Below are 44,474 nucleotides of genomic sequence, written 5' to 3'. Positions count from 1 at the left end.
ATCTGGCGTTGACTTTTGGCACGCTGTTGAGTTCTCAAGGAACGGTCGCTTCCTTTGTACTCACCCTCTCGGGCTTTCCTCCGGGCTTCCCTTCGGTGTTTCCGACTCTATCAGATCTTTCCGATCCGATTTCCTCGGTGCCTTCCAGGTTCTCGCTCTCGCGTTTCCCTTTCCGGCGGTTCCGACTCTATCAGATCCTTTCGGTGTCTGACCCCCAGTCAGCGGGGTTTGTCTTCCCGGCCGTTGGGCCGTTCCGACGTCTCAAACCTTAGCGGATCCCTTCGGCAATTCCCAATCGGGCCGCCGAATCCCTATTCGAATTGAATTCGGGCACGCCGAAATCAACCCGGAGGGAGATCGTGCTGATGGTGTGAGGGGTGCCGCTCGAAGCGGCCAAGGTGCCACCGCGGAGACAGTACGGCTCTGCGGCAACCCGAAGAACTATACGGACGGGGTCGAGGCGTGTCAATCGCGCCCTGTCAAGATCTTTTCTGCCGCTCAGTCGAGGTCGCTGAGCCGGCCACCGGCGTCCGGCTGGGCGTGCTCCACCCGGCGCAGCAGCGTGGTGAGGACCTCGCCGAGGACCGAGCGCTCCGCCGGGGTGAGGTCCTGGAGCAGGTCCTCCTCGAAGACGGTGGCGAGGCGCATCGCCTCCAGCCACTTCTCCCGGCCCTCGGGGGTCAGCTCGATGATGACCCGCACCCGGTTGGCCTCGTCGCGCTCCCTGGTGACCAGCCCCTCGGTGACCATGCGGTCGATCCGGTGGGTCATGGCGGCCGGGGTGAGGCCGAGGCGCTTGGCGAGATCGCTGGGGCCGAGGCGGTACGGGGCGCCGGAGAGGACCAGTGCCTTAAGGACCTCCCACTCGGCGTTGCTGATGCCGAGGGCGGCGGTCTGGCGGCCGTACGCGACGTTCATCCGGCGGTTGAGCCGGGACAGGGCCGACACGATCTTCTCGACCTGCGGGTCGAGGTCCTGGAACTCGCGCTGGTAGGCGGCGATCTGTTCTTCGAGGGTCGGCTCAGTGACGCCGGCGGTGTCGGCCATGCGCCGAGTATGGCACGCGGCCGCTTTGCCTTGAAGTCCTTCACTGTGTACTCTTTAGCTTCGAACTTTAGCTTTGAAGTCTTCACTCCTAACTAGTGAGAGAGGTGAACGTGACCAGGGCGATGGGCGCAGCGATGCGCCGGATCCACGTGGGCAACGCGCTCAGCGCATTCGGACTCGGCTTCACGGTCCCGTACCTGTACGTCTATGTGGCGCAGGTGCGGGGTCTGGGAGCCATGACGGCGGGACTGGTGCTCGCCGTCTTCGCCGTGGCCGCGTTGATCGTGCTGCCGTTCGCCGGCCGGGCGATCGTGCGGCGCGGCCCGCTGCCGGTTCTGCTCGCCGCCCTGGTCACCGCCGCGCTCGGGGCGCTGAGCCTGGGGCTCGCGGGCAGCGCGTGGTCCGTCCTGCTCGCCGCCTCCGCGCTCGGTGCCGGCCAGGCCGTGATGCAGCCGGCGCTGGCCACGATGATCGTGGACTGCTCCAGCGCCGACACCCGCTCCCGGGCGTTCGCGATGCAGTTCTTCCTGCAGAACCTGGGCCTGGGCATCGGCGGCCTCATCGGCGGTCACCTGGTCGACACCACGCGCGTCTCCTCGTTCACTCTGCTGTTCGCGATCGAGGCGGCGATGTTCCTGCTGCTGGTCGTGGTGATGGCGACCGTGCGGATGCCGCACTCCCCCCGTCTGGAGGACGCGCCCGCGTCCGCGAAGGGCAGCTGGAAGCGGCTGCTCGGCAACCGGGCGATGGTGCAGCTGTGCGTGCTGGGCTTCGTGCTGTTCTTCGCCTGCTACGGGCAGTTCGAGTCGGGTCTGAGCGCCTACGGCGTGGAGGCCGCCGGGATATCCACCTCCACGCTGGGCACGGCCCTGGCCGCGAACACGCTGATGATCGTGGTCGCCCAGTTCGCCGTGCTCAGGTTCGTGGAGCGCGCCCGGCGTACCCGGGTGATCGCCCTGGTGGGCGTCATCTGGGCGGTGGCCTGGGTGGCCGCGGGTTACGCGGGGCTCGGGCACGGCGGCCAGGAGATGGCGACGGCCGCGTTCGTGTCGACGTACGCGCTGTTCGGTCTCGGCGAGGCGATGCTGTCGCCGACGGTGGCCCCGCTGGTCGCCGATCTGGCGCCGGAGGGTCTCGCCGGTCAGTACAACTCGGCGTTCGCGCTGGTCAAGCAGCTGGCGCTGGCCGTCGGACCGGCGGTGGGCGGTCCCCTCGGGGCGTCGCTGCACGCGCCGTACATCGTGACCTTCGTGCTGTTCTCGCTGGGCATCACCTATCTGGCGCTGCGGCTCGGGCGGCAGCTCACGGCGGTGCAGGACCAGCCGTGGTCGGTGCGGGCGAGCCGGGTGGTCAGCCGGGGCGGGGCGGCCGCGGAGACGGTCGGCGCGGAGGCCTGAGCCTCCGGTGTCCGGCGACGGCCGTCACCTTCGGGTGGCGGCCGTCGCCGTATGACCCCGGCTCAGCGGATTCCCGTCACCAGGTGCACGGTGAAGGGGAGGGTCGCCGTGCCGTCGGGCGCGGTGCGGTCCGCCAGCTCGTCCCGGACCAGTCGGGCGGCGCCCTGGACGGCCTTCTCCCCGCCCGCCTCCCGGAGCAGACCGCCCCACAGCGCGGTCAGATGACCGGGGGCGTACTCGCCCAGCGGCGGGAGGACGACGTCGGACGTGACCTCGCGATGGGTGAGGGCGCCGTAGCCCGCCGTCCGCAGGGCGCTCGTGAGCTGGTCGGCCGTACGGACGTAGGCGCGGCGGAAGTAGCGCAGCGCGTCGGGGGCGTACGCCCGCAGGGCGCGCTCGTGGGCGAGGAAGTAGGGCTGGCGGTCGAGCGGGGCCCAGACGGTGGCGGCGAACCGGCCGCCGGGCCGGGTGATGCGGGCCGTCTCGGTGAGGGTGGCCGTCAGATCGGGGAAGAACTGGGCGCCCTGCTGGCAGACGACCGCGTCGAAGGCGGAGTCGTCGTAGGGGAGACGGTCGGCGGGGGCCGCGCTGAAGTCGATGCGGGGGGCTCGTCGCCGCGCGACGCGGATCATGCCCTCGTCGAGGTCGGTGCCACGGACATGACCGGTGGGTCCGACCAGGGCGGCGGCCGCGCGGGCCGCGAATCCGGTGCCGCAGGCGAGGTCGAGCACGCTCTCACCGGGGCCGGGGCGCACCGCGTCCAGCAGGGCGGCCACGAAGGGGGCCATGATCGGGGCGCTGTGGATGTCGTACGCCTCGGGACCCTCGGTGCTGCATACGTCTGCCATAGGTGTGCTTGTAACACCGGGGATGGTGTGGGGGCCAACCCGTGATCGCCGCTCAGGGTCTGGGTTTCGGCAGCAGGAACTCGCACCAGACCGCCTTTCCGCCGCCCGGGGTGCGGCGGCAGCCCCAGGTGGAGGCGATGGTGGCGACGATGGCGATGCCCCGGCCCGACTCGTCGGCCGGTTCGGCGCGGCGGCGCCGGGGGAGGTGGTCGTCGCCGTCGGTGACCTCCACGATGAGGCGGCGGTCGGTGCGGCGCAGCCGCAGGCGCATGGGCGGGGTGCCGTGCTGGAGGCTGTTGGCGACGAGTTCGCTGGTGGCGAGCACACCGAGGTCGTGCAGTTCGGTGGGGAAGCGCCAGCTGGTGAGGACGCCGGAGGCGAAGGCGCGGGCGCGCGGGGCGGCCTCGACGCCGCCGAGGAGTTCCAGGGCCGCGCCCCGGAACAGCTCGCCGTCGGGGCCGGTGCGGGCCGGGTGCTGGAGGACGAGGACGGCCACGTCGTCGTCGTGGTCGGCGGTGACGCCGGCCGAGCGGACCAGGCGGTCGCAGACGACCTGGGGGGAGCCGGTGGCGCCGGCCAGGGCGCGTTCCAGGGCGGCGATGCCTTCGTCCAGGTCTTCGTTCCTGCGCTCCACCAGGCCGTCGGTGTAGAGGACCGCGGTGGAGCCGGGGAGCAGCGCGATCGAGCCCGAGGAGTGCAGCCAGCCGCCGGTGCCGAGCGGCGGCCCGGTGGGTTCGTCGGCGCGGGAGACCGTGCCGTGTTCGTCGCGGACCAGGATGGGCAGATGCCCGGCGGAGGCGTACACCAGCCGGCCCTCGTTGGGGTCGTGGACGGCGTAGGCGCAGGTGGCGATCTGGTGGGGGTCGATCTCGGTGGCGAGGCCGTCGAGGAGCTGGAGCACCTCGTGCGGGGGCAGGTCGAGGCGGGCGTAGGCGCGGACGGCGGTGCGCAGCTGGCCCATGACCGCGGCGGCGCGCACACCCCGGCCCATGACGTCGCCGATGACGAGCGCGGTGCGGCCGCCGCCCAGGGTGATCACGTCGTACCAGTCGCCGCCGACCGCGGCCTCGGTGCCGCCGGGCTGGTAGGTGGCGGCGACGCGCAGGTCGTCGGGTTCCTCCAGGTCCTGCGGGAGCAGGGAGCGCTGGAGGGTGACGGCGGTCTCGCGCTGGCGGCGTTCGCTGGCGCGCAGCCGTTCGGCGGCTTCCGCGTGGTCGGTGACGTCGGTGGCGAAGACGAGGACCGCGCCGTCGCCGTCGCCGCCGTCCGCGGCGACGGGGGTGCAGGTGAACGTGTACGAGCGGCCGTCCACCGCGCGGCGGGACTTCAGGGTGCGCGGGCGGCCGCTGCGCAGCACCTGGTCGAGCAACGGGAGCAGGCCGAGGCCGGCGAGTTCGGGCAGGGCCTCGTGGGCGGGGGCGCCGGTGGGGCGGGGTCCGAAGGCCGTCGTATAGGCCTCGTTGACGTAGGCGAGGCGGTGCTCGGGGCCGTGCACGAGGGCGACGAGGGCCGGGACGCGGTCGAGGACGGCGCGGGCGGGCAGTTCGTCGACGGCGGGGACCGGGCCGGTCCCGTCGGCGGGGCCCCCGGCGCGGGCCGCGGGCACGGAGCCTTCTCCTCGCCGGTCCGTGGGTACCGCGGGCTCGGTCCGCGCGGCGGCGCGGCGCTGCGTTCCGGGGAGCCGGGCGCTCCAGCGCGTGAAGTTCACTGTGGGCAAGGCCTCGTGGGTGCTAGGGCGGGCGGGGCCCGTCCGATGTCGTGGGGCAGTCTGGCGGGGAGCCGGCCACGGCGGGCGACATCCGTCAGACGGTGGGGCGGGCCGTGGAGTTCCTGGATCCGGTCAGGACGACCCCTTCGGGTCGTGAGGATGCTTTCCCCTGGCCGCCAGTTCGAACTCCGCGCGCGGGTGTTCGAGTGAACCGAGCGAGACGATCTCCCGTTTGAAGAGCCCGGCGAGGATCCATTCGGCGAGCACGCGGGCCTTGCGGTTGACGGTGGGCACCCTGCTGAGGTGGTAAACGCGGTGCATGAACCAGGCAGGGTAGCCCTTCAGCCGCCGTCCGTAGACCTGGGCGACACCCTTGTGCAGGCCGAGGGAGGCGACGGAGCCCGCGTAGGCGTGCTCATAGGTGTCCAGCGGTTCGCCGCGCAGGGTGTGGACAAGGTTGTCACCGAGGACCCTGGCCTGGCGTACGGCGTGCTGGGCGTTGGGCGCGGTGAGGGCTCCGGGGGCGGCGGCGGTGACGTCCGGTACGGCCGCGGCGTCGCCCGCGCCCCAGGCGTGCCGGGTGCCCTCGACGGTCAGCTGGGCGGTGCACCTGAGCCTGCCGCGGTCGGTGAGCGGCAGATCGGTGGCGGCGAGCAGCGGATGCGGCCGGACACCGGCGGTCCAGACGACCGTACGGGTCGGGAAGCGCTGGCCGTCGCTGAGCACGGCGACCCGGTCGGCGCAGGATTCCAGTCGGGTGCCCAGCAGCACCTGGATGTTGCGGCGGCGCAGCTGGGTGACGGTGTAGCGGCCCATGTCGGCGCCGACCTCGGGCAGGATGCGGTCGCTGGCCTCGACGAGGATCCATCTCATGTCCTCGGCGCGGACGTTGTGGTAGTAGCGGGCGGCGTAGCGGGCCATGTCCTCCAGTTCGCCGAGGGCTTCGACGCCCGCGTAGCCGCCGCCGACGAAGACGAAGGTGAGGGCGGCGTCGCGGATCGCCGGGTCGCGGGTGGAGGAGGCGATGTCCATCTGTTCGATGACATGGTTGCGCAGCCCGATGGCCTCCTCGACGGTCTTGAAGCCGATGCCGTACTCGGCGAGTCCGGGGACGGGCAGGGTGCGGGCGACGGAGCCGGGGGCGAGCACCAGTTCGTCGTAGCCGAGGAGTTCGGTGCGGCCGGCGTCGGCGGTGGCGAGGGTGGTGACGGTGGCGGTGCGCGCCGCGTGGTCGACGGCGGTCGCCTCGCCGACGACGACATGGCACTGGTCGAGGACGCGGCGCAGCGGCACGACGACATGGCGGGGTGAGATCGAGCCCGCGGCGGCCTCGGGCAGGAAGGGCTGGTACGTCATATAGGGGTCGGGTGTGACGACGGTGATCTCGATCTCACCGCGCCTGAGCTCGGCCTTCAGCTTCCGCTGGAGGCGCAGCGCCGTGTACATCCCGACGTAGCCGCCGCCGACAACCAGAATGCGCGCACGTTCCTTCACCATCCCATGACGCACCCGGCGCTGTGGTTTGTCCACAGGCCCGGCAATTTGTGTGACCGGAGGTCCTGTGACGGGTGGTGCGCGCCCGGTGGCCGGGGTGGTGGAAAGGGGGCAGGTCAGCGGGGGCGGATACGCGGGCGGACGCGCCGGGAATCGGGACGTATATGACTCGTACTCCGATCGGGGGGCGCAGTGTGCGGAACCTGCCCCTTCTGAATTGACTGCCTCTCAACTATGTTCGTGTCGACGGGGTGTAGGGGATGTGGTCGTACGGGCTCAGCGACGGGCCGGCCCGCGGCGATCGGTGCCCCTTCGCACACTCCGGCATCAATGACGGGGAGTGTCTCCGGGGGGAGACGTCATGCACCGGGGGAAACACATGCATATTCAGGACACGCACTGGTCCGCCGCCACCGCGGTGGCGGCCGGAGGATCGGCGATGCCGGCGGTGCCGGCGGTCGCGACGGCGAACGGGCGCGCGGACGGGGCGCGTACGACGCCGCTGCGGGTGGACGCACAGCGCAATCTGGAGCACGTGCTGCGTGCGGCGCGTGAGGTGTTCGGCGAGCTGGGCTACGGCGCGCCGATGGAGGACGTGGCGCGGCGTGCGCGGGTCGGGGTCGGGACCGTCTACCGGCGCTTTCCCAGCAAGGACGTGCTGGTCCGGCGGATAGCCGAGGAGGAGACGGCGCGGCTCACCGAGCAGGCGCGCACGGCGCTCGGGCAGGAGGACGAGCCGTGGTCGGCGCTGTCCCGGTTCCTGCGCACGTCGGTGGCGTCGGGGGCGGGCAGGCTGCTGCCGCCGCAGGTGCTGCGGGTCGGCTCCCCGGAGGGTTCCGCGGATCCGGCCGACGGCGTGCGCTCGGTCGTCGAGGAGGTCCGGGTGCCGCAGCAGCGGCTGCAGCCCGGCCCCGGTGAACTGCGGCTCGTGGGACAGGACTCCGGCTACTCGGAGGATTCCGGGGCCGGTGAACTGCTCGCGGTCGTGGGGCAGTTGGTGGAGCGGGCGCGGGCGGCCGGGGAGCTGCGGGCCGATGTGTCCGTCTCCGACGTGCTGCTGGTGATCGCCACGGCGGCTCCGTCGCTGCCGGACGCCGCGCAGCAGGCGGCGGCCTCGGCGCGGCTGCTGGACATCCTGCTGGAGGGGCTGCGGTCGCGGCCCGCGATCGGCTGACCCCGTCCTCGGCGGGAGTTTCGTCCGGCCACCCGCGTCACCCGAGCGATCTTCACGTCCGGGTGACGCGGGTGGCCGTTTTCGCGCCTTTTTTCGTGGTCCTTTTTCGGCAAGTCCCCTCGGACGGGTGACAGGAGGCGGAGGGGGTCGTTGAAGAAATGACGATGTGGGACGCTGGGGTCGTGATGTCGGGCTGGGGCGGGGGCGTTCCGCGATGAGTGTTGACGGGGCGCGTGAGGACGAGGGCGCCGGGACCCAGGTGCCCAGCCAGGGGCGCCGGGTGGGCAGCAGGAACGTCCCGGCACAGCGGGGCACGCCGACCGGTGACGCCGAGCTGATCGAGCGGATGCGGGGCGGCGACGACTCCGCGTACGAGGAGCTGTACCGGCGGCACGCGGCCGCGGTGCGCCGGTACGCGCGCACCTGCTGCCGGGACGCGCACACCGCCGACGACCTGACCGCCGAGGTGTTCGCCCGGATGCTCCAGGCCGTGCGCGGCGGCTCCGGTCCCGAGCACGCCGTACGGGCCTATCTGCTGACCTCGGTACGCCGGGTCGCCGCGCACTGGATCAACTCGGCCCGGCGCGAGCAGCTCGTCGACGACTTCGCCGCCTTCGCCCAGCAGGCCGCCCGCTCCTCGGCGGTTTCCGACGACGGCACCACCGAACTCGGCGCGGACGTACGGGCGTTGCACGACGCCGAGCAGTCCATGGCCATGCGGGCGTTCCGTTCGCTGCCGGAGCGCTGGCAGGCCGTGCTGTGGCACACCGAGGTGGAGGACGAGTCCCCGAGCGAGGTCGCCGTCCTGTTCGGCCTGGATGCCAACGGCACCCGGGTACTCGCCAGCCGCGCCCGGGAGGGCCTGAAGCAGGCGTACCTCCAGGCCCATGTCAGCACCACCCTCACCGACGACGCGGAATGCGCGCGCTACGCCGATCAGCTGGGCGGCTATGCCCGCCGCAAGCTGCGCGTCCGCGCCGAACGGGGGCTGCGCAAGCATCTGGAGGAGTGCGCCAGGTGCCGGCTCGCGGCGGCGCAGATCGAGGAGGTCGCGGGGGGCATCCCCGCGGTCGTGCCGGTCGCGGTCATCGGCTGGTTCGGGGCCGCCGGGTACGCCAAGGCGCTCGGCCTGGTCGCGGGCGGCGCGGGGGCCGGGGCCGCGGGTGCCGCGGGGGCGGCGAGCGGGTCCTCGGGCGGTGCCGGTTCCGCGGGCGGGGCCGCCTCGGAGGCGATCGGGGCGCCGGTCAAGGCGGGCATCGCCGCCGGTGTCGTCGCGGTCGCCGCCGCGGCGGTGGCCTTCGGCCTCGTCTACGACAGCCATCCGGCGAAGGAGGTCGCCAAGCCCTCCGCCCCGGCCCCGCCGGTCGCCGTGCAGACGCCCTCCCCGACGCCCACCCCGCCGAAGCCCAAGCCCACCCCGAAGCCGAAGCCCGCGCCGGTGGTGCCCGCCGCGCCCGCGCCGAAGCCGGCCCCGACACCCCCGCCGAAGCCGGCGCCGAAGCCCGCGCCGCCGAAGCCGAGCCCGAAGCCCACACCGACCCCGACCCCTACGCCCACACCCACACCCACCCCGACACCCCCTCCCCCGGCGCCCCCCGTCGTCTACCAGCTCAGCGAGCTGAACTACGACGTGAGCGGCGACGGCACCCAGCCCGAGATCGCGCTCGGCGCGAGCAGCTGGGTGTGGCAGCGGTACGGCCTCGACATCGGCGGCACGCAGTTCGCGCACGGCGCCACCGTCCGCGGTGAGTCCTCCGTGACCATCGACCTCAACCGGCAGTGCACCGCGTACGACGCGATGGCCGGGGTGGACGACATGACCCTCGGCCTCGGCAAGGTGGACTTCGCCGTCTACGGGGACGGGGTCCCGCTGTGGCACTCGGGGATGGTCAAGGGCCGCGAGCGTGCCGTCCCCGTCCATGTGGACCTCACGGGGCGCAGGACCGTCCAGCTCGTCGTGCGCCCGCACAGCAACGCCTTCGACCGGACGGCGCTGGCGGACTGGGCGGAGTCCCGGTTCACCTGCCGGTAGCCCGGTTCATCGGGCGCGGGCCGGTTCATCCGGTGGGGGTCCGGCGCAGCTCGCGCAGGACGTCCGACTCGTCGTAGCCCGCGCCCCGGGCCTGCTCGGCCGCGTACCGGTCGGCGGACAGGGCCGCGCGGGCGTCGGCGCGGATCCGGGCGGCCTCGGTGCGCTCGGGTTCGCTGCGCGGGCAGCCGTCGCGCCAGTGGTCGGCGGCCGCGTACAGCCGTATCGCGGCCGGCAGGTCGCCGAGCCGGGCAAACAGACCGGCCGCGGCGTCCACCATGCCGCCGGTGACCGACTCGGCGCAGCGCACGGCGACGGCCTCCGCCAGCGCCCCGGCCAGGATCGGCAGGCCCTGCTCGGGGCCCGACTCCGCGGCGACCAGCAGCGCCTCGATGGTGCGCATCCCGGCCACGAACTGCGGTGGGGACGTCTCGGGTCCCGCCACCTCGCGGATCGCCTCGAAGTGCGCCCGCGCCTCGGCGGACCGGCCGTCGTACAGGGCGATCCAGGCCCGCATCAGCAGCACGAAGGCGCGGGACTCCGGGACCGCGTACCGCTCCGCGGCGGTGCCCGCCTCGTCCAGGGCGGCGAGCGCGGTGTCCCGGTCCCCGAAGCGGAAGGCGATGTCGGCGAGCCGGGCCAGCAGGAACGGCGACTCCGCGTACGCGCCCACCTCGTAGGCGAGCCGCAGCGCCTCCGCGTACTCGCCGCGCGCCTCGGCGAACCGGCCGCGCGCCATGTGCGCCTCACCGGCCGCGCTGCACACCTGCGCCCGCATCCAGCGGTCCCCGACCCGGCGGCCGATCACCCGCAGTTCGGCCAGGTCCTCGTCCACCCCGAGCAGATTGCCGGGGGAGTCGACCCGTACATGGGCGCGGAACATCAGCGCGGCGCCCAGCTCCCAGTCCCCGCCGTACGCACGGCAGTTGTCGACCACCGGGGAGGTGTCCCGGGCGGCGTCCTCCGGGCTGCCCAGGTAGTAGGCGGTCATCGGCCAGATGACGCCGGGGAGGCGGGCGGCGATCGGGCCACCGGGCTCGTAGGCGGCCCGGACGAGGGTGAGGTAGCGCGGGGCCCGGTCGTCGGCGGCCATGTGGTCCATGCTGCCGCCCGCCGTCAGGAACAGCTCGAACAGCCTCAGATCCATGCGGAGTTCGCGCAGCGGGTGGGCGTCCTCGTCGTCGGGGGCGGCGAGCAGCGCGGCCACATGGTCGGCCGACTCCGTGCGGGCCGCGAGGGTCGCCGGGTCGTCCGCCGCGCCGGCGTCGAGGGCGGCACCGAGCCGGAGGACCTGGCGTACCCGGGTCACCGCCTCCTGGCGGTAGTTGCGCAGCCACCAGAACCAGCACATGGACCGCACGAGCGCGCCCGCCGCCGCCTCCTCACCGGCGCGCACCGCGCGGTCCAGGGCGGCGCGGATGTTGTCCAGGTCGCTCTCCAGGCGGGAGATCCAGCGGAGTTGGTCCGCCGAGCGCAGCAGCGGATCGGCCTCCTCGACCAGGGCGCGGGCCCAGGCGCGGTGGCGGCGCTCGGCGGCGGCGCGCTGCCCGGGGGTCTCGGCGGCGCGCTCGGCGGCGTACTCGTGGATGGTCTCCAGCATCCGGTAGCGCATGCCGCCGGGGCCGCCGGGGGTGGCGACGACGAGGGACTTGTCGACCAGTGCCCCGATCAGGTCCGCCACCGGCCCGGTGCACACGGCCTCGGCCGCGGCGAGGTCCCAGCCGCCGGCGAAGACGGAGACCTCGCGCAGCACGGTGCGCTCCCGCTCGTCCAGCAGGTCCCAGGACCAGTCGACCACCGCGCGCAGGGTCTGCTGGCGGGGCAGCACCGTGCGGCTGCCGGAGGTGAGCAGGCGGAAGCGGTCGTCGAGGCGGTCGGCGATCTGCCGCGGGGTCAGCAACCGCAGCCGGGCCGCGGCCAGTTCGATGGCGAGCGGCAGTCCGTCCAGGCGGCGGCAGATCTCCGCCACGGCGGCGGTGTCGCCGAGCACCGCGTCGGCGTCGGGGCGTACGGCCCTGGCGCGTTCGGCGAAGAGGCGGTGCGCCTGTTCCGGGACGAGGGGTTCGACCGGGCGCACGGACTCGCCGGGCACGCCCAGGGGTTCGCGGCTGGTGGCGAGGACGGTGAGGTGCGGGCAGTGGGTGAGGAGGGTCTCGGCGAGGGCGGCGGCCGCGTCGATGACGTGCTCGCAGTTGTCGAGGACGACGAGTTCGGCGCGCGGGGCGCAGTACTCGATCAACAGGGCGGTGGGGTCGGTCTGCTGGGGAGCCAGCTCGGGATTGAGAAGCACGGTCTCGCGCAGCCCGAGGGCGCTGACCACCGCGCCCGGCACCGCGTCCGGCTGGTCCAGCGGGGCCAGTTCGACCAGCCAGGCCGGGGCGAGGGCGGCCGCGGCCTCTTCGGCGAGCCGGGTCTTCCCGGAGCCGCCGGGTCCGGTGAGGGTGACGAGGCGGGAGCGGCTCAGGTCCGCGCGTACGGCTTCGAGTTCGCCCTCTCTGCCGACGAAGGAGGTGAGACGGGGGCGGAGGTTGCCCCGGCGGGCCGGGGGCGGCGGGGCGGGCCGGTGCTCCTGTGCCAGCAACTCGGCGTGCAGGGCGCGCAGTTCGGGGCCCGGGTCGGTGCCGAGGGTGTCGGCGAGGGTGCGGCGGGCGGACTCGTAGGCCGCTAGGGCGTCGGCCGGGCGGCCGGTGTCGGCGAGGGCGCGGATGAGGAGGGCGTGCAGCGGTTCGTCGTACGGATGGGCCGCGGTCAGCTCCCGCAGCTCCGGTACGACGTCCCGGGCGCGGCCCAGGGCGAGCGCGGCGGCGGCGCGGGCGCGGGTCGCCTCCAGGCGCAGGGCCTCGGGGCGGGTGGCGGCGGTGCGGTCGGGAAGGTCGGCGAGGGCGGGGCCGTACCAGAGGGCGAGGGCGGCGGTCAGGGTGCGGTGCGCGGTGGCGGGGTCGCCGTCGGCGAGGGCCTTGGTGCCGGTGCGGGTGAGCCGTTCGAAGACGTACAGGTCGATGTCGTCCTCGGTCGCTTCGAGGCGGTACCCGCCGGGGGTGGAGGTGACGGCGTCCTTGCCGAGGGTGCGGCGCAGCCGGCCGACGAGCGCCTGGAGGGCGGCGGGGGCGTCCCCCGGCGGGGCGTCGGTCCAGATCTCCTGGACGAGGGTGTCGGGGCTGGCGGTGCGGCCGGGGCGCAGGGCGAGGGCGGCGAGAAGGGTGCGGAGGCGGGGGGCGGTGAGCGAGTGGGGGGTGCCGTGGCTGTCCGCCGCCTGGGTGATGCCGAGAATTTTGTACCGCACCGGGTCATTGTCGCCGGTGTCCGCGATTCCGCACGAAGGGTTTGCGGCCTGCGCCTGAAGCGCCCCGAAAGGGCGCGGGGAACTTCGCGATCAGCCACCCACCGGGCCGCACCCGAAACACAACCGCCGTCGCCCCGCTCACAGGCCGGAGGCCAACGCGTCCCGCCGCCGCTGGATCCCCGCCGGCACCGCCCTGGACCGGGCCGGCGTCCCCGTCCAGCACGTCCCCCGGCGGGACAGCAGCCGGTGCAGCCACAGCTCCAGCGAGACCAGGTCGGCCAGGCCCTCCACCGTGGACCCGGTGGCCGCCGAGCGCAGCGCCCCGCGGATCACGCCCCCGTCCACCAGCCCCGCGTCGGCGAGCAGCGGGCGGGAGAAGAGGTCGAGCAGGGGGTCGGCGGACAGCCGCAGGCCCGCCCGCGCGGCGGCGGCCGAGGACGCGTGCGAGGGGGTGCCCCAGCCGGGCGGCAGGTCGGTGATGCCGGTGCCCTTCAGGACGGTGCGCAGGATCTCGGCCCGCGCACCGGGCCGCACCCGCAGCGCCTCCGGCAGCTCACGGCACGCGCGGACCACCTGGTTGTCGAGGAAGGGCGCGTGCAGCCGCTGCGAACGGACCTCCGCGGACTGCTCCAGCACCCGCAGGTCCGCGGCGTACCGGGCGAGCGCCGCCCGTGCCCGGTGCTCGCCGGGCCGCTGGACTCCGGTACCCGACCGGTCCCCCTCCACTCCGAGCAGAACCGATACTTCAGCCAGTGCCTCCCCCGTGAGCCACCGGGCGGCCGGACCCGGCGCGGCCCAGGTCAGCGCGGCGAGCGAGGCCCCGACCGCCCCCTTCGGCTCCTCGAACCGCCGCCGCATCAGCCGCTCGGCCAGCTCCTCCAGGCCCGCCCGGTACGGCGTACGGGCGAGCCGCCGGGCCGCGCCGTACACCCTCGCCGGGACGAGGACCGAGCCGTCCGCCCGCGCGAGAGCGGCGACCGGCCCGACCAGATGCCGGCGTCTGCGGTCCATCAGCAGGTCGGCGAGCCGGGCGGGGTGCGCGTCCAGGACCTGGCGCGCACCGTGCCCGGTGAAGTGGTCCGCGCTGCCCGCGGCCAGTCGCGCCCGGTGGCGTCCCGCCGTGACCAGCGAGGGTCCGGGTTCGTCGGTGAGGGGGCCGTCGAGATCGGCGTAGGGCAGGGCCTCCTCGCCGCCGGTCACCACCACGTGGTGCAGCCGCGGGTCGGCCGCGAGCGCCCCGGCCCGCTGCACCTCGGCCTCGCGCCCGCCGACGGCGAGGTCGTTGAAGGTGACGGCCAGGAGGCGTTCGCCGGTGCCGTGGCCGAGGAGGGTGCCGGGCCGGCCGGGCAGCCCGGCGGCGAGCAGCGCGAGGGTGGCGGAGGCCGGGCCGCCGGACAGGTCGGCGCCGATCCCGGGCACCGGCATCCCGCGCCGGGCGCGCCGCTCGGCGGGCCCCATCCCGGGTACCGGGCCGGGATCGAGGTCGGGTACGTGCCGCGGCGCCGAGAGCCGGGTGCGCACCGCCTCCACCAGGGCGTCGCGTACGGCGTCCACCGCGCGATCGGGGTCGGCGGGGGGCGCGGACACGGCGAGCGAGGAGACCTGTTCGTACCCGGCGATCTCCCGCGCCCCCGCGCGCAGCACCAGCGCGTGCCCCGGCGGAATGCGCCGTACCCCTTCATAGGGGGTGGTGTCGCGCAGCGCGGCCGGGACCTCCGGGGCGGCGAGCAGGGCGGCCAGATGGCCGAAGTCGAGGTTGGCCTCGATGAGGTCGGCGAGCGGCAGCGCGGCGGTGGCGTACGCCGTGCCGCCCGCCCACGGGGTGTGGAAGACCGGGCGGGCGCCCGCGAGATCGCCGCAGACGGTGACGCGGCGGCCGACCTGGACGACGGCGGTGTAGCTGCCGGGCCAGTTCGTCAGATGGCGCAGCGCGCCGCCGCGCGCGGTGAACAGGCCGCGCCGCAGCTCCTCGTCGGAGGCGCCGCAGATGCCGAGGACCGCGATCCGGTTCTGCTCGTCGGCCGTGACCACGCGCACCTCGTCCGGGCGCCAGTCGCCGACCGCCCACAGCGGGTCGGGGTCGCCCCACAGCAGCTGGGAGCCGACCGGGTGCAGGGTCTCGCCGTCATGGCCCAGCGAGCCGGCGGAGCCGAGCCCGGCCGTGCCCGCGGCGGCGCTGCTCCACCCCACCAACCACCGCATCGTGCCTCCACAGCCTGTGGACAATCAGTGCACCGATCGAACCGGTCCCCATGCTGCCACGAAGGACGCCTGGGAGAGGTGTGGTGACACCGCACGAAACGGCGGGAGGAGGAAGGGGGTTCGCGGCCGCGCGGCCACCGTGATCCGGGGTTCGGACGGGTGCCACCAGGGACGGCTCGACGCGAATGCACCCCCGTACGCTCCCCTAAAACGCCTTTCACGCCCCTAAGTTGCATGGTCATCGCAGAAATCACCCCAAGACCTGCGGGACGATTTTCAGCCAAATACCAGATCGTGTCCGGGAGATGAGCACGCTCCGTAGGGGTTCGCGATGATCGCGGCGCCCCGGACGCACGCACGGTCCGGGAGACGGCATCCGCCTCCCGGACCGGTCCGCCACCCGCGGGGATGAAGGTGGCGGTGTCCCCCAGCCCACTGGATCCAGTACAGCGGGCCGACCCACGCAAGACCAGGAAACCGTCCGCGAGTTGGCCGGAGAAGAGCGCACGGCCGGGCGCACGGCCACACGCGCGGGGGCACGCGAGGACCGGTCCGTGCACGGTGCGTACTGGTCCGCACTCCCGTACGGACCACAATCCCGCCATCCGGAACAATGCCCCTTAACGCTTGGGATGCGGCGAACTACGCTGGGTTTACGAATGCCGCGCGGTTATGCCCGCGCGGCGGCCGTCTGTGTCGAGGGGTGGCGCATGTCCAGGGAGCAACGCGGGCCGAACGAAAAACTCGGCGCCGTTCTCGCCCTCGCGGGAATCAGCAACGCAGGACTCGCGCGTCGCGTCAACGATCTTGGCGCCCAACGCGGGTTGACACTTCGCTACGACAAGACGTCCGTGGCGCGCTGGGTGTCGAAGGGCATGGTGCCGCAGGGCGCCGCGCCCCACCTCATCGCGGCCGCCATCGGACAGAAACTCGGCCGTCCGGTGCCGCTCCACGAGATCGGCCTGGCGGACGCGGACCCCGCGCCCGAGGTCGGCCTCGCCTTCCCGAGGGACGTGGCGCAGGCGGTGCGGTCGGCGACCGAGCTGTACCGCCTCGACCTCGCCGGGCGCCGGGCCGGCTCGGGCGGGATCTGGCAGTCGCTGGCCGGATCCTTCGCGGTGAGCGCCTACGCGACGCCCGCCTCACGCTGGCTGATAACCCCCGCCGACAGCTCGGTCGCGCGGGAGGACGGCTCCGCCGAGGGCGCCGGGTCACCGGTCAGAGTCGGCCACAGCGATGTACGCAAGCTGCGGGAGGCCGCCGAGGACGCCAGGCGCTGGGACTCCAAGTACGGGGGCGGCGACTGGCGTTCGTCGATGGTGCCGGAGTGCCTGCGCGTCGAGGCGGCGCCGCTGCTGCTCGGCGGGTACTCCGACGAGGTCGGCCGCGCGCTGTTCGGCGCCTCCGCCGAACTGACCCGGCTCGCCGGGTGGATGGCCTTCGACACCGGCCAGCAGGAGGCGGCGCAGCGGTACTACATCCAGGCGCTGCGGCTCGCGCGCGCGGCGGCCGACGTGCCGCTCGGCGGGTACGTCCTCGCCTCCATGTCGCTCCAGGCGACGTACCGGGGCTTCGGGGACGAAGGGGTCGACCTCGCGCAGGCCGCCCTCGAACGCAACCGGGGGCTGGCCACGGCCCGCACCATGAGCTTCTTCCGGCTGGTCGAGGCGCGCGCCCACGCACGCGCCGGGGACGCCCAGGCGGCGGGCGCGGCACTGAAGGCGGCGGAGAGCTGGCTGGAGCGCTCCCGCGAGGGGGACAACGATCCCTCGTGGCTCGGGTTCTACGGCTACGACCGCTTCGCGGCGGACGCGGCCGAGTGCTACCGGGACCTGAAGCTGCCGCGCCAGGTGCGCAGGTTCACCGAGCAGGCGCTGTCGAAGCCGACGGAGGAGTTCGTGCGCTCGCACGGACTGCGGCTGGTCGTCTCCGCGGTGGCCGAGCTGGAGTCCGGGAACCTCGACGCGGCCTGCGAGCAGGGGGTGCGGGCGGTGGAGGTGGCCGGCCGGATCTCCTCGGCGCGGACCACGGAGTACGTGCGGGACCTGCTGCACCGGCTGGAGGCGTACGGCGACGAGCCGCGGGTGGTCGAGCTGCGGGAGCGCGCCAGGCCCCTGCTGATGACCCCGGCGTAGCGCCGTGCCCCGGCACCGGTGCGGTACTGATCACCCCGGCGTTTGAAGGCACTGTCAGTGGCGCAGTGCACTATCGACGTGGGAGGTGGTGCAGGTGCCGGTCGGGGCGTACGACTGTGATGTGCTCGTGGTCGGAGGGGGGATCGTCGGGCTGTCGACGGCGTACGCGGTCGGCAGGGCGGCGCCGGGGACGCGGGTGACCGTGCTGGAGAAGGAGCCGGGCCCCGCGCGCCACCAGACGGGGCGCAACAGCGGGGTGATCCACAGCGGGATCTACTACCGCCCGGGCTCCCTCAAGGCGCGGTACGCGGTGCGGGGCGCCGCCGAGATGGTGAAGTTCTGCGCCGAGTACGGCGTCGAGCACGCCGTCACCGGCAAGCTGATCGTGGCCACCGAGCGCGCCGAGCTGCCCCGGCTGCACGCCCTGGTCCAGCGCGGCCGGGAGAACGGAATCCCGGTGCGCGAGCTGGGCGCCGCCCAGATCGCCGAGTACGAACCCGAGGTGCGCGGACTGGCCGCGATACACGTCGGCAGCACCGGCGTGTGCGACTACACGGGCGTGGCCCGGCAGCTCGCCCTCGCCTCCGGCGCCGACATCCGCTACGGCGCGCGGGTCGTCCAGGTGGACCGGCGCCCGGAGCGGGGCGTGGCCGTGCGCACCGCGGCCGGCGACATCGTGCGCGGCCGGGTCCTGGTGAACTGCGCCGGGCTGTACTGCGACGAACTGGCCCGGCTGACCGGCGACGAGCCCGGCGTGCGGATCGTGCCGTTCCGCGGGGAGTACTACGAGCTGGCCCGGCCCGAGCTGGTGCGCGGCCTGGTGTACCCGGTGCCGGATCCGGCGTTCCCGTTCCTCGGCGTGCATCTGACCCGGGGCGTCGACGGCGGCGTGCACATCGGCCCGAACGCGGTCCCGGCACTGGCCCGGGAGGGGTACGACTGGACGGCCGTACGGCCCCGGGAGCTGGCCGGCACCCTGGCCTGGCCCGGATCGTGGGCGATAGCCCGGCGGCACTGGCGCTACGGCGCCGGTGAGCTGCACCGCTCGCTGTCGAAGGGGGCCTTCCTTGAGGCGGTGCGGGGACTGCTGCCCGCGGCCCGGGCCGAGGACCTGGTACCGGCGCCCGCCGGGGTGCGGGCACAGGCGGTGCTGCGGGACGGCTCACTGGTGGACGACTTCCTGATCAAGGAGGGCCCCCGCGCGGTGCATGTGCTGAACGCGCCGTCCCCGGCGGCCACCGCGTCCCTGCCGATCGGCCGGGAGGTCGCGCGCCGGGCGCTGGAGATGCTGGCGGCGGCCGGCGGAGCGGGCATCTCCGCGCCGCGCCCGTAGACTCGTTCGTACTGTGTCTGATGCGCTGAACACCCCCGACGTCCTGTCCGAGCCGGCCCCGGACGCCCCCGGTGCCGCCCCCCGGCCCGCCCGGGCCAAGGGCGAGCCGCGCTTCCCGGGCGGCCCGCAGGCCGATCCCGCCGGCTCGCACTTCGAGCGGCGGATCCGCAGCTTCCAGCCGCGCCGCAGCCGGGTGACGACCGGGCAGGCCGACGCGCTCCAGCGGCTGTGGCCCGCCTGGGGGCTGGACATCGACGGACAGCGGGTGCTCGACCTCGCCGGGCTGTTCGGCGACGACCGTCCGGTGGTCCTGGAGATCGGCTTCGGCATGGGCGAGGCCACCGCGCAGATGGCCGCCGCCGACCCGGACACCAACGTGCTCGCGGTCGATGTGCACACCCCCGGCCAGGGCAATCTGCTGAACCTGGCCGAGCAGAACGCGCTGGACAACATCCGGGTGGGCAACGGGGACGCGATCATCCTGCTGCGCGAGATGCTCCGCCCCGACGCGCTCGCCGGGCTGCGGGTCTACTTCCCGGACCCCTGGCCCAAGAAGCGCCACCACAAGCGGCGGCTGATCCAGCCCGAGTTCCTCGACCTCGCCGCGACCCGGCTGCGGCCCGGCGCGCTGGTGCACTGCGCGACCGACTGGGAGCCGTACGCCGAGCAGATGCTGGAGGTGCTCTCCGCCCACCCCGACTTCGAGAACACGCAGGCCGACGGCGGTTTCGCGCCCCGGCCCGGGTTCCGGCCGCTGACCCGTTTCGAGGGACAGGGACTGGACAAGGGTCATGTCGTGCGCGATCTTCTCTTCCGCCGCAGGTAGACACCGCAGGTAGACGCCACCAGTAGACGCCGCAGATAAACCGCTCAGCCCCTCGTCCCGCCACCGTTAGGGTCGATGCCGTGGCCACCAGTTCCGTGTACCCGACGTATCCCCCGCACCCCGGTGCCGAGGCGCTGCGCCACCCGCACTGGTGGCAGCTGCGCTGGGTGCGGTACGGCGCGCTGATCACACTGCTGGCGATGTCCGCCCTCGTCATCCTGGCGCTGGTGCGCAAGGAGACCGGCACCGAGGGGTTCCTGGTCGGGCTCGGCCTCGCGGTGCTGCCGGTGCCCTGGCTGATCACCGCGTTCCGCTGGCTGGACCGGGTGGCGCCCTTCGCCTGGCGGAACCTGGTGTTCGCGTTCTGCTGGGGCGCGTTCGCGGCGGCGCTCATAGCCATCGTCGCCAACAGCTTCGCGACCAAATGGATAGCCACCTCCACCGCGGACCCGGCGGGCGCCAACACCCTCGGCGCCACCGTGATAGCCCCGATCGTCGAGGAGTCCGCCAAGGCCGCGGCCGTCCTGCTCGTGTTCCTCTTCCGCAGACGCGAGTTCACCGGGATCGTGGACGGGATGGTGATAGCCGGGATCACCGCCACCGGGTTCGCGTTCACCGAGAACATCCTCTATCTCGGCACCGCCTTCGGCACCGACCAGGTCACCGGCGGCCACGGCATCGTCTCCGTCACCGCCGCCACCTTCTTCGTGCGCATCGTGATGTCCCCGTTCGCGCACCCCCTGTTCACCACCTGCACCGGCATCGGCTTCGGCCTCGCCGCGGTGTACGGCTCCCGCGGGCGCGCCCGGCGGGTGCTGATCCCGCTCGGCGGACTGCTCCTCGCGATGTGCATGCACGCCCTGTGGAACGGCTCGGCCGCCTTCGGCCAGTACGGCTTCCTCGCGATCTACGGCGCCTTCATGCTGCCCGTGTTCGGGCTGCTGACCTGGCTCGGGATCTGGACCCGGCAGCGGGAGCTGCGCACGGTGCGCGAGGAGCTGCCGACGTATGTGCTGGCCGGCTGGCTGGGTCCGGCCGAGCCCTTCGCGCTCAGCTCGATGCGGGCCCGCCGGATGGCCCGCGACTACGCCCGCCACCACGCCGGGCGCCCCACGGCGCGCGCGGTCGCGCAGTACGAGACGTACGCCACCGCCCTCGCGCAGCTGCGGGCGCGGGGCCGCCGCGGCCGGGCGGGCGCGGACTTCGCCGCCCGTGAGCGGGAGCTGCTGGAGCAGCTGTGGCAGCGCCGGGAGGCCGCCCGCCCCGCCCTGGAGTACGCGGCCCGCAGGGCGGCCCCCGCCCCCGTCCCGCCGGGCTGGGCGCCCGCGCCGTACGGGCACGCGTATGTACGGGGGCCGGGGCCCGGGTACGGCCCCGGGTACGGGTATCCGCAGGGCCCCGGACATGGCTACGCGCAGGGCCCCGGCCCCGGACACGCGCAGGGACCGGGTCCCGGGTACGGCTACCCGGCGGCGCCGTACCCGTCGTACAACCCGTACCGGATGTGACCTACGCCGAGGCGTCCGTCAGCCGCTTCAGTTCGTCGTCCGTCAGCTTCAGGTCGCCGACGGCCAGCAGCGGCGGGAGCTGCTCCAGGGTGCGGGCCGAGGCGATGGGCGCGGTGACGGTCGGCCGGGCGGCCAGCCAGGCGAGGGCGACGGTGGCGTGCGCGGCGTCGTGCGCGGCGGCGATCTCGTCGAGGGCGGCGAGGACCTTCTGGCCGCGCTCGGTCTCCGCGTACTTCGCGGCCCCGCCGGCACGGGCGCTGTCCACCGTCGCGCCGGGCCGGTACTTGCCGGTCAGGAAGCCCGAGGCGAGCGCGAAGTACGGCACCGTGGACAGGCCCTCGCGGGCGACGAGGTCCTGGAGCGGGCCCTCGTAGGTGTCCCGGGAGACCAGGTTGTAGTGCGGCTGGAGCGCCACATAGCGGGCCAGGTTCTCGCGGGTGGAGAAGTCCAGGGACTCCTTGAGCCGCTCGGCGCTGATGTTGGACGCGGCGATCTGCCGGACCTTGCCGGCCTTCACCAGCTCGTCCAGCGCGCCGATGATCTCCTCGACCGGCACCTCGGGCTGGTCGAAGTGGGTGTAGTAGAGGTCGATGTGGTCGGTGCCCAGCCGGGCCAGGGAGGCGTCGGCGGCGGCCCTGATGTTGGCCGCGGACAGGCCCTTGTACTGCGGGTGCTGGCTGACCTTGGTGGCGATGACGACGTCGGAGCGGTTGCCGCGGGCCTTGAGCCACTTGCCGATGACGGTCTCGGACTCGCCGCCCTGGTGGCCCTCGACCCAGGCGCTGTAGGAGTCGGCGGTGTCGATGAAGTTGCCGCCCGCGGCCGCGTACGCGTCCAGGACGGCGAAGGAGGTCTGCTCGTCGGCGGTCCAGCCGAAGACATTGCCGCCCAGGCAGAGCGGGAAGACCTCAAGGTCGGAAGAGCCCAGTGTGCGCAGAGAAGTCATGCTTCACATCAACACCGGCGGCGAATGATCGCATTCCGCCGCCGGTGCGGAGATCCGCGCGGATTCCGCGCGGATCTCGTCAGGGGTTGAGGCCCTTGTCGCGCAGCCAGGGCGCGGGGTCGACGGCGGTGGCCTGCCCGTTCGGGTGGACCTCCAGGTGCAGATGCGGCCCGGTGACATTGCCGGTGGCGCCGACGCGGCCGATGACCTCGCCGGTGCTGACCTTCTGGCCGACCGAGACATTGATCGAGGACTGGTGGCAGAACCACAGCTCGGTGCCGTCGTCCAGGGTGAGGACGGTGCGGTAGCCGTAGGCACCGGCCCAGCCCGCCTGGGTGACGGTGCCGCCGTGCACGGCCTTGATCAGGGTGCCGGTGGGGGCGGCGAAGTCGAGGCCGGTGTGATAGCCGGAGGACCACATGGCGCCGGGCTGCCCGAAGGTGCCGGTGATCGTGTACGAGACGACGGGCAGCGTGTACTGCTTGGCCAGCTCGGCCAGCCGCTTGGCCTCGGCCGCCTTCTTGGCGTCGGCCTCCGCCTTCTCCTTGGCGGCGGCGGCCTTGTCGGCGGCCTCCTTCTCCGCCTTGGCGGCCGCGGCGTCGCTCTGCTGCTGGGCGGCAGCGACCATCGCGGCGGTGGCCTTGCTGTCGGCCTGGCCCTGCTGCTGCTCGGCCTGGGCCATGATCCGGTTGCGCAGGGCCTCGCCGGCGCCGCTGTCCTTGGCGCCCTCGGTGGTCTGCCCGAGGTCGGTGAGCGCGGTGGCGGGCTCGGCCTTGGACGCGTCGGCGGAGTCGTCGCCGAAGAAGTGCTCGACGGTGGACAGGTGCGGCACCGAGACGTTCGGCATGTCCGGCATCGAGATGGAGACCGGCGGCTTGCCGGTGTTGGCGCTGGCGATGCCGCCCGCGCCGACGGCGGCGATCACACCGACGCCGAGAACGGTGGAGCTGCGGGCGAAGCCGCCGCGCTGCTTGGCGACGCGGTGCCGGCCGCGGACCGGGGTGACGGTCTCCTCGGTGGGGTTCCACTCCTCCCAGGGTCCGTCGTCGTCGAAGGCGGGGCCGGGGCCGAACGACTCGGGTTCACGCTGGGCGGGCACGAACGGGGCTTCTGGGGCAGGGCGGTTGGACGCCACGGGGGCGTGCTCCTTTCCTTCCTCCGCCTACCGGGTTAGCTGACGGGTTCGGAGCAGGAAGGTCTCCTACGCGCGTATACCGCTCGTGGACCGGTTCGAGTCCGCGACGGTGTCCGCGTGATTCACCCCAAGGTGGTGGTTCCCCGGTTCCCTTACGGGATTCGGCGCGTGCGCACGGAGCCGCCTCGGGTGACGGCTGGGACGACCGCGCTGCGTTATCGAACGTTAATAGACCCGGGGGGAACTTTCCAAGCCGTTCGGCTTGATCATTAACGCTTCGACCCGTGGACTTACCGCCCAGCGGGCCGCCAAACCGGGCGAGTTGACCGGGGTTCAGGAGTCATCGAGTTTTTGACGGTGACTCAGACGTTATGCGCAGGGCGGTCGCACGGTCACTACGGGTAACCCCCGTATCCGGGGTCCGGAAAACACTCAGGGCCGGAATCCATCAACTGGATTCCGGCCCTGAGATATCAGTAGCGGGGACAGGATTTGAACCTGCGACCTCTGGGTTATGAGCCCAGCGAGCTACCGAGCTGCTCCACCCCGCGGCGATGTCTCTACTGTACGCCATCACCGGGGTGGAAAGCACATCGGTTACGACGGGCCCCCGGACCGGCCCGGCAGATGCCGGTTCGGGGCCTTGGCCAGGTCCTCGTACTCGGGCAGTACGAGGACCTCGGCGCCCGCGCCGGTCAGCACCCCCGTGCCGTCGGCCGCCACCACGAACGTGTCCGGCTCGCGCCAGGCGGTCACCACCCGGCGCACCCCCGCCCGCAGGATCAGCTCGGCGCAGGGCGCGGGACGGGAGGCGCGGCGGGCGCAGGGCTCCAGGCTGCTGTAGACGGTGGCGCCGGGCAGCCGGGGGTCGGCGGGGTCGGTCCTGGCGAGCGCCGCCTCCTCCGCGTGCACCACCGGGTCCGTGCCCTCCCGGGAATGGCCGCGGGCCAGCTCGGTGCCGTCGGCGGCGACCACGACCGCGCCGACGCTGAAGGCCGTCTCCGAGGGCGGGCACAGCGCGGCCAGCTCGCAGGCGGTGCGCAGCCAGTGCCGGTCGGCCGCGGTGGGCAGCGGGCCGGTGCCGGGCGCGGTGGGCTCGTAGCGCAGCAGCACGACGTCCTCGATCCGGCGGGACTCGACGAGCCGCAGCCGGCCCTCCTGGTAGCGGCCGGGCCCGAACAGCCGCGGGGCGGCCGGATCGCCCACGATCAGCGGGGCGAGGGCCAGCTGGAGCTCGTCGGCGAGGCCCTGCTGGAGGAGCTGGGTGTGCACGGCCGCGCCGCCCTCCACCATCAGCCGGCCGACCCCGCGCTCGGTGCGCAGATGGCCGAGCAGCGCCCGCCAGTCCAGCTCCGGGCCGAGCGCGACGACCTCGGCGGCGCCGCCGAGCAGCCGGGCGGCCTTCGCCGCGCCCCGGTCGGTGGTGTAGACGAGCTTGTCGCCGCCGGTGTGCCAGAAGCGGGCCCCGGCATCGAGGTCGCCGTTGCCCGTGACGGTGACCTTCAGCGGGTACTCCGGCAGGCCCCGCGCGAGCCGCACCGCGCGCCGCTCGGCGGAGTTGACCAGCAGCCGTGGGTTGTCGGCCCGCAGGGTGCCGGCGCCGACCAGGAGGGCGTCGGCCGAGGCCCGTACCGCGTCGACCCGGTCGAAGTCGGCCGGTCCGGACAGCAGCAGCCGCTCCGGGCCGGTGTCGTCCAGGCAGCCGTCGAGGGAGACGGCTGCGGACAGCAGCACGTACGGGTACGGCGCGGACTCGGGGTGGGCTCGCTCGGTGCTCATCGGCTCCAGTGTGCGGCCCCGGGTCAGCCGGTCTGCTCCCGGGCAAGGCGCGCGTCGCCCGGTTCGTGCCCGGTGCAGGACAGGGCGACGATCAGGACGCCGCCGCAGGTGATCGCCCAGTCGGCGAGGTTCATGACGCTGAAGTCGCGCACCGAGACGAAGTCGACCACCGCGCCGCGCATACCGCCCGGTGAGCGGAAGAGCCGGTCGGTCAGATTGCCGACCGCGCCGCCCAGCAGCAGGCCGAGGGCGATCGCCCAGGGGGTGCTGGTCAGCCGGCGCGACACCCGCACGATGACGGCGGCCACGGCGAGCGCGATCAGGGTGAACACGATGGTCGTGGCGCTGCCCATGCCGAAGGCCGCGCCGGGATTGCGCTGCACCCGCAGCTCCAGCCAGGACCCGAGCACCGGCACCGGGGCCCGGCCCTCCAGGCCCGCGACCACCGCGAGCTTGCTCCCCAGATCGACGGCGTAGGCGACGGCGGCCACCAGCCACAGCACCCGCACCCGCACCCGCTTCCCGCTCCCGCTCGACTCGCTCTGCGTCACCCTCGTACTCCTCCCCGATTCCCGCCCAGCGTACGGGCCGGTCGGCGGGACGTCACCGTGTTCCCGGGCCCGCGGAAACGGCATTCGTATTTTCGCCAGTTGCTGTCATACGACCGCCGAACCCCGCTTTCGAGCTACAGAAGCACCCGAATGCCCCACACCCTCATCTCCCGAGAGGCTCGTTAGCTGACCGTGGCATGCACTGAGAGACGCACAGCGCTGAATCTCCACTCGCCGGTCACATTCCGGCTGGAAAGCAGGGAAGGCGAGGTGTTCACCGACGGCTGTTCAGATCTTCTCGACGATTTCTTGAAGAGAATCCGCCAGCTGGAGAGTGAGTACCTGCGGGCGATGGTGAGGCTCTAGGAGTCAGCCCATGGACAGGATTCACGATGAAGACGTTTTGTGTGACTATGAGTTCAGCACGCTCGAGATGCAGTGGGACCCGGTCGAAGAGCTGGCCCAGATGCTGTCCGGGGCGTCCGCCGCGAATCCCGACCCGGCCCCGCCGCACGGCAGGTCCAGCCACCGGAAAAACCGCCGGCGCATCCGAACCGAGCCCGGATTGCTGCGCGACAATCAGCGCGGCGCGCCCGTCACGCTGCTGATCGCCACCATCTCGGTGTGCGCGCTGTGCATGCTGGGCTGGTCCTTCTCCTATTCCTACGCACAACTCCGCGCCACCGCTTCCTCCGTACTGCCGATGCGCCTCGCGCAGTGGTGGCCGCTGACGGTGTACGGACCCTGGCTCGTGGCGGCGCTTTCCATTCTGCGGGCGACGGTCCAAAGCCGAAGTGCCAAGAGATCGTGGGGAGTTCTGCTGGGCGCCTCCACGATGGCGGTCGCCCTGTGCGTCTGCCACGCGGCGCATTCCCCGCTTTCCCTGATCATCTTCGGAATTCCGCCGATCACCGCCCTGGTGTGTTTCTGGGAGATCGTCGGCCAGGTCTCCTCCAAGGTGGCCCGCCCCCGGCATGCCGCGCACAGCCGCCGCAACCCCAAGGCGCAGGGGCCGTACGACGTGAGGTGAGTGAGCCGGCCCGCCGAAAACACCGGCGGGCGCGGTCACGTCACAGCAGGACGACGCAGCCCCGCCGCTCCAGCTCCGCCGTCAGCGGGGACTCCCGGGGGCAGTCGTTCCAGCGCAGGTCCAGCTTCTCCAGCGCGGGCAGCTCCACGATCCAGTCGGGCAGCCGGGTGAGCCGGTTGCCGCGCACGTCCAGCTGCCGCAGCAGGGGCAACCCGGCCAGACACGGTGGCAGTTCGGGCAGCGCGTTCTCCCGCAGATCGAGGTGGCGCAGCTCCTTCAGCGCGCCCATGGACGCGGGCAGGGCCGCCAGCTCATTGCCCCGCAGCCAGAGCTCGCGAAGGCTCCCGAGGTCTCCGACGGCATCGGGCAACGTGGTCAACCGGTTGTGCTGCGCCCGCAGTTCGACGAGCCCGGCCATCCGTCCGATGGTCTCGGGCAGGGCCGTGAGCACGTTCTCCCCGACGTTCAGGTACCGCAGCCGCGTCAGGTTCCCCAGTTCCTCGGGCAGCCGGCCGAGCGCGTTGTCGTGCAGGTAGAGGAAGCCATCGAGCCCGGTCAGCTCCCCGATCTCCGGGGGCACCGAGGTGAGCCGGTTGTGCCCGAGGTCCAGGGTCCGCACGTCCCGCAGCCGTCCGACGGCGCCCGGCAGCACGGTGAGCCCGTTGTCCGCGAGGACGAGCACCTGGAGCCCGGCACGCTCCCAGACCGACTCGGGCACCTGCCCCAGCTGCCGCCGCCACAGATTCAGCACCCGCGCGGAGTCCGGCGTCACGCCGCCCCGGCCCCGGCCGCCACCAGCAGGCGCACCACGTCCCCGACCCGCCGCCGGATCTCCGGGTCGGCGACGACCCCGTCCGCCCCCACATCGCCGTGCCCCACCGGCACCCGCACACAGGCGGCCTCCACGACGGCCGCCCCGGTGTACCCGAGCACCGTCCGCAAGGTGGCCTCCGCGCCCTGTCCCCGGCCGGGCGCCGCCACATTGACCCAGGCGACCGGCTTGTCGCAGATCTCGGTCCCGCCGACCGTCCAGTCCAGCAGATTCTTGAACGCGCCCGGCAGCGTCCCGGCGTACTCCGGCGCGCAGATCAGCACCGCGTCCGCCGCCTCGATCGCCGCCCGCAACCCGGCCACGGCCGCCGGCAGCGGCTCCCGGTCGTCATCGGGATTGAAGTGCGGAAGCCCGCCCAGCCCCTCGTACATGAGGGTCCGCACCCCGGCCTGCGCCGCCACCGCCCGCGCCGTGCGCAGCAACGCCTCATTGGCGGAACCGGCCCGCAGGCTCCCGGACAGCAGCAGAATCATCACCGAACCCCCTGAAAACGGCCGAAGCCCCCAGCTCGAACTGCCTCTGAGCTGGGGGCGATTCCGTAGGCCCTGTGGGACTCGAACCCACAACCAATGGATTAAAAGTCCACTGCTCTGCCAATTGAGCTAAGGGCCCAGGCGATGTTGCCTGTCCGAGCATAGCCGGAGGAGGCCGGGTCTCCGATCGGGTAGGGGGGACCCGGCCGCGTCGGGGGGTGGGATGGCTAGTTTTTGACGGGGGTGGAGGCGGGGGTGCGGGGGCGCGCGGGGTCGAGGAACCAGTGGCGGGCGGAGACGAACCACCAGGTGGCGGCGAAGCCCAGGACGACCAGGACGGCGACCGGGGCGTAGTTGAAGGTCTTCCAGGTGACGGGCGAGACCTGGGGGAGCATGAAGAGGATCGTGATCGCCAGCACCCACAGGATTGAGACCACCCCGATCACGCCCGACCAGCGGCCCAGGTGCCAGGGACCGCGCCGGAACGCCGCGCCCTTGCGGACCCGCAGGAAGGTCGGGACGACGTAGGCGATGTAGAGGCCGATCACCGCGATGGACGTCACCGCCGCGTACGCCGTCGAGTTGATCAGGTAGGGCAGGCCGAGGACCAGCGCGGCGAGCGCGGCCAGCCAGACCGCCGCGACGGGGGTGCGGGTGCGCGGGCTCACCGTGTGCCAGAGCCGGGAGAAGGGCAGCGCGCCGTCGCGCGAGAAGGCGTAGATCATGCGGCTGTTGGCGGTCACGGAGGCCATGCCGCAGAAGAGCTGGGCGCCGATCACCACCAGGAGCAGCAGCTTGCCGGAGGTGGCGCCGAGCGCGTCCAGGAGGATCTGGGCCGGCGGCGCGCCGGTCGCGGAGGTCAGCTCCTTGTCGTACGACTGGATGGCGTAGGTGAAGCCGAGCAGCAGGACGAACCCCGCGATCCAGGACGTCCAGATGGAGCGCACGATGCCCTTCGGGCCCGCCGTGGCCGCGTCGCGCGTCTCCTCGGTCATATGGGCGGAGGCGTCGTAGCCGGTGAAGGTGTACTGGGCCATCAGAAGGCCGAGCAGGACGACGTAGACACCGCTGCCCCAGCCCGTCCCGTTGACGAAGTGGGTGAAGACGAAGGACGTCGAGCGGTGGTGGTCGGGTACGACGGCCAGCGCGCCGACGATGACCGCCACCCCGAGCACGTGCCACCACACGCTCACGCTGTTCAGGAAGGCGACGATCCGCACGCCGAAGGTGTTCAGCAGGCCGTGCAGCAGCAGGATCGCGGCGAAGAGCAGGACCGTGCGCACGCGCGTGACCTCGAAGTCGAACTGGAGGTTCAGATACGCGCCGAGGAAGGACGCCGCGCCGAAGTCGATGCCCGCGGTGACCGCGACCTGGCCCAGCACGTTGAACCAGCCCGTGAACCACGCCCACGCGGCCGCCGAGCGCGCGGGCGCCAGCCGGTGGGCCCAGAAGTACAGTCCGGCCGAGGTCGGGTAGGCCGAGCAGATCTCGGCCATCGACAGCCCCACGAGCAGCGTCATCAGGCCGACCGCGACCCAGCCCCAGGTGATCACGGCGGGGCCGCCCGTGGTCATGCCGAAGGAGTAGAGGGTCAGACAGCCCGACAGGACCGAGATGATCGTGAAGGACACCGCGTAGTTGGCGAACGCCGACATACGGCGGGCGAGGACCTGCGTGTAACCGAGCTGGGCCAGCCGCTCCTCGTCCGAGGGCACACCCACTGTCGCGTCTTCTGTCATGCCCCCAGCAATTCCCCTGTCACGGGCGTGACATGCGTCACTCGGGGCCGGGACGCGGAAGGGCCCGCACGACGTAGGTCGTGCGGGCCCTTCGCGGTTCGTACGGCGATCCGTCAGCCGTTGCGCTTCCAGCGCGGCTTGTCGTCGCGGCGGCCGAAGGAGGAGCCGGTGCCGCCGGTGCCGCGGTGGTCGTCACGACGGCCGTAGGGGCGCTCGTGGCCGCCGGAGCGGAAGCCCGGACGGTCGTCGCGGCGGTCGCGGTTGAACGGACGGTCGCTGCCCCGGTGGCCACCGCGCTCGTCACGGCGGAAGCCACCGCGGTCGCCGCCGCGGTCGTCACGGCGCTCGAAGGAACGGCCACCGCGGTCGTCGCGACGCTCACCGCGGTCGTCACGACGGAAGCCGCCACGGTCGTCACGACGCTCGAAGGAACGGCCACCACGGTCGTCACGACGGTCGTCGCGGCGGTCGTCACGGCGCTCGAAGGAGCGGCCGCCACGGTCGTCACGGCGGTCACGATCGAACGGACGACGGTCGTCGCGGCGCTCGAAGGAACGGCCACCGCGGTCGTCGCGGCGGTCACCGCGGTCGTCACGGCGGAAGCCACCGCGGTCGTCACGACGCTCGAAGGAACGGCCACCACGGTCGTCGCGGCGCTCGAAGCCGCGGCCACCGCGGTCGTCACGGCGGTCACGGTCGAACGGACGACGGTCGTCGCGGCGCTCGGGCGCCGCCGAAGCCGCCGGACGCTCCTCGCGCTCGGTCTCCCGGGCGGCGGGCTCCTCGGCAGCCAGCTCCTCGGCGGCGGAGGCCTGCGCCTCGGCCACCGCGGTCTCCGGGTCCTCACCGCGCTCGCGGGCGACCCGGGCCACCAGGCGGTCGGCCTCCTCGCGCAGCTCCGTCGCGCGGCGCTGGGCACGCTCCAGCTGCTTGGCCAGCTGGCCGACCTCGCGCTCGGCCTGCTGCGCGGCGTTGCCGGCGGACTCGGCCTGCACCTCGGTCATGGACCGGGCGCCGGTGATCTCGGCGACCTCCGGCTCGAAGGCGGTGCCGCCCTGGATGATGTGGCGGCCCGCGTCGACGCCGGCGTCCTCCATCAGGCGGAAGATCTGGCGCCGCTGGTGCGGCAGCGACAGGGAGACGACGGTGCCGGTACGGCCCGCACGCGCGGTACGGCCCGCACGGTGCAGGTAGTCCTTGTGGTCGCCGGCCGGGTCCACGTTGAGGACCAGGTCGATGCCGTCGACGTGGATGCCGCGGGCGGCGACGTCGGTGGCGACCAGGACGTTGACGTAACCGTCCTTGAAGTCGGCCAGGGTGCGGGTGCGCGCGCCCTGGGTCATGCCGCCGTGCAGCGCGTCGGCCTTCACGCCCGCGTCGCGCAGCTGCTCGGCGACGCGGTCGGCGCCCAGCTGGGTGCGGACGAAGATGATCGTGCGGCCCTTGCGGGAGGCGATCGCGGCGGTGACCGGCGCCTTGTCCTTGGGCTTCACGATGAGGATGTGGTGCGACATGGTCGTCACCGCGCCCTGGGCCGCGTCCACCTCGTGGGAGACGGGGTTCTTCAGGTAGCGGTCGACGAGGGTCTGGATCTCGTTCTCCATGGTGGCGGAGAAGAGCATGCGCTGACCGCCGGCCGGGACCTGGTCGAGCAGTTCGGTGACCTCGGGCAGGAAGCCCAGGTCGGACATCTGGTCGGCCTCGTCCAGGACGGTGATCTGGACGTCCTCCAGCGAGCAGGCGCCGCGGTTGATGATGTCGCGCAGCCGGCCCGGGGTGGCGACGAGGATGTCGACGCCGCGCTCCAGGGCGTAGATCTGGTTGCCCATGGACGTACCGCCGCAGACGACCTTCATCTTCAGGCCGACGACGTCGCCGTACGGCTGGAGGGCGTCCGCGACCTGCATGGCCAGCTCACGGGTCGGGGTGAGGATGACCGCGCGGGGACGCTTCTTCTCGGTGCGGCCGCCGGCCAGCTGGGCCAGCGTCGGCAGACCGAAGGAGAGGGTCTTGCCGGAGCCGGTGCGGCCGCGGCCGAGGATGTCCTTGCCGAGCAGGGCGTCCGGGATGGTCGCGGCCTGGATCGGGAAGGGGGACGTCACGCCGTTCTGCGCGAGCTTGCGCACGACGCCCTCGGGGAGGCCGAGGTCGGCAAAGGTGATCTGGGGGGTCTGGGGGGCCTCGGGGGCCTGGGTCTCAGTGGCCTCGGTCGTCTCGTCCACGAGTTCGTTCACGTTCTCGTTTTCGGGCACGACGATCTGGTCAAAACTGGACACGGACATGCGAATGCGAAACCTTCCGGAGTCTCTTCGGCACGCGCCCGTCAACTCCGTGATTCGCACACGACCGCCTCAATGCGGTCCGCCACGGCAAGGGAGAGTACGCGCCACACGGCGCGCTCTGCAGTGGCGCCGGGCAAATGGGATCAAACGATCTACCACCATACGCACCCCCCACCCCTGAAGGCAAACCGATGGGCCGCTTCGGAGGGTGCGTCCGGTCACATCGGGACGCCCGCCTCGGGTGCCGGTTCGCGTTGCACCAGCTGGGGGCCGGGGTCCTCGTGCGCCGAGGAGGAGGGCTCGGCCGACGGGGGCTCGGTGTCGGGCGGCGGCGGGGTGGTCGGCGGGGGCGGGGGCGGCGCGGTGGTGGGCCCGGGGGTCGGCTGCTGCGCGGGCGGGGCCGGCGGGGCACCGGGGGTCTTGCGGGGCTTCGCGGGGTCCGCGGAGGCGCTGTCCGCGCCGGACGCGTCGGCCGAGGACGCCGGGGCCGACTCCCCCGGCTTCCGCTTGCCGCCGTGCCCGTGCTTGCCGTCGCCCCCGGGGGCGACCCGGCCGGGTCCGGCCACGCCGTCCACCGCGGGTCCGGCGCCCGCCGCCGCTCCGGCGCCGCCGTGCCGCCCCGCGGAGTGCGAGGGCGCGGTCCGGCTGGCGGCGTCACCCACGTTCACACAGCCGGTGGCGGCGGAGACGGCCAGTGCCGTGACGACCAGACGTACGGGTACGGGCAAGGGGCGCACGGCGGCCACCTCCGGGGACAGGGAACGGGGTCAACCTGTTCAACTCCCGTCGCCCGCAGGAGGACACGCGCCGCGGACACATCACGTCACACGGCCCGTACGGCCCCTGCGGCCGTGCCCGCGTCCCCCGCGGCCGCCCTGACGCGCCGTCACCCGTAGCCGAGCGCGTGCAGCCGGGCGTCGTCGATGCCGAAGTGGTGGGCGATCTCGTGCACCACGGTCACCTCGGTCTCCGCCACGACGTCCTCGCGGGTGTCGCACATCCGCAGCGTCGGCCCCCGGTAGACCGTGATCCGGTCCGGCAGCACCCCGGCGTACCACTCGCCCCGCTCGGTCAGCGGGGTGCCCTCGTACAGACCGAGCAGATCGGGATCGGCGGCGGGCGGTTCGTCCTCCACGAACACCGCCACGTTGTCCATGAGCCGCGTCAGCTCCGGCGGGATCCGGTCGAGCGCCTCGGCGACCAGTTCCTCGAACTCCTCGCGCGTCATCTCCAGCACAGGGCCATTGTCGGCCACGTGCCGGTCGTACGGGAGCGGCGGGGCGCCGCATACCCCCGCCCGCATATGGGCATACGGGATCAATGGTCCGCGTCCCCGTCGCCGTCCTGAACCGCATGCCGAACCTCGCCGCAGCCCTCTTCCGCCGCCCCCGCCCCGGTTCCCGTCCCCGCCCGCTCCCCGAGCCGGAACTCGCCGCCCGCCCCCGGCCGTGGCTCGGCGCGCTCGGCCTCACCGCGGTCGTGCTGGTCGGCGCCTGGCTGGGGCTGCTGGTCGTCGGCAATGTGCGGACACCGGTCGGCCCGATGAACACCACGATGGCGCTGCGCCCCTCGCTGACCGGCGGCACCAAGATCAATGTGTCCCCGCTGGGCGCGCTCACCCTGGACAGCCATGTCGCGCCGGTCCGGCTGGACGTCAACGTCGATCAGCTGGACCCGCTGCGCTCCCAGGAACTGGTGGACCACCCGGACCGGATCTCCGGCCTCCAGGGCGAGGTGGTCCACGACGTGGAACACGGCATCTTCGACCTCGCCGTGCGCTCCGGCGTCGCCGTGGTGGCCGGCGCGGGCGCCCTCGGGTTCGCCGTCTACCGGCGCCCGAGCCGCGCGCTCACGGCCGGCGGACTCGCCCTCGCGCTGCTGGCCGCCTCGGGCATCTCCGCGTACGCCACCTGGAACCCCAAGTCGGTGCTGGAGCCGAGGTTCTCGGGACTGCTGTCCTCCGCGCCCTCGGTGATCGGCAACGCGCGCAGCATCGTCAGCGACTTCGACGTCTACCAGCAGGAGTTGGCCCGCCTGGTGACGAACGTGACCAAGCTGTACGACGTCACGTCCACGCTGCCGGCCTACCAGCCGGACCCCTCCACCATCCGGGTCCTGCACGTCTCGGACATCCATCTGAACCCGGCGAGCTGGAAGATCATCGCCTCGCTGGTGGAGCAGTACAAGGTGAACGTGATCGTGGACTCCGGCGACACGATGGACCACGGCACGGCGGCGGAGAACGGCTTCCTGGACCCGATCGCCCAGCTGGGCGTGCCGTACGTCTGGGTGCGGGGCAACCACGACTCCAGGGCCACCCAGCGCTATCTGGAGCACATGAAGAACGTCCGGGTGCTGGACGACGGGCGGGCGCGGACGGTGGGCGGGCTGCGCTTCGCGGGCATCGGCGATCCGCAGTTCACCCCGGACCGCGCGGTGGCGCCGGGCGGTGACGCCGCCGAGCGGCTGGCGGGCGACCGGCTGGACAGCGCGCTGCGCTCCCAGCGGGCGGCGGGGACACCGGTGGACGTGGCGATCGCGCACGAGCCGGTGGCGGCGCGGGAGACGGACGGTGAGGTGCCGCTGGTGCTGTGCGGGCATCTGCACCACGAGGGGGACGAGAAGCTGCCGTACGGCACGCGGCTGCGGATGGAGGGCTCGACCGGGGGCAGCGGGCTGCGCGCGGTGGAGGGCAAGTACCCCGCGCCGATCGAGGCATCGGTGCTCTATTTCGACCGCGACAGCCATCGGCTCCAGGCGTGGGACGCGATCGAGCTGGGCGGCCTCGGACTGACGACGGCCGAGGTCAGTCGCCATCTGGCGGACGACAACCGGCCCGGCGCGACGCCCCCCTCGACCGCCCCCTCGCCCTCCGGGAACGGGGGCTCCGCACGCCGCCCGTAAACCGTTTTGGCGATCCCCCTCGCCATCCCATATGCTTCTCACGTCCCCGACGCGCTGAGAAGCGCCCAGGCGGGCCGATAGCCCTCATCGTCTAGCGGCCTAGGACGCCGCCCTTTCAAGGCGGTAGCACGGGTTCGAATCCCGTTGGGGGCACGCAAGACCGTGTGCGACACTGTTGCACACAAACAGCTTGGTCCTGTGGAGCAGCTTGGAGTGCTCGCCACCCTGTCAAGGTGGAGGCCGCGGGTTCAAATCCCGTCAGGACCGCTGAGGTTTCACGTGAAACCTCGTGGCTGGGTAGCTCAGTTGGTACGAGCGATCGCCTGAAAAGCGATAGGTCGCCGGTTCGACCCCGGCCCCAGCCACAACCCGAAGGCCCCGTTCGACGAACGGGGCCTTCGTCGTATGGCAGCGTCACGCTCCAGCCAGGTCGGGGGGACCAATGGGCGGTACCGAGATCGAGCTTGAGAAGGACAAGGCGAAGTTCGGCTTGCTGGCGGTGATGGCCAGCAATGTCGCGATCGTCGCCGTGGCGGTCGTCGGGGTCTGGCGGCTGAAGGGCGACACCTCGGTGATCGTCGGCATCCTCACCGCCGCCTTCACCGCGGTCAGCAGCATGACCACCGCCTATCTGGGCATCAAGGCCGTCTCCAACACCGCGCGGTCCATGACCCTGGCCGGCGGACCGGCCCAGCAGCAGCCCGCGCCGACGCCCGCGGCCCCTGCGGCCCCTGCGACCTCCGTCGGCACCGATGCGATCCCCGCCCCCGCGACGCCCGCCCCGACCTCCGAGGCACCGGCCTCCTGAGCTAGGCACCGGCCCCCTGGGCTCCCACCTCCCGGGCCGGGCCCGTCGAGCGGCCGCCCGGGTGGCGATGGCGCCAGATCAGGAAGATCGCGCAGGCCAGGACGGACCAGCCGGCCAGCACCAGGAACGGGAAGGCGTGCTGGTCGCCCCGGAAGTAGACCGCGGTGTGCTGGGCGTTCACCGAGGCGCCCGGCGGCAGCCAGCGGCCGATGGTGCCGAGCGCGGAGGGCAGCAGGGGCCAGGAGACGGCGCCCCCGGAGGAGGGGTTGCCGAGCAGCACCATCAGGCCCCAGGTCGGCAGCATGGCCCAGCGCCCGAACATCGTGTTGAACATCGTGAAGACCATGCCGGACGTGAACATCGTCAGGGCGAGGATCAGCCAGGACACCAAGAACGGCAGCCGCAGCGCGCCCAGCCACCAGTCCACCACCGCGGCGATCGTGAACCCGCCGAGCAGGGCGTAGCCGACGGTGAAGGCGATCCGCTCCAGCGGGTTCAGCGCCTTCGCGTGCACGCTGAGCTGGATCGCGCCGATGAAGCCGATCACCACGGCGGCGAGGGAGATGTAGAAGATCGCCAGTCCTCGCGGGTCGCCCTTCTGGAGCGGCTTGAGGTCGTGCAGCACGACGGCTGTCCCGGTCGCCCGGCCCACGCTCGCCGCGGCCTCCCCGAGGACCTGCGCGACGGTCGCCCCGGAGGCCGCGGACACGTCCATCCTGACCGGGCCGCCGCCCGCGGGCGCGCCGACCACCGCGAAGACGCGCTGCTGGTTCACGGCGCGGACGGCCGCGGCCCGGTTCGGGTACGGGTGCAGCTTCAGCGAGGCCGACAGGGCGTGCTCCATGCCCGCGAGGAAGGTGCGGGTCGGTGGCCGGTCGTAGGGGCCGGTGACCGCGGCCGGGATGCTGTGCGGGGTCGGGTTGGCCATGGCGTAGGTGTAGGAGCCCGCGAAGAGGCCGGCGGCGGCGGAGATGAGGAGGAGCAGGACGGTGGCGGGGAGGAAGGGGGACCGCTTGAACGTCGTCCAGCGCGAATCGGACATAGGGGAACTCTGGCATCTCGCCGTAGGGGGTGCCTGTTGATCGCCGGGTGCGGACCGGCGTCAAATCAGTCGACCGGGTTTCGGCCGAGGTGAGATCCTGGATCGCGTATGTCTACGCATCCAGCCCCCGCCCTCGGCTCCCTCGCCGCCCGTCTGACCGAGTTGTCGCTGCGTGACGCGCACCGGCTCGGGCGGCGGCTTGAGGGCGCGCGCAAGATCCGTAAGCCCGAAGCCCGTGACGCCGTGTTCGCCGAGATCGAGGGCGAGCTCGACAAGGCGGCGGGCCGGATGGCCGAGCGACGCGTCCGCGTGCCGGCCGTCACCTATCCCGAACAGCTGCCCGTCAGCCAGAAGAAGGACGAGATCGCGGCGGCCATCCGCGATCACCAGGTCGTCATCGTCGCCGGTGAGACCGGTTCCGGGAAGACGACGCAGATCCCCAAGATCTGTCTCGAACTGGGCCGCGGTGTGCGCGGCATGATCGGGCACACCCAGCCCCGCCGGATCGCCGCCCGGACCGTCGCCGAGCGGGTCGCCGAGGAACTGCGCACCCCGCTCGGCGAGGCCGTCGGCTGGAAGGTGCGGTTCACCGACCAGGTGAACCCGGACGCCACCTTCGTGAAGCTGATGACGGACGGCATCCTGCTCGCCGAGATCCAGACCGACCGCGAGCTGCGCGCCTACGACACGATCATCATCGACGAGGCCCACGAGCGGTCCCTCAACATCGACTTCCTGCTCGGCTATCTCGCCCAGCTGCTGCCCAAGCGGCCGGACCTCAAGGTCGTCATCACCTCGGCGACCATCGACCCCGAGCGCTTCTCCCGGCACTTCGGGGACGCCCCGATCATCGAGGTCAGCGGGCGGACGTACCCCGTGGAGGTGCGCTACCGGCCGCTCCTCGAAGCGGAGTCCGAGGACGCCGACCGGGACCAGATCACCGCGATCTGCGACGCGGTCGAGGAGCTCCAGGCCGAGGGCAAGGGCGACATCCTCGTCTTCCTCTCCGGCGAGCGGGAGATCCGCGACACGGCGGACGCGCTGGAGAAGAAGAAGTACAGATTCACCGAAGTGCTGCCGTTGTACGCCCGGCTGTCGCACGCCGAGCAGCACCGGGTCTTCCAGCAGCACACCGGACGCCGGATCGTGCTGGCCACGAACGTCGCCGAGACCTCGCTGACCGTCCCGGGCATCAAGTACGTCATCGACCCCGGCTTCGCCCGGATCAGCCGCTACAGCCACCGCACCAAGGTCCAGCGGCTGCCCATCGAACCGGTCTCGCAGGCCAGCGCCAACCAGCGCAAGGGCCGCTGCGGCCGTACCTCCGACGGCATCTGCATCCGGCTGTACAGCGAGGACGACTTCCTCGCCCGGCCGGAGTTCACCGACGCGGAGATCCTGCGCACCAACCTGGCCTCCGTCATCCTCCAGATGACCGCGGCCGGACTCGGCGACATCGAGAAGTTCCCCTTCATCGACCCGCCGGACCACCGCAACATCCGCGACGGCGTGCAGCTCCTCCAGGAACTGAGCGCGATCGACCCCGCGGAGAAGGATCCGCGCAAGCGGCTCACCGACACCGGCCGCAAATTGGCCCAGCTGCCCGTGGACCCGCGGCTCGCCCGGATGGTGCTGGAGGCGGACCGCAACGGCTGTGTCCGCGAGGTCATGGTCATCGCGGCCGCCCTGTCCATCCAGGACCCGCGCGAACGCCCCGCCGACAAGCAGGCGCAGGCCGACCAGCAGCACGCCCGCTTCAAGGACGAGACCAGCGACTTCCTCGCCTACCTCAACCTGTGGCGGTATGTGCGCGAGCAGCAGAAGGAGCGCGGCTCCAGCTCGTTCCGGCGGATGTGCAAGCAGGAGTACCTGAACTTCCTGCGCATCCGTGAGTGGCAGGACATCTACACCCAGCTGCGGACCGTGGCCAAGCAGATGGGCATCCACCTCGACGAGAACGATGCTCCAGCGGACCGCGTGCACGTCTCCCTGCTGGCCGGCCTGCTCTCCCACGTCGGGATGAAGGACGTACGGGAGGGCAACAAGAACGAGTATCTGGGCGCCCGCAACGCCAAGTTCGCGATCTTCCCGGGCTCGGCGCTGTTCAAGAAGCAGCCCAAGTTCGTGATGTCGGCCGAGCTGGTGGAGACCAGCCGGCTGTGGGCGCGGGTCAACGCGAAGATCGAGCCCGAGTGGGTCGAGCCGATCGCCGGGCATCTGCTGAAGCGCACGTACAGCGAACCGCACTGGGAGAAGGACCAGGCGGCCGTGATGGCGTACGAGAAGGTCACGCTGTACGGCGTGCCGATCGTCGCCCAGCGCAAGGTGAACTACGGCCGGATCGACCCCGAGGTCTCCCGCGAGCTGTTCATCCGCAACGCGCTGGTGGAGGGCGACTGGCGCACCCACCACAAGTTCTACGCCGACAACCGCAAGCTCCTCAGCGAGGTCGAGGAGCTGGAGCACCGGGCGCGGCGCCGGGACATCGTGGTGGACGACGAGACACTGTTCGACTTCTACGAACAGCGGGTGCCCGAACACGTCGTCTCCGGAGCGCACTTCGACTCCTGGTGGAAGCGCAAGCGGCACGAACAGCCGGACTTCCTGGACTTCGAGCGGGAGATGCTGATCCGCGAGTCCGCGGAGGCCGTCACCAAGGACGACTATCCGGACAGCTGGCGGCAGGGTGCCCTGAAGTTCCGGGTCACCTACCAGTTCGAGCCGGGCGCGGACGCGGACGGTGTGACCGTGCACATCCCGCTCCAGGTCCTCAACCAGGTCACCGACGAGGGCTTCGACTGGCAGATCCCGGGCCTGCGGGAAGAGGTCGTCACGGAGCTGATCCGGTCCCTGCCCAAGCCGATCCGGCGCAACTACGTGCCCGCGCCGAACTTCGCCAAGGCGTTCCTGGAGCGGGCGGTGCCCCTCCAGGAGCCGCTGACCGTGACGATGGCGCGTGAGCTCAAGCGCATGGTCGGGGTGCCGTTCGAGGCGGAGGACTTCGACTGGGCCAAGGTCCCCGAGCATCTTCGGATCACGTTCCGGATCGTCGACGAACGGCGCCGGAAGCTGGCCGAGGACAAGGACCTGGAGGCGCTCAAGCTCAGCCTGAAGCCGAAGGCGCGCAAGGCGCTCTCCCAGGCCGCGGCGGCGACCGCGTCCCGCGAGGGCGGGCCCGCGCTGGAGCGCGCGGGGCTGACCGACTGGACGATCGGCACACTGAGCCGGGTCTTCGAGACCCGCCGGGCCGGGCAGCCGGTGAAGGCGTACCCGGCGCTGGTGGACGACGGCGACACGGTCTCCGTACGGCTCTTCGACACGGAGGCCGAGCAGGCGGAGGCCATGTGGAAGGGCACCCGGCGGCTGATCCTGCGCAACATCCCGGTGAACCCTGCCAAGTTCGCGTCCGAGAAGCTCAGCAACCAGCAGAAGCTGGGGCTGTCCGCCAATCCGCACGGATCGATCCAGGCCCTGTTCGACGACTGCGCGATGGCCGCCGCGGACAAGCTGATCGCGGACTTCGGCGGACCGGCGTGGGACGAGGAGTCGTACCGGAAGCTGTACGACAAGGTGCGCGCCGAGATCGTGGACACCACGGTGCGCACGGTCGGCCAGGTGCAGCAGGTGCTGGCCGCGTGGGGGGCCTGTGAGCGGCGTCTGAAGGCCGTGCGCAGCCCCGCGCTGCTCGCGAACCTCACGGACGTCCGCAAGCAGCTGGACGCGCTGGTGAAGCCCGGGTTCGTCACCTGGGCGGGGATACGGCGGCTGCCGGATCTGATGCGGTACCTGGTGGCGGCGGACCGGCGGCTCCAGCAGATGCCGGCGAATGTGCAGCGGGACACCACGCGCATGGAGAAGGTCCACGAGATGCGGGACGAGTACGCCTGGCTGCTGGAGCAGCTTCCGCAGGGGCGGCCCGTTCCGCAGCAGGTCCTGGACATCCGCTGGATGCTGGAGGAGCTGCGGGTCAGCTATTTCGCGCATGCGCTGGGCACGGCGTACCCCGTCTCCGACAAGCGGATCGTGAAGGCGATCGACGCGGCCGCACCGTGACCGACCACTCACAGGGGGTGAGTTCGACCTGGCGGGCTCACCTCCTGTACAGTCTCATCTCGCAGCACAAAGCAACACGCCAAGTGCCGCGAAACCTGGTCCTGTGGAGCAGCTTGGAGTGCTCGCCACCCTGTCAAGGTGGAGGCCGCGGGTTCAAATCCCGTCAGGACCGCAGTAGGAGTAAGGCCCGCATCCCTTGAGGATCGCGGGCCTTACTCATGTCCCCGCCGAGGTGGCCGAGGTGGAAGTCGCACCCGCACGGCGCCGCCTGACGGCCCCTGAGGGCAACGGAAGTCGGCAAACCCGATCAGAAGCCCACCCGGCTCCTTCTGGACGCTTCCGGACGCTTTCATGCGGTCGCGCGGCCTTGACCGCGCCCGCCTCGCCGCACCGGCACCCCACCCGGCACCACCCGGCCTGCCACCATCGGCACGGGGCCCCAACTCCCTTTCACACAGGGGATAGTGGAACCAGTGATTCCACTAGCGTACGTATGCCCGGGGCAACAAGTAGCCTGACATGTGACGGGTGTCACTGCATGAGTTTTCAGAACACCGCAACTTACACCTCTCCTACAACGGGTCAATTTAATATGTGCAATTGCACTCCATACCGAAGTGCGCCCTCGGCACCCTCATCGACCCTTCACCCCGCCCCCGACCAGCGCACAAAACAGATCGCGCTGGACCCGGCGGAGTCCAGCGCGATCGACGACGCACCCTGTGTCGCTTGCCTACAACGTTCTTTTCGGCCTGGGCGTGGGGCCTGTTGGGGCAGGTCCCGCGTCGCTTGAAGCTAGGGTTTCGGGCGCCTCGGCAGGTTGGGGGGCCTGCCGTTTCGCCCTGTATTCAGTTGTTCCGCCTGCTCGGTCAGGCCTCGCTGCGCTGCTGCGGGATGCCCGCCAGCAGAGCGCGGACCTCAGCCTCGCGGTAACGGCGGTGCCCGCCGAGCGTGCGGATCGACGTGAGCTTGCCGGCCTTCGCCCACCGCGTGACCGTCTTGGGGTCGACGCGGAACATGGTGGCGACCTCAGCCGGGGTCAGCAGCGGCTCGGCATCAGGGGTGCGAGCGGTCATGAGCGGCCTCCTCGGGAGAACCGAACCTTCTCGGTTCTTTCCTCTAAATTCTGCACCTTGACCCGCGTTGCCCGAAATGGCGGACGCGAGTCGAGTCGGTTATAGGACGAACGGCTTGTCCTCGGCACTACAACTACACCATCTGTCCAGCCCGGTCGGCCAAACCGATGGAATTGCCCTCCCAGGTGTTCATCAGCGACGGAAGCCGATGGACCATGCCATAGCGGACAGTCACGCCACCGTGACGATCAGTCACAGGGCGATCAGGAGGCACCAGACCCCCCAAAGCGTGCAATGCAGAGATTCCGCCCATAGTGCACCACACTTGGACGGAAGGAGCCCTCCCCGGACTCCTTGTCCTATTTTGGCATGAGGAGGGGGAAGAGGCGCAAGGGCCCCGTACGTGCAGTCCATCACCTTTCGGGCGTCCTTGACGCAAACGCCCGGATCGGAGCCGACGCCCCGTCAGTTGGGTGAAACGCGCTTGACCGTACGCCGTTGGGCACGGTCTGAGCTGTGGCGCGGGTCACGTTTTGGCGGATTCTGTTTGAACGTCAGTTCGCCGAACGCCGATCCCGCACCGCACGCCACCGCTCCACGAGCCGCGCGTACGCCTCCCCGGCCGCCGCCTCGTCTCCCCTGCGCAGCGCCTCGATGCCCTCGGCCACGTCCGCCGCCGAGTGGTCCGCCGCCAGCTCGTCGGCCGGCAGCACATGCACCAGACCGCCGTAGTCCAGCTCCACCAGCGACCTCGGATGGAACTCCTCCAGCCAGCGGCCGACGTCCAGCAGGCCGTCGAGCAGCGGCCCTTCCCCCACGGTCTCCTTCAGGGTGCGCAGCGTCCTGGCCACCCGGCGCCGGGCCTGCACCATCGGCGTGCGGTAGCGCAGCACCGGGGGCGCCTCGGCGGTCCCCTTGTCGTACTGCCGCTCCTCGTCCGTGACCAGCACGAACCAGTTCACCGGCACCTGCCAGGTCGCCGTGCGGATCCACGGGCGGGCGTCGGGATTGCGTCCGAGCCAGCGCTCGTAGTCCAGGGCCGCCTGCCGGCGCACCACCGGCGGCAGCACCGCGTCCAGCACCGGCGGGGGCAGCTCCGCGCCGAGTTCCTCCAGCGCCTGCCAGCCGCGCAGCCGGGTCCGCCAGGGGCATACGCAGACCACCCCGTCGACCTCCAGCACGAAGGCGTCGCCGCTCTCGCGCACCGGCACCGCGACGGGCGGGGTCGGCACCAAGTCGGCCAGCGAGCGCCGCAGTTCGTCCTGGTACGAGGGCCGGTCCGGGCGGCGGGCGTAGCGCGCCCAGTGGCCGCGCTCCGGCTCCGGGAAGGCACCCAGCGGCTCGTACACGCGCAGGTAGGCGGCATAGGGGACGATCACGGAGGACACCTTCGGCACGCCTGCTCCCTCCCCATCGGACCCGGCTGGAAACACTGCAAATCGTGCCACGGTCAGGGGGGTGCGGTGAGCCCGTGCGAGTGATCCTGAACACTGCGCGGACGATGCCCGGACGCAGGCTCTACGCTCATGCCACCAGCACCCGCCACCCGTACGGGAGCTGACCCCACTCGCCGCTAGTACACAGGAGTCACCACAGTGACCGACGTATCCGGCGCGCCTGCTGATGTCCTGCACACCCTGTTCCACTCGGAGCAGGGCGGTCATGAGCAGGTCGTGCTCTGCCAGGACCGCGCCAGTGGCCTCAAGGCCGTGATCGCGCTCCACTCCACCGCTCTGGGCCCGGCCCTCGGCGGTACCCGCTTCTACCCGTACGCCACCGAGGCCGAGGCCGTCGCCGACGCGCTCAACCTCGCGCGCGGGATGTCGTACAAGAACGCCATGGCCGGACTGGACCACGGCGGCGGCAAGGCCGTGATCATCGGCGACCCGGAGCGCGACAAGACCGAGGAACTCCTCCTCGCCTACGGCCGGATGGTCGCCTCCCTCGGCGGGCGCTACGTCACCGCCTGCGACGTCGGCACCTATGTGGCCGACATGGACGTGGTGGCCCGCGAATGCCGCTGGACCACCGGCCGCTCCCCGGAGAACGGCGGCGCCGGCGACTCCTCGGTGCTGACCTCCTTCGGCGTCTACCAGAGCATGCGCGCCTGCGCCCAGCACCTGTGGGGCGACCCCTCGCTGCGCGACCGCACGGTCGGTGTCGCCGGGGTCGGCAAGGTCGGCCACCATCTGGTGCGCCACCTGCTGGACGAGGGCGCGAAGGTCGTCATCACGGATGTCCGCCCGGACGCCGTCCAGCGGATCCTCGACCAGCACGAGGGTGTGACGGCGGTCGCCGACACCGACGCGCTGATCCGGCTGGAGGGCCTGGACATCTACGCGCCCTGCGCGCTCGGCGGCGCCCTGAACGACGAGACCGTGCCGGTGCTCACCGCCAAGGTGGTGTGCGGCGCGGCCAACAACCAGCTCGCCCACCCGGGTGTGGAGAAGGACCTCGCCGACCGCGGGATCCTCTACGCGCCGGACTACGTGGTGAACGCGGGCGGGGTCATCCAGGTGGCCGACGAACTGCACGGCTTCGACTTCGAGCGGTGCAAGGCGAAGGCGACGCGGATCTTCGACACCACGCTGGCCATATTCGCACGTGCGAAGGAAGACGGAATTCCGCCGGCCGCGGCGGCCGACCGGATCGCCGAGCAGCGGATGGCCGAGGCGCGCGCGGGCCGCACCGGGCACTGACCCGGTCGCACGGAGGGCTTCGCACACCCGAGTTCGCACACATGAGCGGTACCCGCCGAGGGCCGGTTAGAGAGAACTCTCACTTCCATCGGCGGGTCGTTCCCCGATAAGTGGTTAAAATCGCCACTGACCAGCGAGGAC

31 protein-coding genes, 6 tRNA genes and 1 riboswitch are annotated in these 44,474 nt (G+C 72.2%); of the genes, 16 read left to right on the top strand and 21 right to left on the bottom strand.

Annotated features, from left to right (window positions below):
• Window positions 1-498 precede the first annotated feature (498 nt).
• Window positions 499-1,047, bottom strand: a complete 549-nt coding sequence (locus AB0N90_RS15960; protein WP_361671637.1) for a MarR family transcriptional regulator — start codon at window positions 1,045-1,047, stop codon at window positions 499-501.
• A 134-nt stretch (window positions 1,048-1,181) separates the two neighbouring features.
• Between AB0N90_RS15960 and AB0N90_RS15955 the strand changes: the two genes are divergently transcribed.
• The gene (locus tag AB0N90_RS15955) at window positions 1,182-2,444 is read left to right on the top strand and encodes an MFS transporter (protein ID WP_365196756.1); all 1,263 of its coding nucleotides are present in this window, start codon (window positions 1,182-1,184) and stop codon (window positions 2,442-2,444) included.
• A 62-nt stretch (window positions 2,445-2,506) separates the two neighbouring features.
• Here the strand turns inward: AB0N90_RS15955 and AB0N90_RS15950 are convergent, their stop codons facing one another.
• The 3 genes from AB0N90_RS15950 to AB0N90_RS15940 form a co-directional block, all read right to left on the bottom strand.
• Window positions 2,507-3,292 (bottom strand): methyltransferase domain-containing protein, encoded by a 786-nt coding sequence (locus tag AB0N90_RS15950; RefSeq protein WP_365196709.1) that lies wholly within the window; start codon window positions 3,290-3,292, stop codon window positions 2,507-2,509.
• A gap of 52 nt (window positions 3,293-3,344) precedes the next feature.
• Window positions 3,345-5,000: a SpoIIE family protein phosphatase gene (locus tag AB0N90_RS15945; RefSeq protein WP_361672644.1), complete on the bottom strand. Its 1,656-nt coding sequence runs from the start codon at window positions 4,998-5,000 to the stop codon at window positions 3,345-3,347.
• Window positions 5,001-5,132: 132 nt separating this feature from the next.
• The gene (locus tag AB0N90_RS15940; RefSeq protein WP_361671642.1) at window positions 5,133-6,497 is read right to left on the bottom strand and encodes an NAD(P)/FAD-dependent oxidoreductase; all 1,365 of its coding nucleotides are present in this window, start codon (window positions 6,495-6,497) and stop codon (window positions 5,133-5,135) included.
• Between the two features lie 376 nt (window positions 6,498-6,873).
• Between AB0N90_RS15940 and AB0N90_RS15935 the strand changes: the two genes are divergently transcribed.
• Both AB0N90_RS15935 and AB0N90_RS15930 read left to right on the top strand, forming a co-directional pair.
• Window positions 6,874-7,668, top strand: coding sequence for a helix-turn-helix domain-containing protein (locus AB0N90_RS15935; RefSeq protein ID WP_361671645.1), 795 nt, complete (start codon window positions 6,874-6,876; stop codon window positions 7,666-7,668).
• 214 nt (window positions 7,669-7,882) lie between these two features.
• A complete protein-coding gene (locus AB0N90_RS15930) occupies window positions 7,883-9,700 on the top strand; it encodes a sigma-70 family RNA polymerase sigma factor (RefSeq protein ID WP_365196706.1) in 1,818 nt (605 codons plus the stop codon).
• A 25-nt stretch (window positions 9,701-9,725) separates the two neighbouring features.
• Here AB0N90_RS15930 and AB0N90_RS15925 read toward each other — a convergent pair whose 3' ends face one another.
• A complete protein-coding gene (locus AB0N90_RS15925) occupies window positions 9,726-12,980 on the bottom strand; it encodes a BTAD domain-containing putative transcriptional regulator (protein WP_365196704.1) in 3,255 nt (1,084 codons plus the stop codon).
• Window positions 12,981-13,118: 138 nt separating this feature from the next.
• Window positions 13,119-15,182, bottom strand: coding sequence for an asparagine synthase-related protein (locus AB0N90_RS15920; RefSeq protein ID WP_365196702.1), 2,064 nt, complete (start codon window positions 15,180-15,182; stop codon window positions 13,119-13,121).
• Between the two features lie 710 nt (window positions 15,183-15,892).
• On the opposite strand from AB0N90_RS15920, the gene AB0N90_RS15915 reads away from it, so the two are divergent.
• The 4 genes from AB0N90_RS15915 to AB0N90_RS15900 all read left to right on the top strand — a co-directional run bounded on the left by AB0N90_RS15915 (window position 15,893) and on the right by AB0N90_RS15900 (window position 20,984).
• Window positions 15,893-17,317, top strand: coding sequence for an MFS transporter (locus AB0N90_RS15915; RefSeq protein ID WP_361671655.1), 1,425 nt, complete (start codon window positions 15,893-15,895; stop codon window positions 17,315-17,317).
• A gap of 85 nt (window positions 17,318-17,402) precedes the next feature.
• Window positions 17,403-18,650 (top strand): L-2-hydroxyglutarate oxidase, encoded by a 1,248-nt coding sequence (gene lhgO, locus AB0N90_RS15910; protein WP_365196698.1) that lies wholly within the window; start codon window positions 17,403-17,405, stop codon window positions 18,648-18,650.
• Window positions 18,651-18,693: 43 nt separating this feature from the next.
• The gene (gene trmB, locus AB0N90_RS15905) at window positions 18,694-19,476 is read left to right on the top strand and encodes a tRNA (guanosine(46)-N7)-methyltransferase TrmB (protein ID WP_365196753.1); all 783 of its coding nucleotides are present in this window, start codon (window positions 18,694-18,696) and stop codon (window positions 19,474-19,476) included.
• An 80-nt stretch (window positions 19,477-19,556) separates the two neighbouring features.
• Window positions 19,557-20,984, top strand: a complete 1,428-nt coding sequence (locus AB0N90_RS15900) for a PrsW family intramembrane metalloprotease (protein ID WP_365196695.1) — start codon at window positions 19,557-19,559, stop codon at window positions 20,982-20,984.
• Between the two features lies 1 nt (window position 20,985).
• On the opposite strand, the gene AB0N90_RS15895 is transcribed toward AB0N90_RS15900, so the two are convergent.
• From AB0N90_RS15895 to lspA, 5 genes are all read right to left on the bottom strand, one after another.
• Window positions 20,986-21,930, bottom strand: a complete 945-nt coding sequence (locus AB0N90_RS15895) for an aldo/keto reductase (protein ID WP_365196692.1) — start codon at window positions 21,928-21,930, stop codon at window positions 20,986-20,988.
• A gap of 79 nt (window positions 21,931-22,009) precedes the next feature.
• Window positions 22,010-23,065: a M23 family metallopeptidase gene (locus AB0N90_RS15890; protein WP_365196689.1), complete on the bottom strand. Its 1,056-nt coding sequence runs from the start codon at window positions 23,063-23,065 to the stop codon at window positions 22,010-22,012.
• Window positions 23,066-23,072: 7 nt separating this feature from the next.
• A riboswitch (cyclic di-AMP (ydaO/yuaA leader) is annotated at window positions 23,073-23,242 on the bottom strand.
• 300 nt (window positions 23,243-23,542) lie between these two features.
• Window positions 23,543-23,616, bottom strand: a tRNA-Met gene (locus tag AB0N90_RS15885).
• Between the two features lie 46 nt (window positions 23,617-23,662).
• Window positions 23,663-24,844 carry a dihydrofolate reductase family protein gene (locus tag AB0N90_RS15880; protein ID WP_365196685.1) on the bottom strand — a complete coding sequence of 394 codons (1,182 nt, stop codon included), beginning with the start codon at window positions 24,842-24,844 and terminating at the stop codon, window positions 23,663-23,665.
• Window positions 24,845-24,867: 23 nt separating this feature from the next.
• Window positions 24,868-25,395: a signal peptidase II gene (lspA, locus tag AB0N90_RS15875; RefSeq protein ID WP_365196682.1), complete on the bottom strand. Its 528-nt coding sequence runs from the start codon at window positions 25,393-25,395 to the stop codon at window positions 24,868-24,870.
• 376 nt (window positions 25,396-25,771) lie between these two features.
• Between lspA and AB0N90_RS15870 the strand changes: the two genes are divergently transcribed.
• Window positions 25,772-26,425, top strand: coding sequence for a DUF2637 domain-containing protein (locus AB0N90_RS15870; RefSeq protein ID WP_365196679.1), 654 nt, complete (start codon window positions 25,772-25,774; stop codon window positions 26,423-26,425).
• Between the two features lie 40 nt (window positions 26,426-26,465).
• Here AB0N90_RS15870 and AB0N90_RS15865 read toward each other — a convergent pair whose 3' ends face one another.
• The 7 genes from AB0N90_RS15865 to AB0N90_RS15835 form a co-directional block, all read right to left on the bottom strand.
• Entirely contained in the window at window positions 26,466-27,197 is a 732-nt protein-coding gene (locus AB0N90_RS15865; protein ID WP_365196678.1) for a leucine-rich repeat domain-containing protein, read from the bottom strand.
• Entirely contained in the window at window positions 27,194-27,730 is a 537-nt protein-coding gene (locus tag AB0N90_RS15860; protein WP_365196675.1) for an NADPH-dependent FMN reductase, read from the bottom strand. Before AB0N90_RS15860 ends, AB0N90_RS15865 begins: the two co-directional genes overlap by 4 nt.
• Window positions 27,731-27,796: 66 nt before the next feature.
• A tRNA-Lys gene (locus AB0N90_RS15855) sits at window positions 27,797-27,869 on the bottom strand.
• 88 nt (window positions 27,870-27,957) lie between these two features.
• Window positions 27,958-29,469 carry an amino acid permease gene (locus AB0N90_RS15850; RefSeq protein WP_365196674.1) on the bottom strand — a complete coding sequence of 504 codons (1,512 nt, stop codon included), beginning with the start codon at window positions 29,467-29,469 and terminating at the stop codon, window positions 27,958-27,960.
• 113 nt (window positions 29,470-29,582) lie between these two features.
• Complete coding sequence (locus AB0N90_RS15845) at window positions 29,583-31,751, bottom strand: DEAD/DEAH box helicase (protein ID WP_361671684.1); 2,169 nt, start codon at window positions 31,749-31,751, stop codon at window positions 29,583-29,585.
• A 218-nt stretch (window positions 31,752-31,969) separates the two neighbouring features.
• Window positions 31,970-32,488, bottom strand: coding sequence for a hypothetical protein (locus AB0N90_RS15840; protein WP_365196671.1), 519 nt, complete (start codon window positions 32,486-32,488; stop codon window positions 31,970-31,972).
• A gap of 149 nt (window positions 32,489-32,637) precedes the next feature.
• Window positions 32,638-32,988 (bottom strand): metallopeptidase family protein, encoded by a 351-nt coding sequence (locus AB0N90_RS15835; RefSeq protein ID WP_037650716.1) that lies wholly within the window; start codon window positions 32,986-32,988, stop codon window positions 32,638-32,640.
• An 83-nt stretch (window positions 32,989-33,071) separates the two neighbouring features.
• Between AB0N90_RS15835 and AB0N90_RS15830 the strand changes: the two genes are divergently transcribed.
• From AB0N90_RS15830 to AB0N90_RS15810, 5 genes are all read left to right on the top strand, one after another.
• Window positions 33,072-34,655, top strand: coding sequence for a metallophosphoesterase (locus tag AB0N90_RS15830; protein ID WP_365196668.1), 1,584 nt, complete (start codon window positions 33,072-33,074; stop codon window positions 34,653-34,655).
• A gap of 80 nt (window positions 34,656-34,735) precedes the next feature.
• Window positions 34,736-34,808, top strand: a tRNA-Glu gene (locus AB0N90_RS15825).
• A gap of 39 nt (window positions 34,809-34,847) precedes the next feature.
• Window positions 34,848-34,922: transfer RNA gene (locus tag AB0N90_RS15820), tRNA-Asp, on the top strand.
• Between the two features lie 24 nt (window positions 34,923-34,946).
• Window positions 34,947-35,020 (top strand) — tRNA-Phe (locus AB0N90_RS15815).
• Between the two features lie 77 nt (window positions 35,021-35,097).
• The gene (locus AB0N90_RS15810; RefSeq protein WP_365196665.1) at window positions 35,098-35,463 is read left to right on the top strand and encodes a hypothetical protein; all 366 of its coding nucleotides are present in this window, start codon (window positions 35,098-35,100) and stop codon (window positions 35,461-35,463) included.
• Between the two features lies 1 nt (window position 35,464).
• Here AB0N90_RS15810 and AB0N90_RS15805 read toward each other — a convergent pair whose 3' ends face one another.
• The gene (locus AB0N90_RS15805; RefSeq protein ID WP_365196662.1) at window positions 35,465-36,505 is read right to left on the bottom strand and encodes an ABC transporter permease; all 1,041 of its coding nucleotides are present in this window, start codon (window positions 36,503-36,505) and stop codon (window positions 35,465-35,467) included.
• 108 nt (window positions 36,506-36,613) lie between these two features.
• Between AB0N90_RS15805 and hrpA the strand changes: the two genes are divergently transcribed.
• Window positions 36,614-40,558 (top strand): ATP-dependent RNA helicase HrpA, encoded by a 3,945-nt coding sequence (gene hrpA / locus AB0N90_RS15800; protein WP_361671696.1) that lies wholly within the window; start codon window positions 36,614-36,616, stop codon window positions 40,556-40,558.
• 97 nt (window positions 40,559-40,655) lie between these two features.
• Window positions 40,656-40,730: transfer RNA gene (locus tag AB0N90_RS15795), tRNA-Asp, on the top strand.
• A 697-nt stretch (window positions 40,731-41,427) separates the two neighbouring features.
• On the opposite strand, the gene bldC is transcribed toward AB0N90_RS15795, so the two are convergent.
• Both bldC and AB0N90_RS15785 read right to left on the bottom strand, forming a co-directional pair.
• Window positions 41,428-41,634, bottom strand: a complete 207-nt coding sequence (bldC, locus tag AB0N90_RS15790; protein WP_003949541.1) for a developmental transcriptional regulator BldC — start codon at window positions 41,632-41,634, stop codon at window positions 41,428-41,430.
• Between the two features lie 554 nt (window positions 41,635-42,188).
• Entirely contained in the window at window positions 42,189-43,031 is an 843-nt protein-coding gene (locus AB0N90_RS15785; RefSeq protein ID WP_365196659.1) for a hypothetical protein, read from the bottom strand.
• A gap of 198 nt (window positions 43,032-43,229) precedes the next feature.
• On the opposite strand from AB0N90_RS15785, the gene AB0N90_RS15780 reads away from it, so the two are divergent.
• Window positions 43,230-44,333 (top strand): Glu/Leu/Phe/Val dehydrogenase dimerization domain-containing protein, encoded by a 1,104-nt coding sequence (locus tag AB0N90_RS15780; RefSeq protein ID WP_361671702.1) that lies wholly within the window; start codon window positions 43,230-43,232, stop codon window positions 44,331-44,333.
• The last annotated feature ends 141 nt before the right edge of the window (window positions 44,334-44,474 follow it).

The sequence above is a fragment of the Streptomyces sp. NPDC093018 genome, from assembly GCF_040684035.1.
GTDB classification, from domain to species: domain Bacteria; phylum Actinomycetota; class Actinomycetes; order Streptomycetales; family Streptomycetaceae; genus Streptomyces; species Streptomyces murinus.
The sequence above is the reverse complement of the archived record's forward strand: the minus strand, read 5'-3'. Positions and strand labels throughout refer to the sequence as shown.

Bases quoted from the DNA above. Each gene is read 5' to 3' on its own strand.
- AB0N90_RS15960 (WP_361671637.1), bottom strand. From the start codon at position 1,047: ATGGCCGACACCGCCGGCGTCACTGAGCCGACCCTCGAAGAACAGATC.
- AB0N90_RS15955 (WP_365196756.1), top strand. From the start codon at position 1,182: ATGCGCCGGATCCACGTGGGCAACGCGCTCAGCGCATTCGGACTCGGC.
- AB0N90_RS15950 (WP_365196709.1), bottom strand. From the start codon at position 3,292: ATGGCAGACGTATGCAGCACCGAGGGTCCCGAGGCGTACGACATCCAC.
- AB0N90_RS15940 (WP_361671642.1), bottom strand. From the start codon at position 6,497: ATGGTGAAGGAACGTGCGCGCATTCTGGTTGTCGGCGGCGGCTACGTC.
- AB0N90_RS15935 (WP_361671645.1), top strand. From the start codon at position 6,874: ATGCATATTCAGGACACGCACTGGTCCGCCGCCACCGCGGTGGCGGCC.
- AB0N90_RS15930 (WP_365196706.1), top strand. From the start codon at position 7,883: ATGAGTGTTGACGGGGCGCGTGAGGACGAGGGCGCCGGGACCCAGGTG.
- AB0N90_RS15920 (WP_365196702.1), bottom strand. From the start codon at position 15,182: ATGCGGTGGTTGGTGGGGTGGAGCAGCGCCGCCGCGGGCACGGCCGGG.
- AB0N90_RS15915 (WP_361671655.1), top strand. From the start codon at position 15,893: ATGTCCAGGGAGCAACGCGGGCCGAACGAAAAACTCGGCGCCGTTCTC.
- AB0N90_RS15895 (WP_365196692.1), bottom strand. From the start codon at position 21,930: ATGACTTCTCTGCGCACACTGGGCTCTTCCGACCTTGAGGTCTTCCCG.
- AB0N90_RS15880 (WP_365196685.1), bottom strand. From the start codon at position 24,844: ATGAGCACCGAGCGAGCCCACCCCGAGTCCGCGCCGTACCCGTACGTG.
- AB0N90_RS15870 (WP_365196679.1), top strand. From the start codon at position 25,772: ATGGACAGGATTCACGATGAAGACGTTTTGTGTGACTATGAGTTCAGC.
- AB0N90_RS15860 (WP_365196675.1), bottom strand. From the start codon at position 27,730: ATGATTCTGCTGCTGTCCGGGAGCCTGCGGGCCGGTTCCGCCAATGAG.
- AB0N90_RS15850 (WP_365196674.1), bottom strand. From the start codon at position 29,469: ATGACAGAAGACGCGACAGTGGGTGTGCCCTCGGACGAGGAGCGGCTG.
- AB0N90_RS15845 (WP_361671684.1), bottom strand. From the start codon at position 31,751: ATGTCCGTGTCCAGTTTTGACCAGATCGTCGTGCCCGAAAACGAGAAC.
- AB0N90_RS15830 (WP_365196668.1), top strand. From the start codon at position 33,072: ATGGTCCGCGTCCCCGTCGCCGTCCTGAACCGCATGCCGAACCTCGCC.
- AB0N90_RS15810 (WP_365196665.1), top strand. From the start codon at position 35,098: ATGGGCGGTACCGAGATCGAGCTTGAGAAGGACAAGGCGAAGTTCGGC.
- AB0N90_RS15805 (WP_365196662.1), bottom strand. From the start codon at position 36,505: ATGTCCGATTCGCGCTGGACGACGTTCAAGCGGTCCCCCTTCCTCCCC.
- hrpA (WP_361671696.1), top strand. From the start codon at position 36,614: ATGTCTACGCATCCAGCCCCCGCCCTCGGCTCCCTCGCCGCCCGTCTG.
- bldC (WP_003949541.1), bottom strand. From the start codon at position 41,634: ATGACCGCTCGCACCCCTGATGCCGAGCCGCTGCTGACCCCGGCTGAG.